Origin of the sequence: Ignatzschineria sp. F8392, from assembly GCF_002252045.1 — a bacterium.
In the GTDB taxonomy this organism is placed as follows: domain Bacteria; phylum Pseudomonadota; class Gammaproteobacteria; order Cardiobacteriales; family Wohlfahrtiimonadaceae; genus Ignatzschineria.
The window spans coordinates 1-57,671 of the sequence record NZ_NEFF01000005.1 but is presented as its reverse complement, the minus strand read 5'-3'; the positions used below and the strand labels follow the sequence as shown (position 1 = coordinate 57,671).

General features: G+C 41.4%; 49 protein-coding genes (1 of these 49 running past the window's edge). 38 read left to right on the top strand and 11 right to left on the bottom strand.

Translation table 11 applies throughout. The annotated features are described in order from the left end of the window. Window positions 1–805: the end of a cysteine desulfurase family protein gene (locus B9T19_RS08415; protein WP_158214387.1), read on the top strand. Its footprint begins 836 nt before the window's first position; only the last 805 of its 1,641 coding nucleotides appear in the window; its start codon lies off the left edge, out of view; the stop codon is at window positions 803–805. Window positions 806–977: 172 nt separating this feature from the next. On the opposite strand, the gene pgsA is transcribed toward B9T19_RS08415, so the two are convergent. After that, entirely contained in the window at window positions 978–1,532 is a 555-nt protein-coding gene (pgsA, locus tag B9T19_RS08410; protein ID WP_094568187.1) for a CDP-diacylglycerol--glycerol-3-phosphate 3-phosphatidyltransferase, read from the bottom strand. Window positions 1,533–1,697: 165 nt separating this feature from the next. Here pgsA and guaB point away from each other — a divergent pair, with 165 nt between their 5' ends. From guaB to B9T19_RS08395, 3 genes are all read left to right on the top strand, one after another. Then, window positions 1,698–3,158 (top strand): IMP dehydrogenase, encoded by a 1,461-nt coding sequence (gene guaB / locus B9T19_RS08405; RefSeq protein WP_094568186.1) that lies wholly within the window; start codon window positions 1,698–1,700, stop codon window positions 3,156–3,158. A 550-nt stretch (window positions 3,159–3,708) separates the two neighbouring features. After that, complete coding sequence (gene lysS, locus B9T19_RS08400) at window positions 3,709–5,223, top strand: lysine--tRNA ligase (protein ID WP_094568185.1); 1,515 nt, start codon at window positions 3,709–3,711, stop codon at window positions 5,221–5,223. A 431-nt stretch (window positions 5,224–5,654) separates the two neighbouring features. Further along, on the top strand, window positions 5,655–6,116 hold the full coding sequence (locus B9T19_RS08395; RefSeq protein ID WP_133243668.1) for a hypothetical protein: 462 nt from the start codon (window positions 5,655–5,657) through the stop codon (window positions 6,114–6,116). A gap of 213 nt (window positions 6,117–6,329) precedes the next feature. Here B9T19_RS08395 and B9T19_RS08390 read toward each other — a convergent pair whose 3' ends face one another. From B9T19_RS08390 to B9T19_RS08375, 4 genes are all read right to left on the bottom strand, one after another. Continuing rightward, window positions 6,330–6,509 (bottom strand): hypothetical protein, encoded by a 180-nt coding sequence (locus tag B9T19_RS08390; protein ID WP_094568183.1) that lies wholly within the window; start codon window positions 6,507–6,509, stop codon window positions 6,330–6,332. A 746-nt stretch (window positions 6,510–7,255) separates the two neighbouring features. Continuing rightward, the gene (locus tag B9T19_RS08385) at window positions 7,256–8,650 is read right to left on the bottom strand and encodes an amidohydrolase (RefSeq protein WP_094568182.1); all 1,395 of its coding nucleotides are present in this window, start codon (window positions 8,648–8,650) and stop codon (window positions 7,256–7,258) included. Window positions 8,651–8,662: 12 nt separating this feature from the next. Further along, on the bottom strand, window positions 8,663–9,889 hold the full coding sequence (locus tag B9T19_RS08380; protein WP_094568181.1) for a hypothetical protein: 1,227 nt from the start codon (window positions 9,887–9,889) through the stop codon (window positions 8,663–8,665). Window positions 9,890–10,025: 136 nt separating this feature from the next. Beyond that, window positions 10,026–10,988, bottom strand: coding sequence for a LysR family transcriptional regulator (locus B9T19_RS08375; protein ID WP_094568180.1), 963 nt, complete (start codon window positions 10,986–10,988; stop codon window positions 10,026–10,028). Between the two features lie 503 nt (window positions 10,989–11,491). Between B9T19_RS08375 and antA the strand changes: the two genes are divergently transcribed. From antA to queE, 6 genes are all read left to right on the top strand, one after another. Further along, window positions 11,492–12,898, top strand: coding sequence for an anthranilate 1,2-dioxygenase large subunit (gene antA / locus B9T19_RS08370; protein ID WP_094568179.1), 1,407 nt, complete (start codon window positions 11,492–11,494; stop codon window positions 12,896–12,898). 18 nt (window positions 12,899–12,916) lie between these two features. Further along, window positions 12,917–13,420 carry an anthranilate 1,2-dioxygenase small subunit gene (gene antB / locus B9T19_RS08365; protein ID WP_094568178.1) on the top strand — a complete coding sequence of 168 codons (504 nt, stop codon included), beginning with the start codon at window positions 12,917–12,919 and terminating at the stop codon, window positions 13,418–13,420. Window positions 13,421–13,429: 9 nt separating this feature from the next. Further along, entirely contained in the window at window positions 13,430–14,443 is a 1,014-nt protein-coding gene (gene antC / locus B9T19_RS08360) for an anthranilate 1,2-dioxygenase electron transfer component AntC (RefSeq protein ID WP_094568177.1), read from the top strand. 586 nt (window positions 14,444–15,029) lie between these two features. Then, complete coding sequence (gene queC, locus B9T19_RS08355; protein WP_094568176.1) at window positions 15,030–15,686, top strand: 7-cyano-7-deazaguanine synthase QueC; 657 nt, start codon at window positions 15,030–15,032, stop codon at window positions 15,684–15,686. Further along, on the top strand, window positions 15,686–16,108 hold the full coding sequence (locus tag B9T19_RS08350) for a 6-carboxytetrahydropterin synthase (RefSeq protein WP_094568175.1): 423 nt from the start codon (window positions 15,686–15,688) through the stop codon (window positions 16,106–16,108). The genes queC and B9T19_RS08350 overlap by 1 nt, the downstream gene beginning before the upstream one ends. Beyond that, window positions 16,109–16,816 carry a 7-carboxy-7-deazaguanine synthase QueE gene (queE, locus tag B9T19_RS08345; protein WP_094568174.1) on the top strand — a complete coding sequence of 236 codons (708 nt, stop codon included), beginning with the start codon at window positions 16,109–16,111 and terminating at the stop codon, window positions 16,814–16,816. 1 nt (window position 16,817) lies between these two features. On the opposite strand, the gene B9T19_RS08340 is transcribed toward queE, so the two are convergent. Next, a complete protein-coding gene (locus tag B9T19_RS08340) occupies window positions 16,818–17,390 on the bottom strand; it encodes a TetR/AcrR family transcriptional regulator (protein ID WP_094568173.1) in 573 nt (190 codons plus the stop codon). 664 nt (window positions 17,391–18,054) lie between these two features. Here B9T19_RS08340 and B9T19_RS08335 point away from each other — a divergent pair. The 12 genes from B9T19_RS08335 to dmpG all read left to right on the top strand — a co-directional run bounded on the left by B9T19_RS08335 (window position 18,055) and on the right by dmpG (window position 29,665). Then, a complete protein-coding gene (locus tag B9T19_RS08335) occupies window positions 18,055–18,870 on the top strand; it encodes an alpha/beta fold hydrolase (RefSeq protein ID WP_094568172.1) in 816 nt (271 codons plus the stop codon). A gap of 6 nt (window positions 18,871–18,876) precedes the next feature. After that, complete coding sequence (locus tag B9T19_RS08330; RefSeq protein ID WP_094568171.1) at window positions 18,877–19,173, top strand: extradiol ring-cleavage dioxygenase; 297 nt, start codon at window positions 18,877–18,879, stop codon at window positions 19,171–19,173. Between the two features lie 4 nt (window positions 19,174–19,177). Continuing rightward, on the top strand, window positions 19,178–20,038 hold the full coding sequence (locus tag B9T19_RS08325) for a protocatechuate 3,4-dioxygenase (protein WP_094568170.1): 861 nt from the start codon (window positions 19,178–19,180) through the stop codon (window positions 20,036–20,038). Further along, on the top strand, window positions 20,038–20,388 hold the full coding sequence (locus B9T19_RS08320; protein WP_094568169.1) for a non-heme iron oxygenase ferredoxin subunit: 351 nt from the start codon (window positions 20,038–20,040) through the stop codon (window positions 20,386–20,388). The genes B9T19_RS08325 and B9T19_RS08320 overlap by 1 nt, the downstream gene beginning before the upstream one ends. A gap of 262 nt (window positions 20,389–20,650) precedes the next feature. Next, window positions 20,651–21,994 carry an aromatic ring-hydroxylating dioxygenase subunit alpha gene (locus tag B9T19_RS08315; protein WP_094568168.1) on the top strand — a complete coding sequence of 448 codons (1,344 nt, stop codon included), beginning with the start codon at window positions 20,651–20,653 and terminating at the stop codon, window positions 21,992–21,994. Window positions 21,995–22,003: 9 nt separating this feature from the next. Next, window positions 22,004–22,531, top strand: a complete 528-nt coding sequence (locus tag B9T19_RS08310) for a 3-phenylpropionate/cinnamic acid dioxygenase subunit beta (protein WP_094568167.1) — start codon at window positions 22,004–22,006, stop codon at window positions 22,529–22,531. 38 nt (window positions 22,532–22,569) lie between these two features. Continuing rightward, on the top strand, window positions 22,570–23,376 hold the full coding sequence (hcaB, locus tag B9T19_RS08305) for a 3-(cis-5,6-dihydroxycyclohexa-1,3-dien-1-yl)propanoate dehydrogenase (protein ID WP_094568166.1): 807 nt from the start codon (window positions 22,570–22,572) through the stop codon (window positions 23,374–23,376). Window positions 23,377–23,427: 51 nt separating this feature from the next. Next, a complete protein-coding gene (locus tag B9T19_RS08300) occupies window positions 23,428–24,393 on the top strand; it encodes a nitronate monooxygenase family protein (protein WP_094568165.1) in 966 nt (321 codons plus the stop codon). 329 nt (window positions 24,394–24,722) lie between these two features. Beyond that, entirely contained in the window at window positions 24,723–25,502 is a 780-nt protein-coding gene (locus B9T19_RS08295; RefSeq protein WP_369828092.1) for a 2-keto-4-pentenoate hydratase, read from the top strand. A 252-nt stretch (window positions 25,503–25,754) separates the two neighbouring features. After that, complete coding sequence (locus B9T19_RS08290; protein ID WP_094568163.1) at window positions 25,755–27,677, top strand: feruloyl-CoA synthase; 1,923 nt, start codon at window positions 25,755–25,757, stop codon at window positions 27,675–27,677. A 10-nt stretch (window positions 27,678–27,687) separates the two neighbouring features. After that, the gene (locus B9T19_RS08285; RefSeq protein WP_143436872.1) at window positions 27,688–28,638 is read left to right on the top strand and encodes an acetaldehyde dehydrogenase (acetylating); all 951 of its coding nucleotides are present in this window, start codon (window positions 27,688–27,690) and stop codon (window positions 28,636–28,638) included. 7 nt (window positions 28,639–28,645) lie between these two features. After that, on the top strand, window positions 28,646–29,665 hold the full coding sequence (gene dmpG, locus B9T19_RS08280; protein WP_094568285.1) for a 4-hydroxy-2-oxovalerate aldolase: 1,020 nt from the start codon (window positions 28,646–28,648) through the stop codon (window positions 29,663–29,665). 511 nt (window positions 29,666–30,176) lie between these two features. On the opposite strand, the gene B9T19_RS08275 is transcribed toward dmpG, so the two are convergent. Both B9T19_RS08275 and nadC read right to left on the bottom strand, forming a co-directional pair. Further along, a complete protein-coding gene (locus tag B9T19_RS08275) occupies window positions 30,177–31,379 on the bottom strand; it encodes an NAD(P)/FAD-dependent oxidoreductase (RefSeq protein WP_094568161.1) in 1,203 nt (400 codons plus the stop codon). Between the two features lie 536 nt (window positions 31,380–31,915). Beyond that, window positions 31,916–32,770 (bottom strand): carboxylating nicotinate-nucleotide diphosphorylase, encoded by an 855-nt coding sequence (gene nadC, locus B9T19_RS08270; protein ID WP_094568160.1) that lies wholly within the window; start codon window positions 32,768–32,770, stop codon window positions 31,916–31,918. 558 nt (window positions 32,771–33,328) lie between these two features. Here nadC and nadA point away from each other — a divergent pair. After that, complete coding sequence (nadA, locus tag B9T19_RS08265; protein ID WP_094568284.1) at window positions 33,329–34,465, top strand: quinolinate synthase NadA; 1,137 nt, start codon at window positions 33,329–33,331, stop codon at window positions 34,463–34,465. A 42-nt stretch (window positions 34,466–34,507) separates the two neighbouring features. Here nadA and B9T19_RS08260 read toward each other — a convergent pair whose 3' ends face one another. Next, window positions 34,508–35,452 (bottom strand): hypothetical protein, encoded by a 945-nt coding sequence (locus tag B9T19_RS08260; RefSeq protein ID WP_094568159.1) that lies wholly within the window; start codon window positions 35,450–35,452, stop codon window positions 34,508–34,510. A gap of 372 nt (window positions 35,453–35,824) precedes the next feature. Here B9T19_RS08260 and B9T19_RS08255 point away from each other — a divergent pair, with 372 nt between their 5' ends. The 11 genes from B9T19_RS08255 to dctM all read left to right on the top strand — a co-directional run bounded on the left by B9T19_RS08255 (window position 35,825) and on the right by dctM (window position 48,978). Continuing rightward, window positions 35,825–37,273 carry an MmgE/PrpD family protein gene (locus tag B9T19_RS08255; RefSeq protein WP_094568158.1) on the top strand — a complete coding sequence of 483 codons (1,449 nt, stop codon included), beginning with the start codon at window positions 35,825–35,827 and terminating at the stop codon, window positions 37,271–37,273. 281 nt (window positions 37,274–37,554) lie between these two features. Continuing rightward, complete coding sequence (locus B9T19_RS08250) at window positions 37,555–38,574, top strand: TRAP transporter substrate-binding protein (protein ID WP_198959074.1); 1,020 nt, start codon at window positions 37,555–37,557, stop codon at window positions 38,572–38,574. A 346-nt stretch (window positions 38,575–38,920) separates the two neighbouring features. Further along, window positions 38,921–40,720: a succinate dehydrogenase flavoprotein subunit gene (gene sdhA, locus B9T19_RS08245; RefSeq protein ID WP_094568157.1), complete on the top strand. Its 1,800-nt coding sequence runs from the start codon at window positions 38,921–38,923 to the stop codon at window positions 40,718–40,720. 9 nt (window positions 40,721–40,729) lie between these two features. Further along, entirely contained in the window at window positions 40,730–41,656 is a 927-nt protein-coding gene (locus B9T19_RS08240) for a LysR family transcriptional regulator (RefSeq protein WP_094568156.1), read from the top strand. A 200-nt stretch (window positions 41,657–41,856) separates the two neighbouring features. After that, window positions 41,857–43,260: an acyclic terpene utilization AtuA family protein gene (locus B9T19_RS08235; protein WP_094568155.1), complete on the top strand. Its 1,404-nt coding sequence runs from the start codon at window positions 41,857–41,859 to the stop codon at window positions 43,258–43,260. 121 nt (window positions 43,261–43,381) lie between these two features. Then, complete coding sequence (locus B9T19_RS08230; protein WP_304441101.1) at window positions 43,382–43,801, top strand: DUF4387 domain-containing protein; 420 nt, start codon at window positions 43,382–43,384, stop codon at window positions 43,799–43,801. Continuing rightward, window positions 43,794–44,636 (top strand): fumarate hydratase, encoded by an 843-nt coding sequence (locus B9T19_RS08225; protein WP_094568154.1) that lies wholly within the window; start codon window positions 43,794–43,796, stop codon window positions 44,634–44,636. The genes B9T19_RS08230 and B9T19_RS08225 overlap by 8 nt, the downstream gene beginning before the upstream one ends. A gap of 184 nt (window positions 44,637–44,820) precedes the next feature. Beyond that, window positions 44,821–45,417, top strand: coding sequence for a Fe-S-containing hydro-lyase (locus B9T19_RS08220; RefSeq protein WP_094568153.1), 597 nt, complete (start codon window positions 44,821–44,823; stop codon window positions 45,415–45,417). 439 nt (window positions 45,418–45,856) lie between these two features. Further along, on the top strand, window positions 45,857–46,858 hold the full coding sequence (locus tag B9T19_RS08215; protein WP_094568152.1) for a TRAP transporter substrate-binding protein: 1,002 nt from the start codon (window positions 45,857–45,859) through the stop codon (window positions 46,856–46,858). Between the two features lie 147 nt (window positions 46,859–47,005). Then, window positions 47,006–47,698, top strand: coding sequence for a TRAP transporter small permease (locus B9T19_RS08210; protein WP_094568151.1), 693 nt, complete (start codon window positions 47,006–47,008; stop codon window positions 47,696–47,698). Further along, window positions 47,695–48,978 (top strand): C4-dicarboxylate TRAP transporter large permease protein DctM, encoded by a 1,284-nt coding sequence (gene dctM, locus B9T19_RS08205; RefSeq protein ID WP_094568150.1) that lies wholly within the window; start codon window positions 47,695–47,697, stop codon window positions 48,976–48,978. Before B9T19_RS08210 ends, dctM begins: the two co-directional genes overlap by 4 nt. 197 nt (window positions 48,979–49,175) lie before the next feature. Here the strand turns inward: dctM and B9T19_RS08200 are convergent, their stop codons facing one another. Further along, window positions 49,176–49,916 carry a UTRA domain-containing protein gene (locus B9T19_RS08200; protein ID WP_094568149.1) on the bottom strand — a complete coding sequence of 247 codons (741 nt, stop codon included), beginning with the start codon at window positions 49,914–49,916 and terminating at the stop codon, window positions 49,176–49,178. Window positions 49,917–50,362: 446 nt separating this feature from the next. On the opposite strand from B9T19_RS08200, the gene hutU reads away from it, so the two are divergent. From hutU to B9T19_RS08180, 4 genes are all read left to right on the top strand, one after another. Beyond that, window positions 50,363–52,036, top strand: coding sequence for a urocanate hydratase (hutU, locus tag B9T19_RS08195; RefSeq protein WP_094568148.1), 1,674 nt, complete (start codon window positions 50,363–50,365; stop codon window positions 52,034–52,036). Window positions 52,037–52,341: 305 nt separating this feature from the next. Then, window positions 52,342–53,292, top strand: a complete 951-nt coding sequence (hutG, locus tag B9T19_RS08190) for a formimidoylglutamase (RefSeq protein WP_094568147.1) — start codon at window positions 52,342–52,344, stop codon at window positions 53,290–53,292. A gap of 68 nt (window positions 53,293–53,360) precedes the next feature. Continuing rightward, window positions 53,361–54,593 carry an imidazolonepropionase gene (gene hutI / locus B9T19_RS08185; protein WP_094568146.1) on the top strand — a complete coding sequence of 411 codons (1,233 nt, stop codon included), beginning with the start codon at window positions 53,361–53,363 and terminating at the stop codon, window positions 54,591–54,593. 217 nt (window positions 54,594–54,810) lie between these two features. Beyond that, window positions 54,811–56,148, top strand: a complete 1,338-nt coding sequence (locus tag B9T19_RS08180; RefSeq protein WP_094568145.1) for a YjiH family protein — start codon at window positions 54,811–54,813, stop codon at window positions 56,146–56,148. 77 nt (window positions 56,149–56,225) lie between these two features. Here B9T19_RS08180 and B9T19_RS08175 read toward each other — a convergent pair whose 3' ends face one another. Continuing rightward, the gene (locus tag B9T19_RS08175; protein WP_233146836.1) at window positions 56,226–57,398 is read right to left on the bottom strand and encodes an RtcB family protein; all 1,173 of its coding nucleotides are present in this window, start codon (window positions 57,396–57,398) and stop codon (window positions 56,226–56,228) included. Window positions 57,399–57,671 lie beyond the last annotated feature (273 nt).

Below are 57,671 nucleotides of genomic sequence, written 5' to 3'. Positions count from 1 at the left end.
TCTCATTGCCCAGCGTTGGGAAGATGAGCGTCATCGCTTAGTTCGATTAGAGAGTCTTCTTCTGAAGCAATTGCTCCCTTATGGCGTGGAGGTCAATAGTGCATCCCCTTTAGCTGAACGAGAGCCTGGGGTGCTCAATCTTTATATCCCTCACGTTCACGCAGATGCCTTGATGGCATTAACCCCTAAAGTGGCGGTAGCAAGGGGTTCTGCGTGTAATAGTGATAGTTCACTCCCCTCTTATGTATTAACTGAGATGGGATATAGTGATCGGCGAGCACTCTCTTCAATACGAGTGAGTGTCGGCCATTTTACAACTGAGGAAGAGATCTTAACTGCCGGAAATTATTTGAGTGAAGCTATCGCATTTTTACAAAGTATTGCATTAGGAGAGTCGGCCGCATGGTATGGAGAATATAATCTTTACGATAGTGATATCTCTTCTATCTTAATGCCAAATTTTGTGGTGGGGAGTCGTGAGGGTTATCAGGAGAGTGAAATAGCTGCAGATCCTCTACTTGTCATCGATGAACCTCACTATCAATTAGCGCTATATGGTTCAGTAGATCTGCTTGAAGTGGATGATGGGAAGATCTTAAAACTACAAGATATTACGGCAAAAGTGTATGGCGCACCTTTCTATTTAGCGCTCTTTAATGAACTTGTTAAGACTTTAAGAGAATCGTCATTGACGCCTAATCTCTCATTAGAGACCCTTTTAGGGAGAAGAATTCCAGCACAATATCTACGTGATTCTCTACAAATTGAGAAGGCGTTGCGGAATTTTGTCAATGAGTCTTTATAAGTGTGAAGATTTAGGTAGAAACTAGAAACTTAAAAATAAAAATTGAAAAAGAGACATTGAAAAAGAAGAGCTGAAAAGAGAAACCCCATTAAAAAATGGGGTTTTTCATTGATATGAGATTTTTTTGAAGTTTTTATCTTCTATCTATTTCGTACTTATCTTACTCGCGCGCTTATCTTACTCGTAAGACTTTCCAAGTTGAGTAGAGATATTGCATCATTGACCAGAGTGTTAAGACGGTTGCAATAATTAAGAAGATAATGCCGAGTTCATAGAGCGGTATGCCGAAAAGAGGTTTTTCGTAGAGGATAAAGGTGATTGCCCCCATCTGAAAAGCCGTTTTCCATTTGCCGATCCAAGAGACAGCAACGACCCCTCTCTCTCCCATACTAGCCATCCACTCTCGAAGTGCAGAGATAGTGATTTCACGGCTGATAATAATCATTACAGAGAGTGTGAGATACCACTTATGGGGATCGTGATCGATAATTGCAATGAGCGCTACTGCAACAAGGAGCTTATCTGCAACAGGATCTAAAAAGGCGCCAAAACTAGAGGTTTGGTTCCATTTTCTCGCAAGATAACCGTCTAGCCAATCTGTTAATGAGGCGGCCATAAAAAGGAGCGTCAATACAATATTTTTATTAGGAGTATCGAGAAAGTAACAGAGAATAAAGACAGGAATCGCAACGACTCGTGTCCAGGTGATGAGGCTAGGAAGGTTCATACTTAGATTAACTCCTCGAGAACATTTTAATAGGCACCTCGGTTATTATAACAAACTTTTTTGAAATTTATTTAATTGCGCAAAAGCCCCATAAAATCTAGCAAGAGCTATTTTTTTTTGTTAAAATAAGCCACTTTTTAAATTGCTGTTCTTGGAGAGAGACATATGCTTAGAATAATGGAAAAAGGTTTAACCTTTGACGATGTATTATTAGTACCTGATTACTCTGAAGTTCTTCCGAGAGATGTGTCACTCAGGACACAACTTACTCAAAAAATAGCGCTCAATATTCCGCTTCTTTCGGCGGCGATGGATACCGTAACAGAGAGTAAAATGGCAATTGCACTTGCACAGCAAGGTGGAATTGGCATTATTCATAAAAATTTAACCCCAGCAGAGCAGGCAAGACAAGTTCGTAAGGTTAAAAATTTTGAGAGCGGTGTTTTAACAGATCCGATCACAGTCACTACGGAGTGTACATTAGAAGAGGTGCGTAATATTATGCGTGGCCGCAATATCTCTAGTGTGCCGGTGCTCTCAACAGATGGAAAAGTGGCCGGAATTATCACAACACGTGATTTACGTTTCCAGACCGATTTAAACAAAAATATAACAGAGGCGATGACGAACCGTGATCGCCTTATTACTATCCATGAAGGGGCAACACGCGAGGAGATTATCGATCGTCTCCGCACTCATCGTTTAGAGCGTCTTGTTGTTGTCAATGATAGTAATGAACTTCGTGGATTGATCACTGTTAAAGATCTTTCCCATACTGATACACACCCTAATGCGGTGATGGATGATGAGGAGCGTCTACTTTGTGGCGCTGCGGTCGGGGCTGGTGATGGTACAGAAGAGCGTATAGAGCAGTTGGTAGATGTTGGTGTTGATGTGATCATTGTCGATACTGCGCATGGACACTCAAAAGGGGTGATTGATCGTGTTCGTTGGGTTAAACAGCACTATCCTGATCTTCAAATTATTAGTGGTAATATTGCAACAGCAGAAGCGGCAAAAGCTTTAATGCAAGCGGGTACTGATGGAGTGAAAGTAGGAATTGGTCCAGGTTCAATCTGTACAACTCGTATTGTGGCAGGTATTGGCTTCCCACAAGTAAGCGCCATTGCTAATGTGGCTGCAGCATTGAAAGGTACAGGGATTCCTGTTATTGCTGATGGGGGTATTCGCTACTCTGGTGATATGGCAAAAGCATTAGCAGCTGGTGCAAACTCTATCATGGTGGGTTCTATTCTTGCAGGAACGGATGAGTCTCCAGGAGAGATTGAGTTCTATCAAGGTCGTGCTTATAAATCATATCGTGGCATGGGGTCATTAGGGGCGATGAGTGCAGGTTCATCTGACCGTTACTTCCAAGAGGGGTCGAGTGCAGATAAATTAGTTCCAGAAGGAATTGAAGGGCGCGTTGCTTATAAAGGATCTGCAGCACCGATTATCCATCAGTTAATGGGTGGAATTCGCGCAGGAATGGGATATGTTGGTTGTGCAACGATCGAAGAGATGAATAATAAACCACGCTTTGTAGAGATTACTAGCGCCGGGATGAATGAGTCTCACGTTCATGACGTAACGATCACAAAAGAAGCGCCAAACTATTCTCGCTAATACTAATATATTTATGCTTATGTTTATGCGTAATTAAAGATTATAGATGTTCTCTATATTCGCTATTGAAGGCTTGTTGAAAAGTTATTGAAATGATTGTTCAATTAGTGATTATTTTAGTTGGGTAATTTCTCTAAAATAGTGGATAATAGAGGCATTGACTAGTTTGCTATTTTGCGCTAAAAATCTCGGGGAGAGATCCTCGAGATTTTCTAGTTTTAAAAAAAGATGCAGAAATAGAAGATGCATCAGTATCAAAATAGCAGTTTTCCGTTTTAAGACTTATTTTAAGACTTACCTTAAATTTAGATGCGATTGAGCATATAGATCATTTTAGATAAGCTTAGATAAATCTGGACAAATTTGGATAGACTTGAATAAACCTTGATTAGTTTGAAGCGACTTTAATGAAGCGCTAATCAATTTTAGTAAAATTTAAGTTGCAATAAAGCAGATAGAATATTGCCTTATTAAGATGGGGTGAGAGGATTCAATCGAAAAGAGTGATCCTTTCGGATATTGTAAACCATGATTTAAAGTAGAAGATATAATGACAAAAGAGACTGTAGTGAACGATCACGAGCATAATGAGAATCATCTAATTACAGAGCGCCGCGAAAAGCTTGCAAAGATTCGTGAGTCGAAACCGGTGGCATTCCCTAATCACTTTAGAAAAGATACCGATGCAAAAGCACTTCATCAAGAGATGGAAGGGCTTGATCGTGAGGCGCTAAAGGAGAAGGGTAAGATTGTTAAGATGGCCGGTCGTATCGTTGCTAAGCGTCTTTTTGGTAAGGGTGGTTTTATCAGTCTGCGTGATCAGACCGGTGATATTCAGATATTTGTGAACACCAGTTTAATTGGGGTTGAGGCCTTTGAAGAATTTAAGACCTGGGATATTGGTGATATTGTTGCCGTGGAAGGTGAAGTCTCTCGCTCAGATAAAGGGGAGTTGACCGTAAGAGCGAATCAGTTAATTTTATTAACAAAATCGTTGCGCCCATTGCCGGATAAATTCCACGGGCTAACTGATGTTGAAGCACGTTATCGTAAACGTTACCTCGATCTTATTATGAATGAGTCCTCTCGTGAGACCTTCCGTAAACGCAATTTAATTTTACGAACCATCCGTAACTTTATGGATGAGTGGGGTTTTGAAGAGGTGGAAACACCGATGATGCACCCTATTCCAGGCGGTGCAAATGCACAACCCTTTGTAACGCATCACAATGCATTAGATATGGAGTTTTATCTCCGTATTGCACCGGAACTCTATCTTAAGAGATTAATTGTTGGTGGTATGGAACGAGTTTATGAGATTAATCGTAACTTCCGCAATGAAGGCGTTTCTACACGGCATAATCCTGAATTTACAATGATGGAGTGGTATTGGGCATATGCAGATTACAAAGATATGATGGATATGACCGAGGCGATGATGCGTAAAGTTGCCTTAGAGGTGAATGGCTCGACAGAAGTTCCTTATCAAGGATATACATTAGATTTTGGTAAGCCATCATTGAGAATGACGGTCCAAGAATCTATTTTGAAATATTGTGAAGAGGCGAAAGATTACGACCTCGATACAAGGGAAGGAGTTGCGTCATTAGCAGACCTCTACCATATTAAATATCAAGATAGCGATTGCTGGGGTAAAATCTTGATGGAGATTTTTGATGAGAAGGTTGAAGAGAATTTGATGCAACCAACCTTTATCACAGGTTATCCGCTTGCAGTATCGCCTTTGGCAAGAAAGAATGATGAAAACCCACTAATTACTGATCGGTTTGAGTATTTTATTGGTGGACGAGAAGTCGGTAATGGCTATTCGGAGCTTAATGATGCGGAAGATCAGCATGAGCGCTTTATCTCTCAAGTGGCAGATAAAGAATCAGGGGATGATGAAGCGATGCATTATGATAAAGATTTCGTAACGGCGCTTGAATATGGTATGCCACCAACAGGTGGAGAAGGAATAGGTATCGATCGATTAGTGATGATCTTTACAGATTCCCCATCAATTCGTGATGTATTACTCTTTCCTCATATGCGTATGCGTGATTGATTAGTTGATTAATTGATTGATATAACAGGTATTCTGTATCAGGGTAATAAGAGCAGAGATCTTCAAACTTCAATGATCTCAGTAAAAGATAAGTAATAGTGATCCCTTTTCATAAGTATGAGAAGGGATTTTTTATTGCCATAATAACAGCTTCATTATCTCGATTTATGATATGATTATTTTCACGGCCTACTATTTCTATATGTAGCACCATTAATAGAGGAGAGCTTCTGGCCGTATTTTGAGTATCTACTCATTAATTTTCTCATCTATTTATCAATAGTGGTTGTAATCTATTCGATCTGTCGAAGTTATAGATAATCTCTAGATCACATATAGTAATAGGCTCATCAAGAGCAGATCTTATTTATATTGAAGATGGCGCGTAGCTTGATAACTACCCCATAATGAAAGAGATTAAAAAAGATAGAATGAAAGCGAAAGCCTCGATATATGCCCACACAGCTCAGGCAAAAGTGATGCAGGCATTAACGATTTTCCTCTTTACCGTCATTGTTATGGCGATAGCAGCAAAGTTTGATTCCCCTATCCCCCTTCTTACATACCTTATTTTAGCGCTATTTATCTACTACATTGGAGATATGAGAGCAGCGCTCTATACCGATCGTTTACGCGTACGGGCTACTTTAGGGAAGAGGAGAGAGTATCTCTTTTCTCAAGGAAAATTTTGGCTTGAATCGAAGCCTTCACTCTTTGCTAAATTATTCGGTTCTGAAGAAGGTTTACGAATTGTTTATCAAGAGGAGGGGAAAAGAGCGGTTGTTGTGATGAATGAGCTCTTTTCAGATCAAGATTTAAGGGAGCTTTATGCCGAGATTGATCAGCTCCAAAGGGCATATGCTCAAAAAGATGAAGTCACTATGTTAGGGTAGTGATCTATTTTTTCAGACTTCTACATACATTTTATATAGAGATGTAAAAAGCCCATCATATGATGGGCTTTTTAGTGGGTTGGTCGTCTCTTCACGACTCTACTAAATTTGGAATCAAGATAAAGCAATTATGAAACTTAAGCTCTATTTTGATAGTTGATAATAAAATAATAATCTCAAAATTGGGTCAATTAAGATGACTCTTTGCAGTGATTATGAGAATTGTACGAAGTTTTTCATCTCTTCAAACCAATTGAATCCACCGCCTTTATACCAAACTTGTTCGGTGTTTTCATCAACTCTTATAATGGTATCCCACTGTTCATTTCTCATTAGTAAGCTACCAACATCTACAACATGACCGTTTCTATCGATTGGTTGTTTTTTAATCATAATTTTCTCCTAATTTTTTCTTGTTATTACCATAGGAATTAGCAACGCCTGATTAAGGAGCGTGCTACTTGAAAAGATCTACTTATCTGTTTAATCAATTATTTTGACTCACAAATATTTAATAGATCTCAAACAATCTAACCTGTTTAATGCAATTTGTACATATTAATTTTTATATTAGTGGATTAATATCCAGCTATTAGATCCAAGGTCACCCCGTTTTATGGGGTATTTACCTCTTATTCACTTTTGAGAGATCTGTCTAAATTTTTTCAAATAACATTAATAGCATCCAAAAATAGACGCGTATTCTACTGCGGTTAGCTATCGTGCTTTCCTCTCTACTAGGTAGAGATTATTACTCAAGCAATCAATATTCATTATCATCATCTATATCAGCCATGATCATCTAGATTGGTGATCAAATGATGAGAAGAGTTTAAATCTCGGAGTAATAATATTTAGTAATGGGTTTATATCTGTTTATTGGTCATTACAGTGAATGTGATCATTCATCAATAATGCGCTATTTAAGGCTATTTTTTAACCTTTGGATTTTACTAGCAACTTCACTCTTCAGTTATCGGTTTTATATTATGAGAGTGGCAACACAAGGGGCTAGTAGTAAATTCATTTATTGCGAACATCGTTCATTGTAATAGGGATTTGTTGGGGTGTCAATTTTTTAATGAAAAAGAGCTAACTGTTCTTTTTCATTAAAAAATAATTTATAGTCTATAATTTAGTTATAATTCTATTTTTTTATCAAAAATAGAATTATAAACATGTCCGGAGGTGTTTTTATTAAATTCATCTTTTACTATATTTAATAAACCTTCATTTTGATAAAGATCGACTAACGTAGTAGCCATTACTTTTGATGCAAAAATCATGGCACTAAATCCAATGCTAGATCCTGATGCTGCAGTTGTTTGCCATGTGTGAGCAGCTGTTCCCAGAGGCCATGTTGCTACTCCAAACATAGCAGTAGGAGTTATCCAGCTTACATCGCCAACATCGGTAGATGCTTTAAAATATTTATCAAAATCTAATGGTGAAGAAGTTTTCTCATGGAGATACTGGTCTATAAAAGATAAGGGGATAAAATTACTCTCCAAACCTTTTATTTTTTCTGATCTGGTAAATTTTTCACTAATTTCTTTGGCAAACACTCTAGCATCATCTCCGTATTCAGGACCACCCAGTGTATTCATGTTTTGTTCGATTAGTTTAACTAAGGTTTGATTTGTTAATACTTCATAACAGCCAGAAACTAACTCCACTTTTGAAATTTTGGTTTGAGTCATTAGGGCCGCACCCTTTGCGATATCATTAAGCCACTGAAAAATTTCATCTGCAATTTCTCTTTTCGGTGCACGTATGTTGTACCATACTTCTGCTTGAGCAGGAACCGTGTTAGGCTCTATACCGCCTTTAGTGATTATATAATGGATACGACTTTGCTCATCGATATGCTCTCGCATGTAGTTAGTCCCGGTATTCATTAATTCAACAGCGCTTAATGCACTTCTTCCCATGTGAGGTGCAGATCCAGCGTGAGAGCTTTTTCCTTCAAAACTAAATTTGGCAGATATCATAGATAGGAGGCTACCAGCCCATGGCATAGTAAAAGAAGAAGGATGCCATGTTAGACATGCATCTAAATCATGAAAGGCTCCCTGCTTAGCCATAAGAGCTTTACCTATTAGGACCTCTTCTGCAGGACAGCCATAATATCGAATTATTCCCTTTATTTCCCCTTTTTCTATCTGCTCTTTGATAGCAAGAGCTGCGCCAATACAGCCTACCCCTAGTAAATTATGTCCGCAGCCATGTCCGGCGCCATTTTCCTGTAAAGGATTTCTGTGAGAGCTAGCTTCTTGAGAAAGGTTTTTTAGAGCATCATATTCTCCTAAAAGTCCCAATATTGGTCCCTCTTTTCCATATTCAGCCATAAAAGCAGTAGGAAGATTCTCATATTCTATGATTTTGAAGCCATGAGATTTTAAGTATTCCTTTTGAAGATTAGAGGCATAAAACTCTTCTAAAAATAATTCAGGATTTTCCCATATCTTTTTAGCAATAATAGTTAAAGAATCTTTATTTTTATTGATATTTAAAACAATCTTTTCTTTGATCATAATACTAATCCTTTACATTAATTTAGAAAATATACTAGCTACAAATACTGAGCCTACAGTTACTGTGACAAACCCTCCTACTAATACCTTAGGTAGCATTTCTTGCATTAATATGTTGTACTCCTCATCATTTTTTGCTATGGCTCTAGATGCTTCTTTGGTTAAAATATAATTGGGTGGGAAACCGCACAAACAGTTAATTGCTATTGCCGTTGACATCATCCAGGTCTCTTTAAATATTTTCCCGGTAATGATTCCAAATATAATAATGCCTGAAACCCCTACTATCATTGTCCCAAACAAAGGGATGGCTACTTGTATAATTTTTTGTGGTGTTGCTGAAGCTAATCCTCCAAAAACAAAGCCCATTAATAGAACCATTAATAATCCCATTGTTTCACTTTTGCTGAATATTTTTTTATCTAAAAAGCCCAATTCAGATGCTATAATTCCAAGTAGCAAACAGACAACATAAGTATGAATAGCCCCTCCAGTCATGCGAGAAATTAGTTCGGCTATCCAGCTTACGATTGCCACTTTGGCAATCAAAACGGTAGGAGTTAAATATTTCTGTGAGAATGTGGGGAATATTTTTATAGGGGTATTTTCTACTTTTGAATTTAATTCTTCAGGCTCTATTATTCTTAATGATCCGGCTCTAAATTTTTCTAGAATATATTTTGATTGCCATCTTAAGGCATAAGTCATGATGGGATATCCAACAAGACCTTGTATTGAAAAAACGATTGCAGCAGTAATGGCAAGATCTTCTCGTCCGATGGAGTTTGCAGCTTTAACCATTATATCCATGGAGGCAAGTCCACCAGCTAATGGCGGTGCAACAACTAATCCATATTCTTTTCCAAAAATCACTCCGCCTATAAAATAAGCGAATATCATCACTCCAACCAAAGACATTACTCCTATAATGACAGTTTTCCACTGACTAATTAATTCTTTGATCGACATTAGACTTCCCATGCTAGTTACTAATAAAGTTAGAAGTAATGTGAAGAGGGTTCCGCTAATTCCAGATATGTTTAGTAGTGTTGATTTAACTTCTTTTCCTCCTACGACATGAATAATCTCCGTAGGAATAACAGTCCAAAATCCAATTAAAAATAATATAGCTGTTACAAAGATAGAGGGAAGCTTTCCATTTGTTTTTGCTGATAAAAGATCTCCAAATGCCTGTAATACAACTATTATGCCAAAAGCAAACATTGCGGTTATTTGCATATATATATCCCCATTTTTATAAATTATTATAATTACTTTATTGCTAACTTTTTATTCAGTGGCTCATTACCTTATAGGTGAAATTTTTATATATTTCCAAGACAATTTATGTATTGAGTGATTCTTAAAAGGTATACTATGAATCAAAACTATTTCTAAAAGGAGTGCTCTTTTCATAATAGATGCCATCGTTCTCATAGAGGCCATAGATGATTTTTAGAAGAGACTCGATCAAAAGAGAATGATCATCTTTACGAAAGTTCATAATAATTGCAGCTGCTAATGTGGGATCTTCTAGGGGATGGTAGATAACGTTAAATTTTATTTTTTGGTAACTAGTAGGGACGATAGAGATACCTTCTCCGGCGGCAACTAATCCTAAGGCAAATTGTAGATCTCCTTCTTCTCGCATGGTTGGTAATGGCAATCGACGTTGTTTAAAAGCCTCTATGATTAAGGTGGAATAGCTAGGTGAGCGATCCTTAACGCGAGAGAGGATAATGGTCTCTTCTATTAGTTCTGAAAGTTTAATAGGCGTATCTCTTTGTGAGAATGGGTGGTTAAGCGGTGTTGCAACCACAAGAGGTTCTCGTCGTAATACAATATTTGTAATAGTGGGATCCTCTATGGGCATCCTGCCAAAACCTACCTCAATCACACCTGATTTTAGAGCATCAATTTGAGTGGGTGTCCCCATCTCTTCAATCAATATTTTAAATTCTGGGTGTGCAAGCCTGATCCCACAAATAATTTGTGGGAGATATCCAAAAAGTGTTGAGCCGACAAAGCCTAATTTAAACTCCTTTTTTTGAGAGCCGATTCTGCGAGTCATCAACTTTGCTTCTTCAGAGATCTGTAAGATGTTTTTAGCGTGTTTATAGAAAAAAAGGCCTGCTTCCGTAAGCTCGATGGAGCGTGATTTTCGATAGAAGAGCTTTGCATCTATCTCTTCTTCTAGTTGTTGTATCTGTCTACTAAGAGGAGGCTGGGTGATAAATAGTTTCTGCGCCGCTTTGGTAAAGCTTAATTCATCAGCTACGGCAATAAAATATTCCAATTGTTTGAGTTCCATATCGATACCTTTTCTGCATTGATTCATATCTAAATAACCTTAGACAAGATAAAGAGAAGAATCTTATTCTTAGATACGAAGCAGGTAATCTCTATCATTATTTTTATTATCTAATTTTAAGATAGCAGTGATTGCAAAGGAAAGACAACTATAAAGAGAGGAAAAGGGAAATGTTTTTTAACCCATCATTGTTGGAAAAAGAGGCAAAAAAGATTCTTTATGATGGCAGTGATGGTAATGCTTCATATCTCTAAGTAGCAGAATTAATAAGGTAGATACTTTATTAGTATGGATGAAATGATATAGATCAAATACTCTTTCTAAGAACATTTTTCTAAAAAGGTTTTAAACAGGTGTGATCTAGAGAATTATTTCATCAAGTTCATTTAACAGACTAAAAGCAACAGACTAAAAGTGACTAGTAAAAGGTTTCTGTAGATTGCCGTGATAACTCGTAGATAGTTATTAGGTAATGATCTAAAAATCAAAATAGAAATCATAACAACAATAATAATTGGAGGATATTCACTATGAGAGTAGAACGAAGTTTAAGAGATTGGAAAGATTTTGTAACAAATTGCCTCGATTTCAATCCTGAAGAGGGACGATATAGAATTGCACGAGAGATGTTTACGGATGAAGAACTTTTTGATCTAGAGATGGAGCTTATTTTTGAAAAACAATGGATATTTGCTTGCCATGAGAGTCAATTAGCGAATAAACATGATTTTATTACGATGCAAGCAGGGCGTCAGCCACTTATTATTACACGAGATGGCAAAGGGGAGCTAAATGCTCTAGCAAACACCTGTCAACATCGAGGTGCAACATTAACACGAGTCTCTGCAGGTAACCAGAGTACATTTACTTGCCCATTTCATGCTTGGTGCTATAAATCTAATGGTGATCTTGTGAAGGTAAAAGCACCGGATCAATATGATGAATGTTTTGATAAGGCAAAGAGGGGGTTGGCAAAGTCAAGAATTGAGAGTTACAAAGGCTTTGTTTTTGTTAATCTCGATCCAGAAGGAGAGGAGTCATTAGAGGAGTTTTTAGGAGATACTAAGCTCTTTTTTGACATGATGGTAGAGCAATCTGAAACGGGAGAGCTCGAAGTCGTTCCAGGTCAATCCAATTATACTTTTGATGGTAACTGGAAGCTTCAAAATGAAAATGGCTTAGATGGCTATCATGTGAGTACCGTTCACTACAATTACGTCTCGACAGTAAAGCATCGTCAGCAGATAGAGGCAGAGAAAAATATCAAAGGCGCCGAGACCTTAGATTATAGCAAGTTAGGTGCAGGAGATGCTGATACAGATGATGGCTGGTTCTCATTTAAAAATGGGCATAGTGTTCTCTTTAGTGATATGCCCAATGCAGCAGATGTGCGGCCAGGATATGACAAAATTATGGCTCGCCTTTATGAAAAGTATGATAAAGAGCGTGCTCAGTGGACAATGCATCGTTTACGTAATCTAAATATCTATCCAAGTCTCTTCTTTATGGATCAGATCAGCTCACAGCTTCGAATTATTCGCCCTATAGCCTGGAATAAGACGGAGGTAATCAGCCTTTGTTTAGGGGTGAAAGGGGAGAGTGATGCTGATAGAGAGAGTCGTATTCGTCAATTTGAAGATTTCTTTAATGTTTCTGGAATGGGAACCCCGGATGATCTTGTTGAGTTTAGAGAATCACAAAGAGGATTTGAAGCTCGTGCTGCAAAATGGAGTGATATCTCCCGTGGGCATCATCTATGGAATTATGGCCCATCTAAAAATAGTGAAATTTTAGGAATTAATCCTGTCATTACCGGCACAGAAATCACCCAAGAGGGATTGTATGTTAATCAGCACTCTGCCTGGCAACAGAAATTATTAGCTGGTTTAGAGGAGAAGATAGCAGCAGAAAATACTCAGATGATGAATACAAAATAATCTTAGGGAGATACTTGAATGAAAAAGAAAAATTTTAATATTGAGACACAAGTAGAGATCGAACAGTTTCTATATGATGTTGCAGAAGCCTGTGATAACCAAGATTGGGATCGATATCTTGATTATTATAGTGAGAATGTCACTTTTCATATTCCGCAGTGGTTAGATGAGCATCGTTATACTACTGATCCTAAGCGAGAGATGTCACTGATGTATTATGCAAATAGAGGCGGATTAGAAGATCGAGTTTTTCGTATTAGAACAGGAAAATCAGCGGCCTCAACACCGATGCCTCGGACATCGCATATGCTCAACAATATTCGTTATCACCAAGAAGATGATCTCTATAAGGTAAAGGTCAATTGGGTGACGCATTATTACCGATTTGGTGTTGCAGGAACCTTTTTTGGTTATGCCTATTACGATCTTATTAAAGTAGATAATTTATGGAAGATAGCATATAAGCAGGTCATTTTACTTAATGATAAGATCGATTCAGTCTTAGATTTCTATCACGTATAGGGGGCAAAGATGTATACAGCCGCAATTATATTTCGTGATGGAGTAACAAAAGTATTTGATGTTGCACAGAGTGAAAAACTGCTTGATGCTGCTTTTAGGAATGGAGTCAGTCTTCCCTTAGATTGCCGAGAAGGTGTCTGTGCCACCTGTCGTTGTCGCTGTGATTCAGGCAAGATTGAGATGGAATATTGTGATGAAGATGCTTTAAGTGATGGAGAGATTAACGGAGGTTATATTCTCTCTTGTCAGACGACTCTGCAATCACCAGCTTCTTTCTATTTCGATATTGATTCTTCAATCTGTAATGTTGAATCAAAGTCAGTGACTGCTGAGGTTAGCCAGATAACCGCTATAGCAGATAGCGCAGTGATGATGGAGGTGACGCTGAAAGAAGAGGATAAAATCTCCTATCTTCCTGGGCAATATGCACATATTACGATTCCTGGCAGTGATGAGAGTCGAGCTTACTCTTTTGTTAATGCAGAGGTAGAAAATGGTAAGGTAAATTTTCTTTTACGATTATTACCTGATGGGGTGATGAGTAATTATCTACGTGATCGATGCCAGATAGGAGATCAATTACAGTTAACATTACCCTATGGTGTTTTTTATCTTAGAGAGATAGAGAGGCCGCTACTACTTATTGCAGGCGGAACAGGGCTTTCAGCAATCTTAAGTATGTTGGAGCAATTAGCTAAAATGGATCCGGCTGCATTACCTCCGATTCGTATGCTTTATGGAGTCCGCCGAGAAGAGGATCTCTGCGCGTTGTCACAATTAGAAACGTATCAAAAGCTTCTTCCTGATTTTCAATTTGATGTCATTTTAAGTGAGGGCGCTAAAGAGTGGAGTGGGAAAAGAGGTTTCGTGGTTGATCATATTGATCTTGACTTTATCAAGAATCCATTTGACCTCTATATTTGTGGTCCGCCAGGATTAGTCTCTTCTGTAGAGTCTTGGGTTGCCTTAAAGGAAGAGATTGCGCCTTGTAATATCTATTTTGAACGTTTTGTTGCAAGTTAGTGATAGGGAACTCTAAAAATAGAGCATTCATAGTCTATTTTAATGATTGCATGATTGCATGCAGGGGATCAGGTGAATAGTAGGGGGGTATTAGGATAATACTTCTAAGTATTTAAGTATTCCTAAATAATTTCTGTCAATTACATGAATTGATCAATATCATTAAAAATGAGAGCCGACGATAGCTAATATTGCAATTTGTCGGCTCTTTTTTATCGCTATTTCTACTATTTAATCTCTTTTTTGTATAGATATTTCTCACTAAAGCTTGATGTCATATCTTTATTGATAGCGCTTATTGCTAGGCGTTTTTCTAATATTTTCTTGTATTTTTCTATAAAAGCATCTAAGAGTTTGTCATCTCTAGAGGGAAGGTTATCGCTCTTTTCAGAGATTAGGATGAGATCAAAAGAGTTAATGATCCATTTTGATGAGCTCTGTTTTAAATTGAGTAGTGTTATAAAAAGAATTTAAAGGGGGAATGTGAAGGGAATTGCCATCATGATCATTTTTGATATACTTCACAAACGCTAAAAAAAGCAGAGGTATTAGCGCAACCCTCTATAAAAAACTAAGGAGATTCGATATGAATCAAAATCGTGCGATCGTCGTATTTAGTGGCGGTCAAGATAGTACAACCTGTCTATTTTGGGCAAAAGAGCGATTTAAAGATGTTATCGCATTAACTTTTGATTATGGACAGCGTCATAGTAATGAAGTTGATCATGCAAAGGCAATCGCTAAAGAGCTTGATGTTGAGTTGATTGTTTTTGAATTAGATCTCTTCTCCCGGCTAACAAAAAATGCCCTTACAGATGAGAATCTCGCAATTGAGAGTCATGATGGTGAACCTCCATCAACATTTGTTCCAGGGCGGAATCATCTCTTTTTCTCCATCGCCGCAATGGTGGCTTATCAGCGTATGGCTCAACATATTATTGTCGGGGTTAGTGAAACCGACTTTAGTGGCTATCCTGATTGTCGAGATAATTTTATCAAATCATTAAATGTCACCTTGAATTTAGCTATGGATGCTTCTTTTGAGCTTCATGCGCCTCTAATGTGGCGTGATAAAGCTGCCGTTTGGGCATTAGCGGATCAGTTAGGTGCATTCGATTATATACAAGATAGAACGCTTACCTGCTATAACGGTATTCCTGCCTCAGGTTGTGGGGAATGTCCTGCCTGTATTTTACGTAATAATGGTTTAAATCAATATCTTGCGCAGTGTAAGGAGAAGTAATGTTACAACAATTTTATCCAACGCCGGCACATAATTTTCGTTATGAGCTCAATAAAGATATGCATTTTGCCGCCGCTCACTTTATTCCTAATGCAGCTGCGGGTGTCTGCCAAAATGTGCATGGTCATACCTATTTTGCCAATATTACTATTGTGGGAAATGAGTTAGATGAGTGTGGCTTTTTGATCAATTTTCAAACCTTAAAAGCCTTACTTCATGGCGTTTATGATCATACGCTCATGAATGATCATCCCGATTTTCAAAATCGGCCTCCTTCAACAGAAGTTGTTGCCGAGATGGCGTGGCGTAGAATTCAGGCTGCTTTAGATCAAGAACCGCATCGGCCCCGCTGTTTGCAGGTTTTAATTAGAGAGACCCCGACAAGTTATGTTCGTTATCTTCCGCAAGCGGAGGATTTTTAGATGAACTTTCCTGTTTTAGAGATCTTTGGGCCAACCATTCAAGGCGAGGGAATGGTGATCGGTCGTAAAACCTGTTTTATTCGTTTAGCCGCTTGTGATTATCAGTGTGTTTGGTGTGATTCCAAATTTACTTGGGATGGCTCTATGAAACCTGAACTGATGAGTACGGAGGCTATTGTCTCTGCTGTGACCAAAATTGCAGATCAGAGGGCAGATCACATCACTATCAGCGGGGGAAATCCAGCCCTCTATAAGGGATTATCAGAGCTTGTCTTGCAATTGCAAAATAAGGGCTATCAGGTCGCAATTGAGACGCAGGGATCTAAGTGGAATGATGCACTACTCTTCATTGATGAGGTTACGCTCTCTCCGAAGCCGCCATCGAGTCAGATGGAGACCGATTTTATGATTCTATCAGAGATGATTGCAAAATTATCGGGACGTAATATCTCCCTAAAAGTAGTGATTTTTGATGAAAAAGATCTTCAATATGCCAAAGAGATCTATCAGCGTTATCCGAATATTCCTCTCTTTTTGCAAGTAGGAAATGATCAGACCGATTTAGAAGATGAAGCTGCAACGGCAGAGTATCTAATGAGGCGCTATCGTGAGCTTGTTGAGGTTGTGATGGCTTCAACAATTTTGAAAAATGTTCGTGTTCTCCCACAGCTTCATGCGCTATTGTGGGGAAATCGTCGCGGTGTGTAGATTAAAGTGCCGGAAGTAGTAGTGAGAAGATCTCATCATCTGATTCAAAGAGCCCAGGACGCCAATCATTAGGATCGGAGAGAGAGATCGTCACAAGATAGGAGTAGAGAAGGAAGGCGCGTTGGGCGGCTTCCTTTTCGCTATAGCCAAGTGATACGATCAGCTCTTCAATATAGTTGAGTCGAAATTGATCCACCTCTTCCATCATCTTTCGTGCCATCTTATCTCGTCTTGCCCATGCTCTAATTGCAAGTTCAAAGTCAGCAGCCCCTTTTGCAGAATCGCCCCGCGTTGGGAGATTAAAGATAATGGCTAGCTGCTGTTTCGGCGGATAGTGGGTATTTTTTAAACGACGAATAACTTGATCGGTTGCTCGACTCTTCCAATCGAGCAAAATCTCTTGGAGTAGCTCATTTCGCCCTTTGAAATGATGGTAGAAACTTCCGCGAGTAATGCCGATATTTTGCGCTAATGTCTCGACACGAACCGAATCAATACCGCTCTTAATAAGCATCTGTTGGCCCGCTTTAATCCAATCATTGCGAGAAAGTGGGGTGGATACTTTACGTGTCATAAATGATCAATACCTTATTTGCTTGGTTCTTTAAATGCCCCTATTACCTTGTCATTATAACTTTATGGTGGGGATAGAGTAGTAAGAGCCGCGATAGGTTTTTTTAGAAAATGGATTTGAAAATGGATTTCTATAGAAGGCTTTATAGTTCGGTTACCAATTTTATCGGGCAATTATCATTTCATAAATAGTTATTAAAGGCGAATTATTAAATTGACTTTGATCAAACAATAGCCAAAACAAGCAAAGCATACAGTACTGTATTGACAGTCATCAAAGATCTTGCTTAATATGACAAACATACAGTTGTGTATGGTTATATCGGTTACCTGTTTTAATCATTGGCTACTAAAGCAGATTTTAAACAGTGTTTTAAGGGCTATCGGAAGTTAGAAAAGCTGTCGAAAGAGATTAAAAGCGACTGGCTAATGGGTGAGAAGCTCGGTGAAAGCTAATAGATCAACCAGAGATAACGGTATTACTAGATAACAAAAGTAGATAACAGATAACAAAATTAAGAGCAGAAGCATTCTTCATCTTGAAAATTAAGATCAATATTCAGATCAAGATTCAGATTAAGATTTGGAATCAGGGAGCTTTAAGTATCTCCTCTCAGTAGATTCTAAACTTCTGCCTCAAATATGCATAGAGGGAGGATATAAGCATGCAAGGAATAGGCAAAAGCATTTTAGCAGCAGATCATCAGACAAATTATCATGAAAGTGGTAGTGGCGAGCCGCTCTTTCTACTTCATGGATCGGGTCCAGGAGTTTCAGGCTGGACAAACTGGTCGAAGACCATTTCTCGTTTTGATGATCGCTGGCGTGTCATTGTTCCCGATATTGCTGGTTTTGGCTTTACTGAATTTAAAGAAGGTGCCAAATATGACATCAAATTATGGGTCAATCACCTTATTGGCATTATGGATGCTTTAGGTATTGAGAAGGCCTCTTTTATTGGTAACTCTTTCGGAGGTGCTGTAGCGATCGGTTTAGCCCTCTTTGATCCAAGCCGTGTTGATAAATTAATTCTTTTAGGAACGCCGGCAGGAGAGTTTGAGCAGACACCAGGATTGCGTGGTGCTTGGACCTATGAGCCATCTGTTGAGAATATGCGTGCATTGATGGAACTCTTTCCATATGACAAGAGCCAAATTACTGAGGAATTGGTAATGGCCCGTTATGAAGCATCAGCAAGAGAGGGCGCACAAGAGGCGCTTCGTAAATTACTGCCGAAGCCAAAAGAAGAGGGCGTCACGATGGTTCGTGGTTTCCCACCTAAATATTTAGAAAATATTGAAGCACCCACCTTAGTGGTTCATGGTCGTGAAGATAGAGTTGTTCCTCCAGAGTGTGGACTCCTATTAGCAAATAGTATTCCTAATGCAGACCTCTATCTCTTTGGTCAGTGTGGTCACTGGGTTCAATCAGAGCAGACAGAGAAGTTTGTTTCTATCGTTAGAAGTTTTTTAGAGGCCTAGAGTGATATGAGTCGAAATGTATTGGAGCGTGTGCTGTGGCATCTTTCTGTAGAGAGGCCGGCAAAAGAGCGCTTTAAAGAGGATCCTGTACGCTATCTCTCACGTTTTGATTTAACGGATGAAGAGAAGAAGATGGTGATGGAGTTTGATGTTGCTTCATTGCAGAAATTAGGGGTGAATCCGATGCTGACAATGGGATATTGGCAAGAGCTTTCCCCCACTCGCAGTATGCGTCTCTATAAAGAGAAGCTAGGAGCAGAAGCGGATCAAATTAACGCATTTTCAGCAGCATTAAAGGAGTAGCGGCATGGCTAAAATTGTAGGTGGATTTTGGGTCCCTCATGACCCGGTAATGTTTGTAGCGCCAGATGCTCCTGCTGATAAGGATGTTGCTGCGCGTATGTGGCAGGCATATGAGACTTGTGGTCAAAAAATGGCAGAGTTAGATGCAACTGCCGCAATTATTGTAGGTAATGATCACTATATTCTTTTTGGCACTAACTGTCTTCCTCGCTACCTTATCGGTACAGGTGATGTTGATGGACCTATTGAGAATTTAAAGGGCTTAGAGCGTGGCGTGATTAAAAATCATGAAGCTTTAGCGCAGCATATTGTTAAACAGGGTGATAAGGAGAATTTCGACTGGTCAGTAGCACGTAGCTTTACTGTTGATCATGCCTTCTCAATTCCACATCAATATGTTGTGGAAGTTGCTGAGAAAGCACTGAATCGTAAGATTCCAACAATTCCTGTTTATATTGCAAGTGGTGTAGATCCCTTTATCTCGCTAAATCGTAGCCGTGAATTGGGTGAGCATATCTTAAGAGCTGTAGAGAGTTTCCCTGAAGATGAGCGTGTTGTCATTATCGGTAGTGGCGGTATTAGCCACTGGGTAGGCACGGTTGAGATGGGTAAAGTTGCCGAAGATTTTGACCAAGAAATTTTAGATCTTGGGGTGAAAGGAGATCTTGAAGGATTATCTCGCTATAGCAATGAAGAGATTTTAGAGCGAGGCGGAAATGGTGCGATGGAGATTCGTAACCTTCTCTGTGCATTAGCCGCTGTACCTAATCGAAAAGGAGAGGTGATCGATTATGCACCGGTTCCTGAGTGGGTTACAGGACTTGGCTTTTTACAAATTCATGCAGATCAGGTAGGAGGAGAGTAATGTCGAAAGTCTTACTATGTAGTGCCGATGAATTGACACCAGGATCTTTAAAAAAGGTTCAAAATGAAGTTGTTGGCGATCTTTGTGTCTATAACTTAGATGGCGAATATTATGCAACACTCGATATGTGTACCCATGCGACCGCTTCTTTAGCTGAAGGGTTTATTGAAGATGATCTGATTACCTGTCCTGTCCATTGGGGGCAATTTAATATCAAGACCGGTGAAGCTGTTGCGTTTCCCTGTGAAAAGCATCTTCGTACATTTAAGATCGTTGTGGAAAATGGGGAGGTCTTTGCAGATCTAGAATCCCCATCACCGGAAGCGGTTGAAGCAAATATAGAGAGTTAAATATAGAGAATTAATTGCTAAGAGATCTTGCGATCGTAGTAGAGAATCATAGAGTCATCAATAGCAGATAATAAGAGATGGCGATGGTTAAGAGCGATCGAGAGTAATCGATAAAAAAAGATCTAAATAATCAGCAATTAATCAGCAATTAATCAGCAAATAATCAGTAGAGAATCATAAAAGATCGAGATAGTGGGCTGGAATATCTTCTGTGATATTTCTGTGATATGCGCCACTGTGAAAAAATCTTATGGAGGAAAAAATGAGAGAAAGAAGTAAATTGCGGGCGTTAGAGCCAACACCTGTTTTAAGAGAGTTAGATCGACTCTGCGATATGGAAGAGGGGCGTCTCGCCGGCAAGGTATTTTGGGATCAAGAGATCTATGAGCAGGAGCTTGAGAAGATTTTTGCACGCTGCTGGCTCTTTGTGGCCCATGAGTCACAACTTCCAAATCCCGGTGATTATCTTACAACAACGATGGGCGAAGATGAAGTCTTAGTCGTCCGTCAAAGAGATGGATCGATCAAAGCTTTCCTCAATGCTTGTCCTCATCGTGGTAATAAAGTCTGCTTCGCTGAAGCGGGTAATGCACGAGGCTTTATCTGTAACTATCACGGCTGGTCATTTGGTCCTGATGGAGCGCTTAGAGGCGTTCATGAGTCAGATATCTATGAAGAGAGTGACTTTGATAAATCTCAACATGGTTTAAGAGAAGTTGCACAGATCGATTCTTATAAAGGGTTAGTCTTTGCAACATTTGATCCAGAAGCACCGAGTTTACGAGAGTATCTTGGAGAGATCACCTGGTATCTTGATGCACTTCTCGATAATGATGAGGGGGGAACAGAGTTTGTCGGAGGCTGTATCCGTTCCACAATTGAGTGTAACTGGAAGCTTGCAGCAGAAAACTTTGTTGCCGATATCCTTCACGCAGGCTGGACCCATGACTCTGCAGCAAGAGCGATGTTAGGGGGCCCGGTTGCTAAAGTGAGTGACTTTCCTGAATCATACCAAGTGAATTGGAATGGCCATGGTTATGAGTTTGCCCTCGACTTTGTTGGAAATGCTGCGGTTTTAGGAGAGAGAGCGATTAATAAATATCTCCATCTTCATCGCCCTTCAGCAGAAGAGCGTTTAGGAGAGTTCCGTGCTTCCATGATCGGCGCGGTTTCATCTTCAACTATTTTCCCAAATTTCTCATTCCTTCCAGGGCAAAATACGGTTCGTGTTTGGCAACCAAGAGGTCCTAATAAGATCGATCTCTACACCTGGGTGATTGTTAACAAGAATGCTCCAGAAGAGATTAAAGAGATGTGGCGTAAAGGGGCAATGATGACCTTCTCCCCGACCGGTGTCTTTGAGATGGATGATGGAGAGAACTGGGAATATTGTACAAAAACAAGTCGCGGTGCAGTAACACGTTATCAAGATCTCTATATTGGTTTGGGGATGAATACGAAAGTCGAAGAGCCTGAAATTCCAGGAAATGTCTTTAAAGGGCAGATCAATGAAGCGAATGCGAGAGCATACTATCAACGTTGGAAAGATCTATTACAAGCAGAGAGCTGGGATGATGTTCCTGATCGAAATGGCAAGATGAAGTAGGAGGATACGATGAGTAGAGAAGAGAAGCAGTATGCAAGTTTAGAGCAGATTCGAGAAGTAGAGCGTTTCCTCTATAAAGAAGCACGTTTGCTCGATTGGGAGTGCTGGGATGAGTGGCTTGTCACGCTTTCAGAAGAGATTCACTATTGGATGCCAGGTATTGAAAATCGTCGTCGTGAGGATAAATTAGGTCAATATACGAAAGAGCATATGGCTTACTTTGATGATGGCTTACGTGATCTCAATCGCCGAATTGAACGCTTTAAGCAACCTTCAGCTTGGGCAGAAAATCCACAAACGCGCAATGTCCATATCATTACCAACATTGAAGTTTTCCAAGGGGAGAATGAGGGCGAGTTTGAAGTACATTCTTGCTTTACCAATGTTCGTAGCCGTGGGCTCGATGAGGAGTATACGCTTGCCGGTAGAAGAGAGGATATTATCCGCTATGAGGCAGAGACCTTAAAGCTCTATCGTCGGAAGATTTTAATTCCTAATGCTTCACTACTCTTTAAGAATCTTAATACATTCTTATAGGTTGTGGAGAAATACTCAAAGAAGAAGAGGAGTCAGTTTTGGGTTGGTTAGAAGGATATAGCGCACTTATTACTGGAGGGACAGGTGGCATTGGTAGTGCCATCGTTCGCCGCTATGTAGCAGAGGGGGCAAATGTTACTGTCCTTGCAAATAATGCAACTGAATTAGCAGCGCTTCAAGAGGAGCTTGGTGACCGCATTGCCACTGTTTGTGGTGATGTGACCGCTTATGAGGATAATGCACGAGCGGTAGAGGTTGCTCTAGCTAACTTTGGAAAGCTCGATGTCTTTGTGGCAAATGCTGCGCTTTTTGATTACTTCACCCGTCTCGATAAGATTCCTCCTGAGGAGTTTGAGCGCCACTTTCAGAAGCTCTTTGCTGTGAATGTTCAAGGGTATCTGTTAGGCGCTCAAGCTGCGATTCCAGCGTTAAGGGAGAGCAAAGGGTCAATCATCTTTACCCTCTCTAATAGTGCTTTTTATGCCGGCGGTGGTGGAATTCTTTATGTGGCATCTAAGCATGCGATTGTGGGTGTTGTACGACAATTAGCCTATGAGCTTGCTCCCCATATTCGGGTCAATGGTGTCGCTCCAGGTGCAACCGATACCCCTATGGCAACATTAACTGACCTCAATGAGAAGAGCGTTCCCCTCAATCAGCTGCCCAATTTTGCAGAAAATGCGGCCTCTGCTGTACCGCTGCAAAAGATCGCTGATCCAGATGCTCATACAGGGCATTATGTCCTCTTAGCATCACGTGAGAACTCAGCTTTAACAACCGCTACGATCATCCATAGTGATGGCGGTTGGGAAGTTCGTAAGCCGGGCATTCATAATCGCCGGTAACGGCTATTTCACTGACACCACTTTGAGAATGCTTATTTTAGGGAGAGTTATATGTCGCAACAGTTACAACAGACCTTTTTAGAGTCGCTGGCAAACTTAGAAGTGCCGGTGATGGTCGCTCCTATGTTTTTGGTTTCAGGGCCGAAGCTTTTATTGGCGGCTTGTCGTGCTGGTGTTATCGGTAGTTTACCATTACCGAATGCCCGTAATATCACGATATTAGAAGGATGGTTAGAAGAGGTTAAGCAGGGTATTGCATTGTTAGAACAGACGCAAAAAAGAAGCGTTCCATGGTTGCTCAATATGATTGTTCATCGCACTTATGATCGTTTTGATGCTGAGCTAGAGTTAGTAAGAGAGTATCAACCTCCTTTAGTGACAACAGCGCTTGGTTCGCCTAAACGTGTTGTTGCTGATGTGCATCGTTATGGGGGTGCTGTCTTTGCCGATGTGACGAATGTAACTCTTGCAAAAAAGGCAGTCGATGCGGGTGTCGATGGTCTGATCTTAGTCTCTCATGGTGCCGGGGGGCATACAGGATTGCATAATCCTTTTGCCTTGATTGCCGAAGTACGTCAATTCTGGTCAGGACCTATTGCACTTTCGGGAGCAATGATGAATGGCCGGGATATTTTGGCAGCAAAAGTTTTAGGCGCCGATCTAGCAGTGATGGGAACTCGATTTATTGGAGCCAAAGAGAGTTTAGTAGTAGATCAATATCGACAGATGCTGTTAGATGCTAATCTAGATGACATTATTTTAAGTGATCAAATTAGTGGTGTGCCGGCAAACTGGTTGAGAGCTTCTCTCGAAAGTGGCGGGGTTACTTTAAATGTGGATCAGCCTTCAAAAATTAATTTCTCTGGCAATATCTCGGATGATAAACGCGCTTGGCGTGATATTTGGTCAGCAGGTGAAGGTGTCGGGCAGATTAAAGATTTGGGCACTGTTGCAGATATTGTTGCTCAATTGAGTGCCGAATATCAGCAAGCAAAGGCGAAAGTGATCGATTACTAGGACTGTAAGGTAATGATTTTAAGGTAATGATTTTAAGGTAATAATTTTAAGATAACGATTTTAAGATAATACTTTAAGGTAAGTAGTGTGTGAAGTAGTACAACTAACTTCAACATCAATAAAATAGTAAAAAAACCAAAGAATCAGAGAACCAGAGAACAAAAGAGCAAGACAATCGCGCAGTAGTGCAATAGAGCAGTAAAACAACAGAACACTAGAACAAAAACAACAGAACAATAAATGATTCGTGATCGCTTAACTGTATTGAAGTGAAATATATTGAAACGAAATAGGATCATAAAGTTGATAGGGAAGAGGATAGAGAGATGATGTTAGATCATTATAAGAGAGCAGCTGCTGAGTTGCTCCAGGCAAGAGAGGAGAAACGAACTTGTGGTAGGATCTCCGAAGCCTATGGCATTACCAGTATGGAAGATGCTTATCGAGTGCAGGAGATTAATACTGAGATTGCCTTAAAAAATGGTCGCCGTATTGTTGGGCGAAAAATTGGTTTGACATCCACTGCCGTACAACAGCAATTAGGGGTAGATCAGCCCGATTTTGGAATGCTATTTGCGGATATGGAGATCGGTGATGGAGATTCGGTTGATGCTTCAACTTTAGTACAACCGAAAGTTGAAGGGGAGATCGCCTTTGTTTTAAAGCGTGATTTACCCACAGAAGATACCACATTAGCTGAGTTGATTAGCTCAATTGATTATCTCCTGCCGGCATTAGAGATCGTCGATACGGTGATTGAGAATTGGGATATTACCCTAGCTGATACCATTGCCGATAATGCCTCAAGTGGGCTCTTTGTTTTAGGAAAGACCCCTGTTTCACTCGATCAGCTCAACTTAGAGTTAGAGGGGATGCTGCTCTATAAAAATGGTGAATTAGCATCTACCGGTGTAGGCGCTTCCTGTTTAGGAAATCCCCTAAATGCCTGTTTATGGCTTGCTCGCACAATGTCACAAAAGGGGCGCCCCCTTCTTTGTGGCGATATTCTCCTTTCAGGCGCATTAGGACCAATGGTCAATGTCGCTAAAGGGGACTCAATCTCAATGCATCTGACCCGCCTAGGCAGTGTGAGATGTGATTTTGTCTAGCTTTATCGTTTGATATCGCTCTAGTTTAATTACGTTTTTACCGACTCAATTAAGATGTTTGTCATTTTTCCAACAAAAGTAGTTGGAGAGTCGTTATTTGCGCCCTCAAAAGCTCAACTGAGGGATCTATGAAAAATAATAAAGAGCAATCTAAAACCAATAGTAATGATGAGAAATCGATATCGCTGAGAGTGCCACAATGAAAGTGATGCACTCTCTAGCGGATCGATAATCTAAAAACGGAGGAATAGTATGTGTAGGACTTTGGATCAAGAGCAGGGATTAGTTAAAGCAACCGTTTTAAAATCTTTTTATGCAAAAGAGAAGCAGAAAGAGGAAGCCGTTGGGAAGTTGGCGGTCGCTTCTGCACTCTGTGAGTATCGGGATGATGGAAGCTTTGTGATGAAATCCCCCGAGAAGCTAAAGCCATATGCAAGATGTGTTGGGGAGTGGTTAGATTACTGGGCGCATAAGAAGCCGGATCATCCATTCTTGTCAGAACGTGAGGGTGATGGTTGGAAAACGTTAACCTATGCAGAGACACGTGAGAAGGTTGGAAGAATCGCTCAAGGACTTCTCAATTTGAAGATGCCAACCTGTCATCCGATTGTCTTTCTCTCGGGTAATGGATTGAGCCAAGCATTGGTTACTTTAGCCGCTTACCATGTGGGGATTCCTGTTGCGACAATCTCAGCTGCTTATTCACTACGTCCTACCGACTTTTCTCGCCTCAATTGGATCTTAAATACCTTAGAACCTTCAGCTGTTTTTGTTGATGATGGAGAAAAGTATAAGAAGGCATTAAGAGGCGTTGAGGTAGATAGCCGACTTATTATAGAAAAGAATGCCGATCTCTTTTCACAAGCGGTCACTTTTGATTCTCTCTTAGAAGCGCCTGAAACAGAGGAAGTGACTCACTATTTTGAGCAGGTAGGTCCCAATACTGTCTCTCGCTATCTGATGACCTCAGGATCAACGGCAGATCCTAAGTTTGTTGTTCATACTCAACGGGTTCTCTGCTCTAATCAGCAGGCGATTTCCCAATGTTGGCGCTTTATTGAAGAGAGCGAGATTGTAGTGGTGGATTGGTTACCTTGGAGCCATGTTTTCGCTTCTAACCATAACTTCAATATAGTTCTTCGAAATGGCGGTAGCCTCTATATTGATGATGGTATGGCAACCGATCAGAAGATTGAGCGAACCATTGAAAATATCAAAATGGTTAAGCCGACTCTCTACTTCAACGTACCTAGAGGATATGAGCTCTTATTACCCTATCTTGAGAAGGATCCTGAGTTAGCAGAAGCACTCTTTGGTCGTTTAGAGCTACTCTTCTATGCAGGAGCAGCGCTTCCTAAAGTTGCTTGGGATCGTTTAGAGAAGGTTGCAAGTAGTTGCCGCACTTCGCCCCTCTTTATTGCAACAGAGTGGGGAACGACAGAAACAGCACCTGTGATTACTAATGTTCACTACACTATTGAAGGTCCTGGCAATATCGGTCTTCCGGTTCCCGGCGTAGAGGTGAAGTTTGTTCCTAATGAAGAGAAGTATGAGATGCGTGTTCGTGGTGAATTTATCTTCACGCGCTATCTTGGCGATCCATCAATGACCTCAAATGCCTTTGATGAAGAGGGTTTCTACTACACTGGCGATGCAGGTTACTTAGCAAATCCACAGCGTCCAGAGCAAGGTATCATCTTTGATGGACGTATCACGGAGGATTTTAAGCTCAATACAGGAACCTGGGTTTCTGCCGGAGTTTTAAGACCGCTCTTAGTCGATGCCTTCTCCCCTTATGCGCTTGATTTTGTCATTACAGGACATGATCAAAAATATGCAAGTGCCATGATGTTCCCAACGAAGGAACTCTATCTCTTAGCGGATGATCCAGAGCAGAAGTTAGATGTTGCACAACTCTCTGAGCACCCAACAGTTAGGGCAGAATTATTAGCACGTATGCACCAATTTTATAAAGAGAATTGTGGCTCCTCGCGCCATATTAAGCGTTTAATTATTCTTGATACGCTCCCCTGTTTAGAGTCAGGGGAGACAACAGATAAGGCTTATATTAATCAACGTAAAACATTAGCAAGAAGACAAGATCAGGTGATGAAACTCTATGCCACTAATCCCGGTAGAGAGGTGATTAGACTCTCAGAGCTTGAAGAACAGTAGAAGGATAGGAATGATGAAAGAGAAAGTACGCGCTGCGATTATCGGTTCGGGAAATATTGGTACCGACTTGATGATCAAGATGTTAGAAAATGGCGCCAATGTCGCGATCGATACGGTTGTGGGAATTGATGAAGCCTCAGATGGTCTTAGACGCGCAAGAGATCGAGGGGTGAATACCACTCACGAAGGGGTAGAGGGATTAGTTAAATCACCTAATTTTGATGAAATTGAGATTGTATTTGATGCGACCTCAGCAAGCGCTCATCTGCATAATGAGAAGGTTCTTCGTGAGAGAAAACCTCAGATTAAGATGATTGACTTAACGCCTGCCGCAATAGGTCCTTATTGTGTACCGGTTGTCAATTTAGAAGAGCATATTGAAGAGAATAACGTCAATATGGTCACCTGTGGTGGACAGGCAACGATTCCTATTATTGCCGCGATTTCATCGGTAACGAAGGTTCATTATGCCGAGATTGTCGCTTCTATCAGTAGCCTCTCTGCAGGACCGGGGACGCGCGCTAATATCGATGAGTTTACCGAAACAACATCACGCGCTATTGAGGAGATTGGTGGCGCAACTAAAGGAAAGGCGATTATTGTCCTTAACCCAGCAGATCCTCCTATCTTAATGCGCGATACAGTCTACTGTTTTACCGATAATGCTGATCTAGATCAGATTCGCGCGGCAGTGGAGAAGAGAGTCGCTGAAGTGAATCAATATGTGAAGGGATATCGCTTAAAGCAAGATATTCAGTTTGAGGTGATTCCGGAAGATAAGCCTCTCAATCTACCCGGTATTGGTTATCGTTCGGGCTTAAAAGTGGCTGTCTATCTTGAAGTTGAAGGTGCGGCACATTATCTTCCTGCCTATGCTGGAAATCTCGATATTATGACCTCAGCGGCGTTAGCCACTGCAGAAAAGATCGCCCTCAATTTACTCGCTCAAAAGGAGGCATAAGATGGGAATGCCAGAGAAACTCTATATTTCAGATGTAACACTCCGTGATGGTAGCCATGCCATCATGCATCAATACTCACTCGATGATGTCAGATCGATTGCTAAAGCATTAGATGAGGCAAATGTTGATAGTATTGAGATTGCGCACGGTGATGGTCTACAGGGCTCAAGTTTTAACTATGGCTTTGGTGCGCACTCTGACCGTGAGTGGATTGAAGCGGCGGCAGATGTTGTTAAAAATGCCAAGATTGCGACGTTACTGCTTCCTGGAATTGGAACGACACGGGATCTGAAAGAGGCCTATGATGCCGGGGCGAGAGTGGTTCGAGTTGCAACTCACTGTACAGAAGCGGATGTCTCTGCACAACATATCGCCTATGCGCGTGAATTGGGGATGGATACCGTAGGCTTTTTAATGATGAGCCATATGACGACTCCCGAAAATTTAGCGTTACAATCTAAAAAGATGGAAAATTATGGTGCAACCTGTATCTATGTTGTGGATTCAGGTGGCGCTATGACAATGAATAATGTGCGTGACCGTGTTCGTGCTGTTCGAGATATCCTACTACCTGAAACCGAAATCGGGATTCACGCACACCATAATCTCTCCTTAGGTGTCGCAAACTCTGTTGTTGCTGTTGAAGAGGGCGCAAATCGAATTGATGCAAGCTTGGCAGGAATGGGGGCAGGGGCAGGGAATGCGCCGTTAGAAGTCTTTATTGCTGTCGCGAACAAATTGGGCTGGAAGCATAATGCTGATCTCTATCGTCTAATGGATGCGGCAGATGATATTGTTCGACCACTCCAAGATCGTCCTGTCCGTGTTGATCGGGAGACTTTAGCATTAGGTTATGCCGGCGTCTATTCAAGCTTCTTGCGCCATGCTGAAGATGCAGCAAATCGATTCGATCTTAAGACTGTCGATATCTTAGTAGAGTTAGGAAAACGTAAAATGGTAGGGGGACAAGAGGATATGATTGTCGATGTGGCACTCGATCTTCTTGATGCAAAACCAACGGCTTAATTACTCTATTAGAGTTTAGACTTATGGTCAGATTGAGTAACTAGATCAATCTGATCAACTAGATCAGAGCTAGATCAATTATTGATTAGCTGGATGCGATCTATTAAATCAGTAACTCCATTACTTCATTACACTTTGACTAAAGTGCTTTTGCCTAAACAGGATCTCCTTTCTGTTTAGGCATTTTTTTAGAGATAATTCCATCATTTTTCTTTTTACTTCACTCCTACCTCATTCCCACCTCACACTCACATCTTATTTTTATCTCATTTTTATCTCGTTACTCTCTCAGCTGATCTCTTCATCTTCTCATCTTATTCTCTTATTTTCTTATTCTCTTCAAAAGGGGATGAGTGAGTCACTCTTCAATGAGCAACCTTCAGTGTAGGGGTAATCTTCAGTGAAATAAAGAAGGGGATCTATTGCATAAGAGAATCATACTATAGAATCCCCTTTTCCTGAATCATCCATTGTCAACAATGGATGGTACTAGAAGGTATAAGATGTTACTTTACCGAAGTTTCATTAGATCGATCTCACTATTTTGTAACTGTTCGGGATCGAGTGGCGCTCCTTTTCTAAACCAAAATCTTCCGACGCCGATCGCTTTTGGCTCATTAAAAGCAACAATTGAACGCACTTTCTGCTCATTATCGAGATGGATAAAACATTTTTTATGATCATCTTCGCGAATAACGAGTTGACTCTCTTCATCGATCGGAAAGCCCATAATCTGAATATTGTGATGATACTGATCTGACCAGATCCAAGGAACTTCTTGATAAGGTTCATCTTTTTTACCCACAATTGCTTTTGCAACCTTTTCTGCTTGCTGCTGTGCATGCGCCCATGATTGAGTTGTAAAACCAACAAGAGGGTGAATTGCCACATCTCCGGCAGCATAGATATCGGGATCAGAGCTTTGCCCATAATGATCTACTACAATTCCCCCTTTTACTTCGAGTCCTGCAGCAACAGCAAGCTCTGTTGCAATCTCTGCTCCGGCACCGATCAGTAAGATATCAGCTTCTATTGTGATATCGCCACTTTGAATTTGTAAGATGCCATCGCTCTCTTCTGTGATCTCGATCTCTTTGGCATTAAGAATAATAGTAGTCCCTTCTGCTTCATGGAGCGTCAGTAGATGGGCAGAGACTTCAGGAGAAACACTGCGACTGCAGAGGCGATCTTCACGCTCAAAAAGAGTGACGTCTAATCCGAGCTTATTAGCAGTTGCGGCAACTTCTAATCCGATCCAGCCTCCACCAATAATGGTAAGTCTCTTTCCATCAGTTAATCTCTCTTTCAGTTTCAGCGCATCTTCCACTGTTCTAAGAGTATAGCTATTTTTAAAAGTGAGCCATTGAGCATTAGGAACTCTAGGACGGCTCCCGGTTGCGATGATTAACTTATCATAGGGGAGAGTAGTGCCTTGATCGGTTTTGACAACTTTTGCTTGGCGGTCAATCGCTGTTGCCCGCATTGGCTTATGCCATTCAATATTGAGCTTATCGATGCTCTCCTGATCGAAGAAGTAGAGATTCTCTAAAGCTTCTTTTCCATCTAAAATCCCCTTTGAGAGCGGTGGGCGCTCATAGAAGACCTGATTTTCATCGGAGATAATCGCTAGTCGCCTCTCATACCCCTCTTTTCTGAGAGTAGAAGCGGCAAAAGCAGCTGCTTGACCTCCACCAATAATAACGATTGAATCCATAATAATTCCCTTATAGTGATTGTATAGTTAAAAATAGTTTGTGGATTGCGCGAGAGTGATAACTGCTAATATCGATCGCCATTGTGGTTGCAAAATTGCTATGGTTGCTACTTTTGTCATTGCTATTGCCATTATAGAGAGGCTTAGGGTCAATTTATCGCTTTTTATCCTTAAATCTCTAATCGGGCTGATCGATAGGGTGTATTAAAATACTAAAATGCGCCGATAACACAAACATACATATCTGTATGTTTAACTATATAGGACTCCTATAAGATGATCAAGAGAACAAAATAAGCGCCTAAATTATAAATTAAAAGGGAATTAGAATAGATATAGAATTCTATTAGCCTCTTAAAAGACTCTTAAAAAATATTTTTAAGAGCAAAGTATCGGTGAAGATCTCAAGGATTTTTAGGTGATATGAAGTGAATTAAAAAAACCTCAAAATCATCTTTTGAGGTTTTATCTCTATCTTCTTATCTCTCTCTTCGTTAGCTTAGAGGGTTTATGGGTTGTCCCTTACCGGTTACAGCTTATAGGTTATAATCGAGCCCAATATCGAGCGATTTGACACTATGAGTAATCCATCCCATCGCAATAAAATTGACACCTGTCTGTGCGACCTCTACCACATTTTGAGGGGAGATACCGCCGGAAGCCTCTGTTTGGCAGATACCTTTAGCGAGTTTGACCGCTTCTCGCAATTCATCGGGGCTCATATTATCAAGTAATACCAGATTAACCCCCTCTTTGAGGGCAAGTTCCAATTGCGCTAATGTATCTACTTCAACTTCTACCGGGATGAGATGGCCGGCAAAAGCCTTCGCTCTTTGAATGGCGGTGGTAATATCGCCGGCGATAGCGATATGGTTATCTTTAATGAGAATTGCATCATCTAGTCCCATTCGATGGTTGCGTCCACCACCGGCGCGTACGGCATATTTTTGTAATACTCGTAATCCCGGAATAGTTTTCCGAGTGCAGGTAATCTCAACAGGGTAATCAGCCACCATCGCTTTAATAGTCGCTACTTCTGTCGCGATTCCACTAAGATGTGTCAAAAAGTTAAGTGCCGTTCGTTCTGCAGTGAGTAGCGCTCGAGCATTTCCGGAAACTTCCGCTAAAACTGCTCCCGCTTCGATGGCATCACCATCTTGAACCATCGCTGTAAAACGGATTGAAGGATCGATCTCTTGAAAGGCTAATTGCGCAAGATCCATGCCGGCAATAACGCCCGATTTTCTAGCGATAATCTGTAGTTGGCTCGATCGATCAGCTTCTATCAACGCCGCACTTGTAAGGTCACCACGGCGACCTAAATCTTCTTCTAATGCCTGCTGTACAAAGGGGCGTAGTAAGGGGGTAGGTAGGGCGGCAAGCGATGTCATATGATCTCCTCTTCTTCTTGATAACTGGTCAGTTCAATTGCATATCTGTGATATTTCACTTTTGCTCACTTTGGCACCATTAATAATGCTCATAATGAGCATATCGATTAATTTAGAAAATCTCAATAAATACTCAATAAGTATTCAACAAATATTCAATAAATGCTCAATCAACACTCAAGAAAGCTTTCCTTAATTCTCAATTATCTTGATCACCTTAAATCAACTTAAGCAAAACTTAATCAAAATGATGAATCAAAAGGGGTTATGAATAATCCCACTTTGGGAAAGTGCAGGAATTATTCAGGGAGTTTTTTATAAAAAGGCTTGTTCTTCGGCAAAATTCAATATATGCTCAAAATGAGTATATGTAGCCTCTGATTAAAAGATAATATTGGAACTCGCATTAAATCGCTTAAACCAGCGCAAAATTATCTGTAATAACTGCCTGCAATAGTATGAAGTTGGATAGAAGCTAATAATGAAAGAGCGCGTTTTAAGAGAGCTACTTAAAAAAGTTAACGATTTTAAGGAAAGTGATAGAGGAAGATGGTTGCCATGAATCAAGAAGTAACAAAATGGGTCGACTTTATTCAACCAACAAGAGATGGGCAGGCTGAAATTGCTCAGGCAAAAGCAAAGGTGCCGGCATCTCTTAGCGCTGAAGAGGAGGCGCGTGTTATTACCGAATTAAAGCAGCTATTGAAAGAGGAAGATGCCGTGTTAGTGGCGCATTACTACACCGATCCTCGTATTCAAGCATTAGCTGAGGAGACGGGAGGTTGTGTAGCTGACTCGCTTGAGATGGCCCGTTTTGGGCGGGATGCAAAAGCGCAGACGTTAGTCGTTGCGGGGGTTCGCTTTATGGGAGAAACTGCAAAGATTTTAAGCCCCGAAAAGCGGGTATTAATGGCGGACCTAGATGCAACTTGCTCTTTAGATTTAGGCTGCCCAGAGGAGGAGTTCTCTCAATTTTGTGATCAATATCCTGATCGAACGGTTGTGGTTTACGCTAATACAAGTGCCAAAGTAAAGGCTCGAGCAGATTGGGTTGTCACCTCAGCAATTGGGCTCGATATTGTTAGAGAACTAGATCGTGCGGGTGAAAAGATCATCTGGGGTCCTGATAAGCATCTTGGACACTATATTCAAGAGCAGACTGGCGCAGATATGATCTTATGGCAAGGTAGCTGTATCGTTCATGATGAATTTAAAGCAGATAGTTTGGCACTCTTTCGTCAATCTCATCCCGATGCGATGGTCTTAGCGCATCCTGAATCGCCGGCATCAGTATTAGCACAAGCGGATATTATCGGTTCTACATCACAATTGATTAAGGCGGCAGAGGCTTCAAACAGTACCCGCTTTATTGTGGCCACAGATCGGGGAATCTTCTATAAGATGCAACAAGCGGTTCCTGGTAAAGAGTTATTAATTGCTCCTACCGCCGGCGAGAGTGCAACCTGTAAGAGCTGTGCGATGTGTCCTTGGATGGCGATGAACTCACTTGCCAAATTGCGTGATGTCTTACAACAAGGTATCAATGAGATTAAAGTGGAGGAAGAGATTCGCCTAGGAGCCGTCAAGAGTCTTAACCGGATGCTCGATTTCTCAGAAAAGATGCGCTTGAATGTCCAAGCTTCCGGTGATTTTGCCGCTGATCAGACACTCTTTCAATATGTGGGGCCCGCATAATTTTCTCAGAAATATGACTCAGAGATATAGCCCAGAAATAGTTTAGCGGGAGATCGGTAATTTACTGCCGGAGAGGGATCGCTCTAAGAGTACATCATCTCTAAATTGGTAGAGTCTTGCCGGTCTTCCCGGGCCACTTTGATCAAGTTCGCCAGTCTCTTCGATCAGCTCTTGTTGTGTAATAAAGCGTCGGAAATTCTGTTTATGAAGTGTGATGCCTCCAAGCGCCTCAATACTCTGCTGGAGTTGCAGCAAGGTAAAGGTAGGGGGCATCAATTCAAAAATCACGGGTCGATATTTAATCTTTGCTCGCAGTCGCGCCATTGCAGAGGCTAAAACTCGGCGATGATCATGTGCCATCCAACGTCCAATCACTGTTTCTGGCAGCGTTGAGTAATCCGCGCCAGCTTCAGGTAGGATCCCGACCTCATAGAGTAATTCATAGCGCTGTAAAGCATACTCTTCATTCCAAGCAAAAGGGGAAATTCCCCAACAGAGTTTCACCCGTTGTTCTCTTGCTCGCTGTTCTGCAATTGTATTGCCGGCATTAATCCAATGGCGGAAGATAGGGTAGAAGGTCTCCTCAATAAATGCAGGAGGGGCTTCTCGATGATCTTCCCATGGGAAGTAGAGATACCAATTACACCAGGTTGCACCACTTTTACCAACTTTAGCCTCTTCATCAGGCTCTTCTCGTACTAATCCAAGATAGCTAATATAGATCACATAGTGTCCGGAGGAGGTTTTGCGATTTGTATCGACAAAGGTGTAGAGCTGCTCAACATAGCCGAGTGGGCGGCCCGTTTGAGTCTCAACCCACTCTCTAACACCCGCTTGCAATGAGCGATGAATCGGCGTGAGGGGACCATTCGGAAGAAGTGTACCCGATTCGACGGTTAATACCTTAGCTTCCGATTGTGTCACAGAGATTAAGACTGCTGCGAGCTCTGTCGTTCCTTCTTTAGCTCTCTGATTAAATGGGGTCATAGGCAAATTTTATCTCAAATATAGGGGGCTTACTTTAAGATCACTTGTCGATCCGGTTTGAGGAGGTATTGTACCTCAATTTCATTAAGGACGGGGGCTAATCTCCATTCAGATCTCCAACGATCTTCCCCTCTCTCTCCTTTTATTTATGGGTCTATTTTGGGGATTTTATACAGGTATTGTGTTTCAAGATTACTTCATGATTGCTTCATGATTGCTTCATGATATTCCTCATTACCCCCGCTCTCTGTATTGTTATAAATGCAATTCTGCAATGCTTAAATTGCACTATGCAGCGCTTAAAAATATCGTTAGTCTGTTTTCTAGAGGTAGAAATAGCAACCAGCCTTTAGGGGGGAGAGAGATAATAATATGAGTGATAACAATCAGATAGAGAATTGTTTTATTGTAGAGGAGCCGGAGGCTATAACCGCATCAGATATTGACGAGAAACACCATACGGCGCTCTTAGTTGAGTATCTGGTTCAAACGGAATACCAAGAGTTACCCCTTGCTGTGATCGAAGGGATGAAAGCATTAACTTTAGATTGGTTAGCCTCTGCTTTAGCGGGTAAGGATTTCTATCCGAGTGATCTCTTTCGTCAATATGCTTCGATGATGGGGCCGGATAATGGATCGAGTACTATTTTTGGATCAAAAAAGAGAAGTAGCCCCTATTTTGCAGCACTCGTTAATGGTGCTTGTGGCCATCTCTTAGAGCAGGATGATCTCCATAATCGTTCTGTTTTTCATCCTGCAACCGTTGTTTTTCCTGCATTGCTTGCCGCCTGTGAGGATCTCAATGCATCTGGGGAAGCTTTTTTGTTGGCAGCGACGATGGGATATGAGGCGGGCATTAGGATAGGAGAGTTTTTAGGAAGATCCCATTATCGAGTCTTTCACACAACCTCTACCGTTGGCTCAATCTCTGCGGCAGTTGCGGTAGGAAAATTGATGAATTTTAATCGGGAGGAGATGCTCAATCTCATCGGCAATGCAGCAACACAATCAGCAGGAGTTTGGGCCTTTTTAGAGGATGCGGCAGATTCTAAGCAACTTCATACAGCAAAAGCGAATGCAAATGGACTATTAGCAGCTTATATGACTCAAATGGGGCTAAAAGGCGCAAAGAATAGTTTAGAAGGGGCGCAAGGATTAGGTGCGGGGATGACCCAAAAATGTGATCCGTCCGCTTTAAGTGATGGTTTAGGGGAGCGATGGGCCTCGATTGAAACATCCTTTAAGTATCATGCCTCATGTCGACATACCCATCCAGCAGGTGATGCTCTTTTGCAACTGATGAGAGATGAAGAGCTCTCTTATCGCGAGATAGTTAAAGTGGAGGCTTTTGTCCATCAAGCAGCGATTGATGTTTTAGGAGCCGTCACTGAACCACAAAGTATCCATCAGGCGAAGTTTTCGATGGGAACCGTCTTAGGATTACTTGCTGTCCATGGGAGAGCGGGACTCTTTGAGTTTGAACAATATAGCTTAACTGATTTAGAAGTGATCGCTTTTCGGAAGAAGGTATCGATGACCTTCGATCCAGAAGTTGATGTAGCTTATCCGCGGGAGTGGCGCGGTAAAGTTAGAGTGGAGACGCTCGATGGAGAGCAATATATCGCAACGCTTCGCTACCCGAAAGGTGATCCAGAAAATCCTTTGTCAAAGATAGAGTTAGAGCAGAAGTTCGAGCAGCTTCTACAGTTTTCAGGGGATCAAGATCTATTAACGAATTCTGAAGAGTTGATAGCGATGGTTTGGCAATTAGAGAAGATGAAAAGTCTTAGAGAATTAACGGCGCTGATTCAGCATTCTTAAGAGTAGCGCTTAAGAAGAGAAGGAGGTGGAATAGTCGTGATAAAAAAGCTCGAAATAGTTACTCGAAAGAGTTACTAGATAGTTACTAGAAGTAGTTACTTAAGCAACCTACACAACATAAAAAATAACGATAACAACGAAAATAACAATAATGAAGTGAAAATAATCACATGCTACAGAGGATATGAGCAGCGTAGGGGCTCAATTGTCCCTATTATCTTGCGGATATCATCTGTAGTTTATTAAAGGAGAATGGAATGATAAAAGTAATAACAACACAGATGATGAAATCGATTTCGACGACATTACTAAGCAGCGCACTCTTAATTGCCGGTATAAGTAGTGCTGCAGCAGATGAGCCGATCATTATTAAGTTTTCTCATGTGGTTGCTGAACAGACCCCTAAAGGTCAAGGAGCGCTTCTCTTTAAAGAGGCTGTTGAGAAGGCTCTGCCGGGGAAGGTATCGGTGGAGGTTTATCCTAACTCCTCACTCTTTGGTGATGGTCAAGAGATGGATGCTCTCTTAATTGGTGATGTCCATATGTTGGCACCCTCTCCTTCAAAGTTGGAGTACTACTCAAAGCAGACTCAACTTTTTGATCTTCCATTTCTCTTTGATGATTTCGATGCGGTAGCACAGTTTGCTAAGAGGGACGCCGGAAAATCGATCTTAGCAAGTATGGAAAAGTCCGGAATTACAGGACTTGCTTATTGGAACAATGGTATGAAGCAGATGTCTGCTAATAAGCCATTAAGAGAACCTAAGGATGCAAGGGGATTAAAGTTTAGAGTACAAGCTTCTACTGTATTGGAAGATCAATATAAAGCGATACGAGCAAATCCTAGAAAGATGTCTTTTGCTGAAGTTTATCAAGGTCTACAGACAGGTGTTGTAAATGGTACAGAGAATACCTACTCCAATTACTACTCCCAAAAAGTTCATGAAGTACAAAACTATATTACAGAGAGTGATCATGGTCCGATTGTCTATATGGTGATTACCAATACAAAGTTTTGGGAGAGTCTACCCACGGAGATTCAGCAGACATTAATGACAATCTTAGATGAAGTGTCTGTTGAAGTTAACCGTCAAGCCTATGATCTTAATATGCAAGACAAAGCTAATATCTTAGCGGAAGGAAGTACGGAGATTATCACGCTAACACCGAAAGAGAGGGAGAAGTGGCGAGGAGCGATGCAACCTGTTTGGAAGAAGTATGAGAAGGTGATTGGTCCTCATCTTATTCAAGCTGCCCTCGATGCCAATCGCCATTCAAGTAGTAGTTCGGATGCACCTTAAGAGAAAGTGAGGTTCGTGCGAATAATAGATAAAGGTTACAAGAGATTGGATAACGATTGAACCTAAGTATTGATCATCAGCAGGCTGTGATACATCTTCAGATCTCACGTTTATAACAGTGAGGATAGGGGAATGTTAAGGGGGTAATCTGCTGATATTGTTAGTTTCTCTTGTAGCCTTTTTAAATAGATGGAAATAGTTGATAAAGCTGAGAAATAACTGAGAGAGATGTAGAGAAATAGAGAAGTAGAGAAATGGAGAAATAAATTAAGCACTATTAGAAAGCTGTTTAAGAGTAGTTTTATAACCATAAATTGAATTTGGAAAGAGCAGAGGAAGAAGGAAGATGGGGCGGTATAGCTATAAGGATTACCAAATAGTAGAGCATCAATATGATGTGGTCGTTGTCGGTGCAGGAGGCGCGGGTTTACGCGCAACATTAGGCATGGCGGAGAAGGGGTTAAAGACCGCTTGTGTGACGAAAGTCTTTCCAACACGATCTCATACCGTTGCCGCACAAGGGGGCGTTTCTGCTGCTTTAGGGAATATGGGGGAAGATGATTGGCGCTACCATATGTATGATACGGTCAAAGGTTCTGATTGGCTAGGGGATCAAGATGCGATTGAGTATCTCTGCCGGGAGGCTATTCCTGCTATTTTAGAGTTAGAACATTATGGAATGCCTTTCTCTCGAACTGAAGATGGCAAGATCTATCAACGCTCTTTAGGCGGAATGACAGCTCGTTATGGAAAAGCGCCGGCACAAAGGGCTTGCGCAGCTGCAGATCGGACAGGTCATGCAATGCTTCATACTCTCTATCAACAATGTTTGAAACATGAAGCGGAATTTTTTATTGAATATTTTGCTCTCGACTTATTGATGGTTGATGGAGAGTGTCGTGGCGTATTAGCTTGGGATCTCACCGATGGTAAGATCCACCTTTTTCGAGCAAAGATGACTGTTTTGGCAACCGGTGGATATGGACGCGCCTATTTTTCAGCAACTTCTGCTCATACCTGCACCGGAGATGGTAACGGGATGGTGGCGCGTGCAGGATTGCCATTACAAGATATGGAGTTTGTTCAATTTCATCCGACAGGTATTTATGGTGCAGGCTGCCTTATTACAGAAGGGGTACGCGGTGAAGGTGGTTTTTTAACGAATTCCAAGGGAGAGCGCTTTATGGAGCGATATGCACCTAACGCTAAAGATCTTGCTTCTCGAGATGTTGTTTCTCGCTCGATGTTATTAGAGATTCGGGAAGGAAGAGGAGTGGGACCTTTAAAGGATCATGTCTATCTTCATCTAGAGCATCTCGGTCCTGAGATAATCTTTGATCGTCTCCCAACTATTGCCGAAAGTGCGATGACTTTTGCCGGCGTTGATGTAACACGGGAGCCGATACCGGTAATCCCCACAGTCCATTACAATATGGGTGGAATACCCACCAATTTTCATGGTGAGGTGGTAACTCTTCGTGAGGGTAATCCCGATTTTGTTGTTAAAGGATTGATGGCATTAGGTGAGGCGGGCTGTGTCTCTGTGCATGGAGCGAATCGCTTAGGTTCCAACTCCTTATTAGATTTAATTGTTTTTGGACGTGCTGCTGCGAAACGTTGTGCAGAGATTATCGATCCTCAAAGCGCTACGCCTGAGATTCCGGCAGAGATTGTCATTGATCGCCTAAAACGATTTGATGAGATTCGTTTTGCTGATGGGACTATTGCCACTGCACAACTTCGGGATCAGATGCAACGAGCAATGCAGAAAGATGTTGCGGTCTTTAGAACTGAGGAGACTCTTAAAGAGGGCTATGATGCTATTTTAGAGGCGTATCAACAATTTAAAGAGATTAAAGTTTATGATCGTAGCCTTATCTGGAATTCAGATCTTGTAGAGACTTTAGAGCTTGCAAACCTCTTAGCATGTTCATTAACAACTGTTGCCTCTGCATATAATCGTCAGGAATCGCGCGGAGCTCATGCGCGCGAAGATTTTCCAAAGCGGGATGATCAAGATTGGATGAAGCATACATTAGCGTGGGTTGATGCCGAAGGTGATGTGTCGATCGATTATCGTCCGGTTAGAAACTTCACTTTAACTGATGAAGTGGCCTATATCCCCCCAGAAGAGCGCTCATATTAGGAGAGATGGATGAGAAAGAGTGATCGGGTAGAGTTAAAACAGTTACGTTACTTTACCCATGTAGCAGAATTTGGCAGCTTTACTCGAGCATCGAATCATCTCGATATCTCTGCCTCTGTATTGAGTCGGCAGATTCGTCAGTTAGAGGTCGATTTAGGTAAGAATCTACTGATTCGAGATGGGCGTGGTGTCACATTAACTGAATCGGGATATCTCTTTTTAGAGCATTGCCGCAAAATTTTAACGCAGTTAGAAAAGGCGGTAGAGTCGGTTTCTGGAGCTGAGCTTGCGGGGAATGTCTCTCTTGGTTTTCCTCCCACTTTAGCGCGTTACTTTTCAGTTCCCATTATTCGTACCTTTCATGAGTTGATGCCGAAGGCAAAATTACGTGTTATTGAGGAATCAACAGTCTCTATTGAAGAGGGGATCATTACCGGTAGAATCGATATGGGATTAATCTACAATCCTGTTCATATGCAAGATCTTGATGCTGTTTTTCTCTTAAAGGAGAGTCTCTATCTAATAGCGCCACGCTCCATGAAGATCGAGGCAACGGAGCAGGGGATTTCATTGGCGAAAGCTGCCGTATTACCACTGATATTGCCGGCATATCCCAATGGGCATCGACGTCTCATTGAGACAGAGATGATTAAATTAGCGTGTAAGCCAAATCTGATTTTGGAGGTCAATAGTGTTCGAACAACTTTCGAATTGGTAGCAAAGGCGATGGGTTGCACTATTTTTTCAAGTAAAGGTATTGATCTGCTTCCCAAAGAGGAGCAGAAAAATATTCAGATGCATCGAATTCATAGTACTTCTCTGATCACCAATCTCTATATTGCTACTTCCAATAAACGGGTCATGACCAATACAGAGGAGACCTTGAGTAAGATTATCGCTTCACTCTGTTTAGAGTATTTTGCCGTCAGTGAATAGCGGGATGATCAACAATATTAGACATAGATAGAACATACATAAAACATATATAGATATATATAGAAATAGAGATCTATAGACGTATAGACGTCGTATAAACATATAAATATGCAAACACACAAACACACAAACACACAAATAATATAGGCATATCGAGATATCTATTAATAGATACTAGAAAATAGATACTAGGAGGAGAGATGGCAGAGAAACTGCAGAAAGAGGGCGCTTTAGAGGAGTTACGGATATTATCTCCCACGGCGATTTTGGGATATGGTTTTCCATTGAGTTCATTTGAGCAAGGGATGGCGCGTCATCCCCACGTGATTGCCGTTGATGCCGGTTCAACCGATCCTGGGCCTTACTATCTCGGAAGTGGAGAATCATTTACCGATCGAGCGGCGGTTAAACGAGATCTGAAAATTATGATTCCGGCCGCAAAAGAGGCGGGGATACCTATTATTATCGGTTCGGCTGGTGGTGCTGGTGCGGCATCTCATCTACAGCTCACCTTGGAGATTATTAAAGAGATCTTAGCGGAAGTGCATCTTAAATTAAAAATAGCGGTGATCAACAGTGAATTACCAAAAGAATCACTCTTAAGCGCACTAAGAGCCGGAAAGATTACTCCTTTAGCACCGGCAGAAGCATTAACCGAAGAGATGTTATTAGCAAGTAGTGCGATTGTTGGGCAGATGGGAGAAACCCCATTTATTGAGGCTCTCGATCAGGGCGTAGACCTCATTTTGGCAGGTAGAGCCTATGATCCTTCTGTTTTTGCTGCTTTTGCAATCCGAGAGGGCTTTGATCGCGCTTTATCACTTCATCTTGGTAAAATTTTAGAGTGTGCAGCAATTGCAGCACTCCCTGGAAGTGGCAGTGATAGCATGTTAGGCACATTGAGGAATGATCATTTTATTGTTGAACCATTAGCTGATAATCGTCGTTGTACAACACTCTCAGTTGCCGCCCACACGCTCTATGAAAAGTCAGATCCTTACCATCTTCCTGGTCCTGGGGGAGCGCTCAATTTAACAGGTTCAAAATTTACTCAAATTGATGAGCGTCGGGTTGCCGTAAGTGGTACAACTTTCGATCCTAGTGAAACGTATTGCATTAAACTGGAAGGGGCAAGAAAGATCGGTTATCGCACAATCTCTATCGCCGGTGTCTCTGATCCAATAATGATTGAGAAGATTGAGGAGATTTTAGCAGCGGTAAAAGAGCGAGTGATTGATAACTTTTCCGCAAGTAATTTTGGAGAGTTCCATCTCAACTTCAATATTTATGGACGAGATGGAATCGCTCTTCTGCCGGAGCGAGCAGATGAAAATAGGGCTCCTCAGGAGTTAGGGATCATTATTGAAGCATGTGCTCAGACACAAAAGGAAGCGAATGCGATCTGTGGTTTTGCGCGAAGTACAGCGCTTCACTTTGGTTATGAAGGCCGAATCTCAACAGCCGGTAATCTCGCATTTCCATTCTCCCCTTCAGATGCAGAGATGGGAGAGGTCTACCAATTTTCACTCTATCATCTATTAGAAGTTGAGTCGGAGAGTCAGCTTTTCCCTATTGAATATCTTGAGATTGATGGGGGTAAATAGGGATGAATCGACGCCATAATTTAGAAAAATTAGAAAAAGTGCAGTTCTTTAACTGCTCTATAAAAATTATTCAAAACGCCATTCAATGCAGTATTCAAAGAGCTATTGGGGGAGGAGTAGGATGTTAACTCGAAAACAAGATAGTCAAGATCATCAAGATCATCAAGGCGCATCACAAGCGATGACCACTTACACTCTACGAGAGGTTGCCTCGGTAATACGGAGTAAGAATGCCGGCCCCTTTGAACTCTGCTTCGATATTATCTTTATTGAAGAGGCATTTTATCAGCGCTGTAAGGCAGCGAAGATTATCACTCCTGAATCTTTTGCAGATCTCTATGGCATCACGCCCGACCAGGTTCTCAATGTTGTCTATTTTGATCCGGCAAAAGCATTGAAGATCACAATCATTCGGCCAATCTCTTCAGGTGCTTTAGGGGAGAAGGATGTTTACGGCGCACAGCAACATCGCCCACTTGTCAATTTTCAGTTTCAATTAGCTTCTTCAGTCAACTCAACAGAGGAGGGGAGTAATGCGTAAAATTAATGTCGCCGCTATTACCGACTTGGTGGCAGAGCTCTCTATTGAGGCAAATACCTCATTGAGTGATGATATTTATCAATGCCTTGGTGATTGTATGCAAAATGAGAGCTCTCCTTTAGGGCGTAATATTTTACAGACGATTATTGAGAATGCGGACCTTGCTAAGCGGGAGCGGCGCCCAATGTGCCAAGATACCGGGCAGACAGTTGTTTTTGTGGAATTAGGGCAGGATCTTCATATCGAGGGTGGATTATTAGAAGATGCGATTAATGCTGGAATTCGGGAAGGGTATCGTCGAGGATATCTGCGTAATTCTGTGGTAAAGAGCCCTTTTGATCGGGTCAATACCGGTGATAATACCCCCGGCGTTATCCACTATGATATTGTTGCCGGCGATCAGTTGAAGATAACCGTCTCCCCTAAAGGATTTGGGAGTGAAAATATGAGCCAGCTGAAGATGTTAAAGCCGAGTGATGGCTTAGAGGGCGTCAAGGCATTTATTTTACAGGTGGTCAAAGAGGCCGGATCGAATCCTTGCCCCCCAATTATTGTTGGTATCGGCGTAGGCGGAACAATGGAGAAAGCGGCACTCTTGAGTAAAAAGGCGCTCTTAAAACCGATCGATATTGATCATGAAGATCCCTTTTTAGCGGCGCTTGAAGCAGAATTATTGGAGAAGATTAATGCTCTTGAGATTGGTCCTGCTGGCTTTGGCGGAAGAACGACAGCATTAGCTGTCAATATCAATCTCTATCCAACCCATATTGCCGGTCTTCCTGTTGCTGTGAATATTGGTTGCCATGCTAATCGCCATGCAGAAGGGGTCTTATAGCAGCATTAAGGTGATTGCCGGTTATCTTAAGAGTATCGGTGGGGAAAGTAGCTTAAAGTAGCTTAAACCAATTTATAGATAACTAGTACATCAATATTTAATACATCAATAACTAATGTATCGATAATCAATTCAGCTAAGGGAGAAGATGAAGTTGATAGAATCAATAAGATCGGAGGAATTAATGAAGCAATCAAATGAGCGATCAAATGAACGATCAGATGAGCAATTAGATGGACAATCAGGTGGGCAAGGAGCGAGCAAGGAGTTGACACTTCCACTGACACAGGAGGTTTTAACAACGCTTAAAGCAGGAGATCTAGTCTATTTGACCGGTTCTCTCTATACCGGTCGCGATGCTGCACATAAACGGATGAGTGAGATGCTCTCCCGGGGAGAGTCGCTGCCGATAGAGGTTGGAGGAGAGGTAATCTATTACGCCGGACCTTGTCCTCCTAAGCCGGGAGAGGCGATCGGTTCTGTGGGCCCAACAACAGCAAGCCGTATGGATGCTTACTCTCCTCAATTGATTGAGGCGGGATTAGTCGCGATGATAGGTAAGGGAAGTCGCAGTCAAGAGGTGATTGAAGCGATAAAAGAAAATCAAGGAGTCTACTTTGCTGCAATCGGAGGCGTAGCGGCCTTAATGGGCAAATGTGTTCTTGCAGCAGAGGTGATCGCTTTTGAGGATCTTGGCCCTGAGGCGATTCGGCGTTTAGAGGTTAAAAAGTTGCCTCTTATTGTCGCAATCGATGCAACTGGGAAAAGTCTATATCCTTGAATTATGTGGTATAAGACTTTTAAGAGGTGATCTAGGTTAATTTTACCCATAAAATATTTTCTATCTCTTAGATGTTTTATGCTATGTTCAATTTAAGTGTTAGAGTAAATCTCTTTAAGAGATGTATCACAAAGATCTAAGATCGATCAGCGCCGTTAGTGCGTTAAAAGTAAAAGACACGGTAAGATGTCGAAAATATTGGATGGAGGAGAAATAGGGCTGATTACAGCACTATGGATAATATTGGGGGCTACTCTAGCATCCCATTTAAGTTGCATGTTACATCTCCTGTATCATGATATTTTCAAATAATTACCTCTCTTAAACTTTTCTGCTTCGACTTTATCGTCTGATATCTCCCACTGTTCAATATTCTTAATATTTTTAATATATTAAAAATCTATATCAACAAAATAATCATAATATCTTAGGAGGATTTATGAATCGTTTAATTCAACGGTTAATCGCCACTTCTGTGTTAGTAGGTGGTTTAATCATGGGTTTTTCACATGCGGATGAGCCGATTGTGATTAAATTCTCACATGTTGTTGCTGATACCACCCCTAAAGGGCAGGGCGCATTACTCTTTAAGAAACTAGCGGAAGAGCGTCTTCCAGGACAAGTGCAGGTAGAGGTCTATCCTAACTCATCACTCTATGGTGATGGGCAAGAGATGGATGCATTGCTTGTAGGGGATGTTCATATTTTGGCTCCTTCTCTTGCAAAGTTTGAGCATTTCCAGAAGAAGATTCAACTCTTCGACCTCCCCTTCCTCTTCGATAATATGGAAGCATTAGATCGATTCCAGCAATCTGAAGCAGGGCAATCACTTCTAACAAGTATGGAAGATAAAGGAATTACCGGTCTTGGCTATTGGCATAATGGCTTGAAACAGCTCTCTGCCAATAAAGCACTTCATGTTCCAAGAGATGCTCGTGGTCTTAAATTCCGTGTACAAAACTCAGCGGTATTAGATGAGCAATTTAAAGCACTTCGTGCAAATCCTCGTAAAATGGCGTTTGCTGAGATGTATCAAGGGTTACAAACAGGGGTTGTAAATGGTGCAGAGAACCCATACACCAATATCTACTCACAAAAAATTCATGAAGTACAATCTCACATTACTGAATCAAATCACGGTGTTCTCGATTATATGTTGATCACAAATACCGATTTCTGGAATGGATTACCAGAGAATGTTCGTAATGAATTGACCGATATTATTGCGGAAGTAACGGTAGAGGTGAATAATCAAGCAGCTGCACTTAACGAGCGTGATAAGCAGAGTATTATTGATGCTGGTACAACAGAGATTATCTACCTAACTCCAGAGCAGCGTGAAGCATGGCGTGATGCGGTTCGTCCTGTATGGGAGAAATTCCAAGATCAGGTGGGTGCTGAGTTAATTGAAGCGGCACTTCAATCGAATAATCCGCAGTAGAAACCCCTTCTTAATATCATCAAAATTTAATCACTCCCCTTAGCCGAACAATAGATTAACTACTATTGATTATGCATTGCATTACTACCGCATTACTATTGGCTAGGGGGAGTTGATCCCTGTATGTAAAAAAAGAGAGGATTTCGAATGTTTATCAGTACATATCAAAAACTTGATAGGGGCTGGCAGCAGATTGAAAAATTTGTCACAGTTCTCATTTTAAGCGCGATGACCTTCGTGACTTTTATCTATACGATGCTCAATAATCTCTATACCCCCTTTTATAGCTTAGCGGATTGGGTTGCCGGGGATGAGCCATCAAAATTGGAAGATTTTTTCCTCGATGTAGGGGATGCAATGATGGATCTTGCAACCTCAATGAACTGGTCTAATCGCTTTACCGCAGCCTGTTTTGCTTGGTTAATCTTCTTCTGTATGTCGTATGGCGTGCGTATCGGCGGGCATATTGGTGTCGATGCCTTAGTTAAATTATTTCATAAGCCGATAAAGCGTTTTCTAGCCTATATTGGTCTAGGAGCATGTCTCCTATATGGTGGAATTATGCTCTTTGCTAGCTTAGATTGGGTGCTTAATTTCTACAAACTTGGAACTTTAGCCGAAGATCTCGATCGTTTTGGGATTAGACGTTGGCATATTACGATGATTGTTCCCATCGGTTTTCTCCTTCTAATTCTGCGTTATCTTGAGATCGGATATAAAATTATTACTCATCAACAAGATGGTTTAGGTCTTGCAGATGAGGCAAAAGATGCCCTCGAAGAGATTGCACATGCTGAGCATATTGAGTTGGCAGATGATCAATTAGGAGCGAAAAAATGACCATATTATTCTTATTTGTGTTGCTCTTTGCCCTAATGTTGATCGGTGTTCCGGTTGCCATTTCTCTTGGGTTATCGAGTGCATTAACTATTATCTTCTTCAGTCCTGATTCGCCCCGCAGTTTAGCGATTAAGATGTTTGAGACATCTGAACATTCAACCCTTTTAGCGATCCCATTCTTCTTGATTGCGGGTGCTTTTATGACAACGGGTGGGGTAGCTCAACGCTTAATTGATTTTGCCAATGCTTGTGTCGGCCATATTAGAGGGGGGCTTGCAATCGGTTCAGTCCTTGCTTGTATGCTCTTTGCAGCACTATCGGGCTCAAGTCCTGCAACAGTTGCCGCCGTAGGTTCAATTGCTATTGCCGGCATGGTTAAATCAGGTTATAGCAAAGAGTTTGGTGCTGGAATTATCTGTAATGCCGGAACATTGGGAATCTTAATTCCTCCTTCAATCGTAATGGTTGTTTATGCCGCTGCTACAGAGCAATCGGTTGGTAAGATGTTTATGGCCGGTGTTGTCCCAGGCTTACTTTTAGGGGTAGCATTAATGGCGGCGATCTATATTGTTGCGCGTATTAAAAAGCTACCAGCACAACCTCGCGTCAGTGTTAAAGAGTGGTTTGTCGCATTTAGACGTGCGCTTTGGGGATTGCTCCTTATGGTGATCATTTTAGGGGGTATCTATAGCGGAATGTATACACCTACTGAAGCGGCGGCTGTTGCAGCTGTCTATTCGATGTTTGTAGCACTTTTTGTCTATAAAGATATGCGGATTAGTGACTTTTCGAAGGTGATGTTAGAGTCGGGTAAGATGACGGTGATGTTGATGTTTATCATTGCTAACGCCATGCTCTTTGCCCATGTTTTAACTACAGAGCAGATTCCACAATCGATCGCAAGTTGGGTGATTGAGATGGGCTTCTCTCCATGGATGTTCTTAGTGATTGTCAATATCGTCTTGCTTATTGCAGGAAGTTTTATGGAGCCATCAGCCGTTATTCTGATTTTGGCACCTATCTTCTTCCCCATCGCGATGGAGCTTGGTATCGATCCTATTCATCTAGGGATTATTATGGTTGTGAATATGGAGATCGGGTTAATTACACCGCCTATTGGTCTTAACCTCTTCGTCTCTTCAGCTGTAACGGGAATGCCTATCACAAGTACGATTAGAGCAGCATTGCCATGGTTGATGATTCTTATCTTCTTCCTGCTCTTGATTACATATATTCCTTTCATCTCACTTGGATTACCGACTTTCTTAGGAATGATGTAATGCGAGATTTGAATCTCTATGATTGAGAGATTATAAGAGATAAATTATAAGGAATAAGTAAAGGAATAAGTACAAAGCCATACACTCAGCGGTTAGAGTGTATGGCTTTTTTGTATGGGTTAAGATGTGTGGGTTAAGAAATAGGGGAGAGATGATCAGAGAGAGTGGTCGGGGGAAGACGAGAGATTGGGGAGAGATTAGATTGAATCCATCGGAATGCCTAAGCGCATATATTCATCGACACGCATGCGAGAGTGCAGGCGATAGCGAGAAGCGGGGTAGATAAATTCAGCATAGCTGATAAGACCGATTGAGCTCCAGGTTCTCCGTTTAATATCGAGGCAAGCAGAACCTAATTCTACTTTGAGGTAGCGACTTAAGGTCTCATCTGCGATCGTTGCTTCTATTGAATGCTCCATCTCTGTCAGGTCATAATTCTTTAAAAGAAATCCACTTGGGGATATTTTTAAGAAATCTTGCTCAAAAAAGTTAGGGACAAGATGATGGGGAATATAACGCTTCTCAACCGCTAAGGGAAGATCATTCTCAAAGTGGATAATATGGCAGAAATAGAGGGTCGATTCGATCGGTACTTCCAATTTTTTCGCCACCAAACCACTTGCCGGCAATAATTTTTGTGCAATGATCTCAGCACGATGGCGATTACCACGATTCTCGATCTCACCGACAATATCGACAACAGTTAATGGTTGAGAGCTCGCTTTCTTTGGCATTACAAAAGTGCCACTTCCTTGAATCCTTTTAAGAATATTTTGTCTACTGAGCTCTGTAATCGCTCGATTAATGGTCATTCGACTCGCATTAAAGAGCTGTGATAACTCCTGTTCTGTAGGGATTTGTTCACCTTCGCTATATTCATTATTTTCTATCTTTTCAAGAATATAGTTCTGAACTTTTTTATATATTGGGATCGACATGCATATTTTTCCGGCACTGAATGAATGAGTAGGCAAATTATAGCCCACAACTTGGTCTAATTCATTATTATCTCATGTAAAAATCGAGTTTTTATGGGGTTTTTTCTGGCTTTAAGAATGATTGTATCTCTCTATTATCAAAGTGTTTCGTGATATTAGACATCTTAATGTCTATACAATAATTAAATGTATAGACATTTAGAAATAGCTATGTATATAATGAAATTAGCTTCAGAGCTAAAAATGAAAAGAAAGAAATTGATTAAAAATTTGAAGCTTTAGGTGTCGGGTTTAGGGAGGAGACTCAGGGCGAGAGTAGATCAATACTCAAGACCACTATTCAAATCTCTAAATCCCATGCTTTAAATATATAAAGCTTCGATCGAATAGAGGTGATCTCCATAAGGAGGTCACATCACACAATCTTAGTTTGGAGGATAAGAGTTATGTCTAATAATAATGATCGTTATAGAGATGTCGAGATTCGCGCACCGAGAGGAACAGAATTAAATGCTAAGAATTGGCTGACAGAAGCCGCTCTTAGAATGTTGATGAATAACCTCGATCCTGATGTTGCAGAGAACCCTAAAGAGCTTGTTGTTTATGGGGGAATTGGCCGAGCAGCTCGTGATTGGGAGTGTTTTGATAAGATCGTTGAGACATTAAAAGCGCTTGAAGCAGATGAAACACTCCTTGTGCAATCAGGTAAACCTGTAGGTGTCTTTAAGACCCATAAGGATGCGCCGCGCGTCTTAATCGCAAACTCCAATATTGTCCCCCATTGGGCAAATTGGGAGCATTTCAATGAGCTCGATAAGAAGGGCTTAATGATGTACGGACAGATGACAGCAGGTAGCTGGATCTATATCGGTAGCCAAGGAATTGTTCAAGGAACCTATGAGACCTTTGTGGAAGCTGGGCGTCAACATTATGGTGGTTCTTTAGAAGGAAAATGGATTTTAACTGCCGGTTTAGGCGGTATGGGGGGTGCTCAACCGCTTGCAGCAACGCTAGCTGGAGCTGCTTCTCTCAATATTGAGTGTCAACAATCGAGTATCGATTTCCGTCTTCGTACAGGATATGTTGATGAGCAAGCAGATGATCTTGATGATGCATTAGCGCGTCTTGAAAAATATACTCAAGAAGGTAAAGCGATCTCGATTGCACTTCATGGGAATGCTGCAGAGATTTTACCGGAGCTTGTTCGTCGTGGTGTTCGTCCTGATATGGTGACTGACCAGACGAGCGCACACGACCCACTTCACGGTTATCTACCTATTGGCATGACATGGGAAGAGTATAAAGAGGCGGCAAAAACTGATCCTGCCGGAACAGTGCAAAGAGCAAAAGAATCGATGGGTAAACATGTTGAAGCGATGTTAGCCTTCCAAGAAATGGGCGTGCCAACCTTTGACTATGGTAATAATATTCGTCAAATGGCGAAAGATGTCGGCGTTGAGAATGCTTTCGATTTCCCAGGATTTGTACCGGCTTATATTCGCCCACTCTTCTGCCGTGGTATCGGTCCATTTAGATGGGTTGCGCTTTCGGGAGATCCAGAGGATATCTATAAGACCGATGCGAAAGTGAAAGAGTTACTTCCCGATAATGAGTCTCTCCATCGCTGGTTAGATATGGCAAAAGAGCGTATCCATTTCCAAGGATTGCCGGCACGTATCTGCTGGGTTGGTTTAGGCGATCGTGCGAAACTCGGTCTTGCATTTAATGAGATGGTTCGTAGTGGTGAGCTTTCGGCACCGATAGTGATTGGTCGTGACCACCTCGACTCAGGATCTGTATCTAGTCCGCACCGTGAAACTGAAGCGATGAAAGATGGTTCAGATACCGTTTCAGATTGGCCACTACTCAATGCGTTACTCAATACTGCAGGCGGTGCAACATGGGTATCTCTCCATCATGGAGGGGGTGTTGGTATGGGCTTCTCTCAACATTCTGGAGTCGTGATTGTTTGTGATGGTACAGATGAAGCGGCGGAAAGAATTGCGCGCGTATTGACAAACGATCCTGCTACCGGCGTGATGCGTCATGCAGATGCAGGCTATGAGATTGCTATTGAGTGTGCAAAAGAGCAAGGCTTAAATCTACCGATGGTGAAATAGACCTATCGGATCATTGATAGGGCTTATCATAGAGCTGATCGATATTCTCTAATGAGTCTCTTCTTTCTACTGATCTTCTAATAGCATGAGTCTTTATCCAAAGCTTTCATATAAGTCTTCCATATAAGGTTTTCATACAAAGTTTTATGTAAAGATTATCCCATGTAAAGATTACTATTAAAGGCGATATCTATTGATTATGCTGATGAAGAAAAGGGGAGGAGAGTCATTGGGGAATATCATTTTTCTGTTTAAGCGCTATAAAGATGTAAAGAGATGGATAGAGATCTATAAGTGAGGGAAAGATGATAAATTTTTGGCAAAAAACAGCGAATGAGATCTGGACAGGACGCGATGATAGCCATGAGAGTCAGGCTGCAAAGCGGATGTTCCAAGTTGTTCCTATTGTAGAAGAGCCTCAATTTAACTTTAGTGAGCGAAATGCTCTCATTGGCTTTGCCTGTGATGAAGGCGTTAAGCGAAATCGTGGAAGGGTGGGGGCGGCAGAAGCACCAGATCAGCTACGAAGAGTTTTTGCTAATTTTGCTGCGCATCAAGGGCATGAAAAGTTGATAGATTGCGGCACGATTCATTATCGAGAATCTCTTGAAGCTACTCAAAATGCCTTAACAGATCTTGTTGTCTTACTACAGAGAAGTCACAATAAAACAGTGGTGTTAGGGGGTGGGCATGAAACAGCCTATGCCCATGGATTAGGACTCTATAAGAGTGATCGTGATGCAAAGATAGGAATTATCAATTTTGATGCCCATCTCGATATGCGCCTAGCTGCGGAATCAACCTCGGGGACACCTTTTAGAGAGTTACAAGAGTATTGTCAAAGAGAGAATCGCCCCTTTCATTATCTCTGTATTGGTGCAAGTGAAGTTGGAAATACAGGCTCTCTTCTAGAGACGGCTCATAGTAGTGGAACAGAGATCATTTGGGATTATGAGTGCCACTTGGGAAATCTCCCATCACTTGAGGCTCAATTGGAAGCATTTTTAGAAAAAGTCGATCTAATCTATCTCAGTTTTGATCTCGATGCGCTACCGCCAAGTAGTATGTTTGCGGTATCGGCACCTGCATCTTTAGGTGTTGACCCTCAACTCTATCTCCATTTGGGGAAGAAGATTAAAGAGAGTGGCAAATTACAAGCTCTCGATTTTGTAGAGTATCTTCCATCACGTGATCATGATGATCTATGCGCGCGGGTTGCGGCTCGTTTTATTTGGGAGTTTACACGAGGGTTGTAACGGCTCTAAAAGAAGAGAAAGAGCAGAGAAGATGAAGAGAGAAGAAAGAAAAAAGAGGAGAGTAGAGAATGGAGAATCGAGATAAGAATCAAAAAATTTGGCATAACTGTCAGATCGTCACTATGGCTGATGGACACTATAATCTGATCGAAAAAGGGGTTATTGTGACTAATGATCAAAAAATTCAATGGATCGGTCCTGAGGCTCAATTGACTGATGTGGATGGCGATTATGAAAAAATCGATCTTGAAGGTCGATTGGTCACCCCCGGCTTGATCGATTGTCATACCCATCTAGTATTTGGTGGAAATCGTAGTGAGGAATTTGAAGCGCGTTTAGAAGGGGTTAGTTATACAGAGATTGCTAAACGTGGTGGAGGTATTCAGAGTACAGTTAATGCAACGCGTCAGGCCTCAGAAGAGGAGCTCTTTTACACTGCTAAAAGACGGATCGAGCATCTGATGGCAGATGGTGTGACAACCGTTGAGATTAAATCTGGTTATGGCTTAGATCTAGAGTCTGAATTAAAGATGCTCTCGGTGATTGCGCGCTTAAAAGAGACGATGCCGATCTCCATCCATACTACTTTTTTAGCCGCTCATGCACTTCCTAAAGAGTTTGGGGATGATTCAGATCATTATATCGATTATGTGATTGAAGAGGTTCTTCCGAAAGTTGTTGAGCAGTGTAACATTGATGCGCTCGATGCCTTTTGTGAACATATCGCTTTCTCCCCTGCGCAGGTGGAGAGGCTCTTTATCGCCGCTCAAAACTATAATATTCCGATTAAATTGCACGCGGAACAACTCTCATCTCTGCACGGTTCAACATTAGCTGCAAAATATGGCGCATTGTCAGCAGATCATATGGAGTATGCGGATGATTCTGATGCAAAAGCGATGGCGAAATCAGGAACGGTAGCGGTTCTTCTTCCGGGCGCATTTTATATGTTAAGAGAAACACAATATCCCCCCATTGATGCATTTAAGCGAGAGGGTGTTAAGATCGCACTTTCAACGGATCTCAATCCCGGAACATCTCCACTTCTTTCACTCCGTTTAGCACTCAATATGGGATGCACACTATTTAAACTTACCCCAGAAGAGACATTAGCAGGCGTGACCTATAATGCAGCTTTTGCACTAGGTATAGAAGAAGATGAGGGTTCGTTAGAGGTTGGTAAATTAGCCAACTTTGTTGCTTGGGATGTCACTCACCCTGCAGAACTGAGTTATTGGTTAGGCGGTACATTAAATAATAGAGTGATCTATCAAGGTTCTGAAATCACGGATCTCTGTTAGAGGATTAAGCGTGATTATAAGGGATCACGATAGCTACTTTTAGAGATAGAGAACACTGGTTAGAGATGAGTGGCAGTAATAGTCATAAAGTAGCTATCAAAATAGCAAGCGTCAACAAAAGTCAACATACAAGACAATATAACAATAAATATAATGATAAAAGTGACGAAAAAATGGCGATAAGTATAACGATAGAATTTAATCGGAGGAAGATGATATGGATGATGTTTTAAGAGAGAATAGAAAGAAGAAAGGTTCGGAGCGCTTGATGTTAACCCGAGTTTTTCTCTACAGTTTGGTGGGAGTTGCGCTCTTTTTTATCTCAATCGATATTGGGGGAAAAGAGACCATTATGTTGGATCATATCGCTGGCTTTGTGATCCATCAAATGCGTCCCTTTGCTTTAACTGCGATTATGTTGATTATGGCGTTTGGGGCCTTCTATCCCTATATTTCAGGGAATTATAAAAACTCTATAAGCGAGAAGATTTTCTCTGCATTTAAAGTATTAGGGTTTATTTTAGCCATTCTCTATTTAACAGGATGGGCCCCTGCTTGGGCGATGACGCCCGATATGTTACCTTTTCTGTTTGAAAAGCTAGCATTATCGGTGGGGCTCTTAATTCCTGTTGGAGCAGTAGCATTAACATTTCTATTAGGTTTTGGTTTTTTAGAATTTGTTGCTGTCTTTATGGAGCGTTTAATGCGTCCTCTATTTAGAACGCCGGGAGGATCTGCTATTGATGCTGTTGCATCGTTTGTAGGGAGTTATTCCATTGGTTTATTGATTACAGATCGTGTCTATCGTCAGGGAAAATACTCTCTAAGAGAGGCAATGATTGTTGCAACAGGGTTTTCAACAGTCTCGGCGACATTTATGATTATTGTAGCTAAAACGATGAATCTCATGGGTGCTTGGAACTTCTTTTTCTGGAGTACCTTTCTGATTACTTTTTTAACAACAACGATCACAGCTTATATCCCACCGATATCACGTCTCGATAATAGAGCTGAAAATCCTTTACCAGATAGTGGTGCAGATCAGAGTCGTTTAGCGCATGCAAAAGATCTCGCAATTTCACAATATGAAGCAAATCCAGGGCTCTTTATCTCTCTTTGGAGAAACTTCAAAGATGGTTTAAAGATGTCATCGGTTGTTGCGCCTTCAATTTTAGCTATCGGATTTACCGGGCTCATTCTCTCAAAATATACACCCCTATTTGATTGGATCGGCGTTGTTTTAAAGCCGGCACTCTTAATAACAGGATTAGAGGGAGCCTCTGAACATAGTGGTGCAATTGCATCAGGATTAGCAGAGATGTTCTTGCCGGCAATTTTACTCAACGAAGCAGATCTCTCTATTCGTTATATTGCTGCTGTGACATCAATCGGTAGTGTGCTCTTTCTCTCGGGAAGTGTCCCTTGTATTTTAGCAACAAAGATCCCTGTAAAATTTTGGCAAATATTGGTGATCTGGTTTATCCGTACCATACTCTGCCTAATTTTTGCAAGCATTGCTTTTAGAATTGGAGTTGGAGTCGGGTGGTTAGGTTGATATCTTATCTTGAGATATTTTAATCGAAAGTTTCTTCTATAAGCCCAGAAAGAGCCGACACTAAGGTGTCGGTTTTTTTATCCCTTCACACAAACGATCTGCTTTAAGGTATGCACAATCTCAACAAGATCTTTTTGCGCAGCCATGACGGCATCAATATCTTTATAAGCCATCGGGATCTCATCGATCACCTCTCTATCTTTTCTGCATTCAATCCCTTGAGTTGCTCTCTTTTGATCCTCTATAGTAAAACGTTTTTTAGCCTCGGTTCGGCTCATCACTCTGCCGGCACCATGGGAGCAGGAGTGAAAGCTATCAGGATTTCCTAAGCCCCGAACAATATAACTTTTAGCGCCCATCGATCCTGGAATGATCCCTAATTCACCTTTGCGGGCAGAAACAGCCCCTTTTCGTGTAACATAGATCTCCTCGCCAAAGTGTTGCTCTTTTTGAACATAGTTGTGGTGGCAATTGACAGCGATGGAGGTTGTTGTAAAAGGTTTTTTAATCACCTTACGTAGCGCTTCGATACTATTTTTCATCATCACCTCTCGGTTAAGATGAGCATAGTTTTGCGCCCACTCAACAGCTTCAACATAATCTTCGAAGTGTTTTGTCCCCTCTTTGAGATAGGCAAGATCTTTGTGGGGAAGATTGGCAATATGGCTCTCCATATCCTTTTTTGCTTGAGCGATAAAGAAAGTGCCGATGGCATTACCAACACCTCGAGATCCACTATGAAGCATAATCCAGATTCGATCTAACTCATCAGTACAGAGTTCTATAAAGTGATTTCCTGTTCCAAGCGTGCCAAGATGATGATAATGATTGCTCTTCTCTAATTTAGGATATTTCGCTGTAATTTTCTGGAAGTTAGGAAGTAGTTGTTGCCAATAGTGATCCACTATCTTTGGAGGCTCCTGCCAGCTACCAATATCTCTTCGGCCTCTACCTACTGTTCTACCATGCGGAACTGCTTCTTCAATCGCAAGACGAATAGGGTAGAGATTATCGGGCATATCTGCCGCAGTTAAAGAGGTTAGAACTGCAATCATTCCACAACCTATATCAACGCCGACGGCTGCTGGGATAATCGCTTTTTTAGTAGGAATAACAGATCCGACAGTGGAGCCCATTCCCATATGAGCATCTGGCATTGCCGCGATATGGCGAAAAATAATAGGTACCTGCGCTGTATCAGATAGTTGCTTTTTTGTCTGTTCATCAAATGGAACCCCTTTTGCCCACATCTTGATGGGAACGCCATTGGGGATCTTTTTTTGAATATAGGCGCGATCGCTCTCTGATTGTGGATGATTCTTTTTTGGGGGAATATTTTTCTGACCTTTTTTTCTCATCTCTTTATCTATTTTTAATTAATTTTGATGAATGTTAAGGCGGAATCTAATTCCTAGCGCAACACTGACTTAAGGAGTAAAATGTTGCCATGAATTATTCAAGATTATCACTTAATGAACGCATCAACATTGAAGTTGGGATAAAACTCAATAAAAGTGTTCGAA

Bases quoted from the DNA above. Each gene is read 5' to 3' on its own strand.
- pgsA (WP_094568187.1), bottom strand. From the start codon at position 1,532: ATGAACCTTCCTAGCCTCATCACCTGGACACGAGTCGTTGCGATTCCT.
- guaB (WP_094568186.1), top strand. From the start codon at position 1,698: ATGCTTAGAATAATGGAAAAAGGTTTAACCTTTGACGATGTATTATTA.
- lysS (WP_094568185.1), top strand. From the start codon at position 3,709: ATGACAAAAGAGACTGTAGTGAACGATCACGAGCATAATGAGAATCAT.
- B9T19_RS08395 (WP_133243668.1), top strand. From the start codon at position 5,655: ATGAAAGCGAAAGCCTCGATATATGCCCACACAGCTCAGGCAAAAGTG.
- B9T19_RS08390 (WP_094568183.1), bottom strand. From the start codon at position 6,509: ATGATTAAAAAACAACCAATCGATAGAAACGGTCATGTTGTAGATGTT.
- B9T19_RS08385 (WP_094568182.1), bottom strand. From the start codon at position 8,650: ATGATCAAAGAAAAGATTGTTTTAAATATCAATAAAAATAAAGATTCT.
- B9T19_RS08380 (WP_094568181.1), bottom strand. From the start codon at position 9,889: ATGCAAATAACCGCAATGTTTGCTTTTGGCATAATAGTTGTATTACAG.
- B9T19_RS08375 (WP_094568180.1), bottom strand. From the start codon at position 10,988: ATGAATCAATGCAGAAAAGGTATCGATATGGAACTCAAACAATTGGAA.
- antA (WP_094568179.1), top strand. From the start codon at position 11,492: ATGAGAGTAGAACGAAGTTTAAGAGATTGGAAAGATTTTGTAACAAAT.
- antB (WP_094568178.1), top strand. From the start codon at position 12,917: ATGAAAAAGAAAAATTTTAATATTGAGACACAAGTAGAGATCGAACAG.
- antC (WP_094568177.1), top strand. From the start codon at position 13,430: ATGTATACAGCCGCAATTATATTTCGTGATGGAGTAACAAAAGTATTT.
- queC (WP_094568176.1), top strand. From the start codon at position 15,030: ATGAATCAAAATCGTGCGATCGTCGTATTTAGTGGCGGTCAAGATAGT.
- B9T19_RS08350 (WP_094568175.1), top strand. From the start codon at position 15,686: ATGTTACAACAATTTTATCCAACGCCGGCACATAATTTTCGTTATGAG.
- queE (WP_094568174.1), top strand. From the start codon at position 16,109: ATGAACTTTCCTGTTTTAGAGATCTTTGGGCCAACCATTCAAGGCGAG.
- B9T19_RS08340 (WP_094568173.1), bottom strand. From the start codon at position 17,390: ATGACACGTAAAGTATCCACCCCACTTTCTCGCAATGATTGGATTAAA.
- B9T19_RS08335 (WP_094568172.1), top strand. From the start codon at position 18,055: ATGCAAGGAATAGGCAAAAGCATTTTAGCAGCAGATCATCAGACAAAT.
- B9T19_RS08330 (WP_094568171.1), top strand. From the start codon at position 18,877: ATGAGTCGAAATGTATTGGAGCGTGTGCTGTGGCATCTTTCTGTAGAG.
- B9T19_RS08325 (WP_094568170.1), top strand. From the start codon at position 19,178: ATGGCTAAAATTGTAGGTGGATTTTGGGTCCCTCATGACCCGGTAATG.
- B9T19_RS08320 (WP_094568169.1), top strand. From the start codon at position 20,038: ATGTCGAAAGTCTTACTATGTAGTGCCGATGAATTGACACCAGGATCT.
- B9T19_RS08315 (WP_094568168.1), top strand. From the start codon at position 20,651: ATGAGAGAAAGAAGTAAATTGCGGGCGTTAGAGCCAACACCTGTTTTA.
- B9T19_RS08310 (WP_094568167.1), top strand. From the start codon at position 22,004: ATGAGTAGAGAAGAGAAGCAGTATGCAAGTTTAGAGCAGATTCGAGAA.
- B9T19_RS08300 (WP_094568165.1), top strand. From the start codon at position 23,428: ATGTCGCAACAGTTACAACAGACCTTTTTAGAGTCGCTGGCAAACTTA.
- B9T19_RS08295 (WP_369828092.1), top strand. From the start codon at position 24,723: ATGTTAGATCATTATAAGAGAGCAGCTGCTGAGTTGCTCCAGGCAAGA.
- B9T19_RS08290 (WP_094568163.1), top strand. From the start codon at position 25,755: ATGTGTAGGACTTTGGATCAAGAGCAGGGATTAGTTAAAGCAACCGTT.
- B9T19_RS08285 (WP_143436872.1), top strand. From the start codon at position 27,688: ATGATGAAAGAGAAAGTACGCGCTGCGATTATCGGTTCGGGAAATATT.
- dmpG (WP_094568285.1), top strand. From the start codon at position 28,646: ATGCCAGAGAAACTCTATATTTCAGATGTAACACTCCGTGATGGTAGC.
- B9T19_RS08275 (WP_094568161.1), bottom strand. From the start codon at position 31,379: ATGGATTCAATCGTTATTATTGGTGGAGGTCAAGCAGCTGCTTTTGCC.
- nadC (WP_094568160.1), bottom strand. From the start codon at position 32,770: ATGACATCGCTTGCCGCCCTACCTACCCCCTTACTACGCCCCTTTGTA.
- nadA (WP_094568284.1), top strand. From the start codon at position 33,329: ATGAATCAAGAAGTAACAAAATGGGTCGACTTTATTCAACCAACAAGA.
- B9T19_RS08260 (WP_094568159.1), bottom strand. From the start codon at position 35,452: ATGACCCCATTTAATCAGAGAGCTAAAGAAGGAACGACAGAGCTCGCA.
- B9T19_RS08255 (WP_094568158.1), top strand. From the start codon at position 35,825: ATGAGTGATAACAATCAGATAGAGAATTGTTTTATTGTAGAGGAGCCG.
- B9T19_RS08250 (WP_198959074.1), top strand. From the start codon at position 37,555: ATGATGAAATCGATTTCGACGACATTACTAAGCAGCGCACTCTTAATT.
- sdhA (WP_094568157.1), top strand. From the start codon at position 38,921: ATGGGGCGGTATAGCTATAAGGATTACCAAATAGTAGAGCATCAATAT.
- B9T19_RS08240 (WP_094568156.1), top strand. From the start codon at position 40,730: ATGAGAAAGAGTGATCGGGTAGAGTTAAAACAGTTACGTTACTTTACC.
- B9T19_RS08235 (WP_094568155.1), top strand. From the start codon at position 41,857: ATGGCAGAGAAACTGCAGAAAGAGGGCGCTTTAGAGGAGTTACGGATA.
- B9T19_RS08230 (WP_304441101.1), top strand. From the start codon at position 43,382: ATGTTAACTCGAAAACAAGATAGTCAAGATCATCAAGATCATCAAGGC.
- B9T19_RS08225 (WP_094568154.1), top strand. From the start codon at position 43,794: ATGCGTAAAATTAATGTCGCCGCTATTACCGACTTGGTGGCAGAGCTC.
- B9T19_RS08220 (WP_094568153.1), top strand. From the start codon at position 44,821: ATGAAGCAATCAAATGAGCGATCAAATGAACGATCAGATGAGCAATTA.
- B9T19_RS08215 (WP_094568152.1), top strand. From the start codon at position 45,857: ATGAATCGTTTAATTCAACGGTTAATCGCCACTTCTGTGTTAGTAGGT.
- B9T19_RS08210 (WP_094568151.1), top strand. From the start codon at position 47,006: ATGTTTATCAGTACATATCAAAAACTTGATAGGGGCTGGCAGCAGATT.
- dctM (WP_094568150.1), top strand. From the start codon at position 47,695: ATGACCATATTATTCTTATTTGTGTTGCTCTTTGCCCTAATGTTGATC.
- B9T19_RS08200 (WP_094568149.1), bottom strand. From the start codon at position 49,916: ATGTCGATCCCAATATATAAAAAAGTTCAGAACTATATTCTTGAAAAG.
- hutU (WP_094568148.1), top strand. From the start codon at position 50,363: ATGTCTAATAATAATGATCGTTATAGAGATGTCGAGATTCGCGCACCG.
- hutG (WP_094568147.1), top strand. From the start codon at position 52,342: ATGATAAATTTTTGGCAAAAAACAGCGAATGAGATCTGGACAGGACGC.
- hutI (WP_094568146.1), top strand. From the start codon at position 53,361: ATGGAGAATCGAGATAAGAATCAAAAAATTTGGCATAACTGTCAGATC.
- B9T19_RS08180 (WP_094568145.1), top strand. From the start codon at position 54,811: ATGGATGATGTTTTAAGAGAGAATAGAAAGAAGAAAGGTTCGGAGCGC.
- B9T19_RS08175 (WP_233146836.1), bottom strand. From the start codon at position 57,398: ATGTGGGCAAAAGGGGTTCCATTTGATGAACAGACAAAAAAGCAACTA.